Source organism: Pseudacidovorax sp. DMC4, assembly GCF_056314265.1.
This window is the reverse complement of the sequence record NZ_JBQUYR010000010.1, coordinates 55,280-112,091: the sequence shown is the minus strand read 5'-3', so window position 1 is coordinate 112,091 and position 56,812 is coordinate 55,280. Positions and strand designations below refer to the sequence as shown.

50 protein-coding genes and 1 tRNA gene (2 of these 51 cut by a window edge) are annotated in these 56,812 nt (G+C 68.3%); 32 read left to right on the top strand and 19 right to left on the bottom strand.

Annotated elements, in window-relative coordinates; all coding sequences use genetic code 11:
- Positions 1-1,160 carry the 5' portion of a nitrite/sulfite reductase gene (locus tag ACT54X_RS19260; RefSeq protein ID WP_476347929.1) on the bottom strand. Its footprint begins 619 nt before the window's first position, so the window shows 1,160 of its 1,779 coding nt (coding positions 1-1,160); the start codon lies at positions 1,158-1,160; its stop codon lies beyond the left edge, outside the window.
- 271 nt (positions 1,161-1,431) lie between these two features.
- On the opposite strand from ACT54X_RS19260, the gene ACT54X_RS19255 reads away from it, so the two are divergent.
- The 3 genes from ACT54X_RS19255 to ACT54X_RS19245 all read left to right on the top strand — a co-directional run bounded on the left by ACT54X_RS19255 (position 1,432) and on the right by ACT54X_RS19245 (position 4,858).
- Positions 1,432-2,445, top strand: a complete 1,014-nt coding sequence (locus tag ACT54X_RS19255) for a FecR family protein (protein ID WP_476347927.1) — start codon at positions 1,432-1,434, stop codon at positions 2,443-2,445.
- A gap of 38 nt (positions 2,446-2,483) precedes the next feature.
- Positions 2,484-3,356: a c-type heme family protein gene (locus ACT54X_RS19250; protein WP_476347925.1), complete on the top strand. Its 873-nt coding sequence runs from the start codon at positions 2,484-2,486 to the stop codon at positions 3,354-3,356.
- A gap of 74 nt (positions 3,357-3,430) precedes the next feature.
- A complete protein-coding gene (locus ACT54X_RS19245; protein ID WP_476347923.1) occupies positions 3,431-4,858 on the top strand; it encodes a serine/threonine-protein kinase in 1,428 nt (475 codons plus the stop codon).
- Between the two features lie 18 nt (positions 4,859-4,876).
- On the opposite strand, the gene ACT54X_RS19240 is transcribed toward ACT54X_RS19245, so the two are convergent.
- Genes ACT54X_RS19240 through cyoA form a run of 7 tightly spaced genes read right to left on the bottom strand, consistent with a single transcriptional unit; the run spans position 4,877 to position 11,633 of the window.
- A complete protein-coding gene (locus ACT54X_RS19240; RefSeq protein WP_476347921.1) occupies positions 4,877-5,440 on the bottom strand; it encodes a response regulator transcription factor in 564 nt (187 codons plus the stop codon).
- Positions 5,437-6,789 (bottom strand): ATP-binding protein, encoded by a 1,353-nt coding sequence (locus ACT54X_RS19235; RefSeq protein ID WP_476347919.1) that lies wholly within the window; start codon positions 6,787-6,789, stop codon positions 5,437-5,439. The genes ACT54X_RS19240 and ACT54X_RS19235 overlap by 4 nt, the downstream gene beginning before the upstream one ends.
- Complete coding sequence (locus ACT54X_RS19230) at positions 6,786-7,481, bottom strand: SURF1 family protein (RefSeq protein ID WP_476347917.1); 696 nt, start codon at positions 7,479-7,481, stop codon at positions 6,786-6,788. Before ACT54X_RS19230 ends, ACT54X_RS19235 begins: the two co-directional genes overlap by 4 nt.
- 50 nt (positions 7,482-7,531) lie before the next feature.
- Positions 7,532-7,951 carry a cytochrome o ubiquinol oxidase subunit IV gene (gene cyoD / locus ACT54X_RS19225; RefSeq protein ID WP_017757638.1) on the bottom strand — a complete coding sequence of 140 codons (420 nt, stop codon included), beginning with the start codon at positions 7,949-7,951 and terminating at the stop codon, positions 7,532-7,534.
- The gene (gene cyoC, locus ACT54X_RS19220; protein ID WP_354321300.1) at positions 7,951-8,583 is read right to left on the bottom strand and encodes a cytochrome o ubiquinol oxidase subunit III; all 633 of its coding nucleotides are present in this window, start codon (positions 8,581-8,583) and stop codon (positions 7,951-7,953) included. Before cyoC ends, cyoD begins: the two co-directional genes overlap by 1 nt.
- Positions 8,576-10,579 carry a cytochrome o ubiquinol oxidase subunit I gene (gene cyoB, locus ACT54X_RS19215; protein ID WP_476347914.1) on the bottom strand — a complete coding sequence of 668 codons (2,004 nt, stop codon included), beginning with the start codon at positions 10,577-10,579 and terminating at the stop codon, positions 8,576-8,578. The genes cyoC and cyoB overlap by 8 nt, the downstream gene beginning before the upstream one ends.
- Before the next feature lie 55 nt (positions 10,580-10,634).
- On the bottom strand, positions 10,635-11,633 hold the full coding sequence (cyoA, locus tag ACT54X_RS19210; protein ID WP_294365696.1) for a ubiquinol oxidase subunit II: 999 nt from the start codon (positions 11,631-11,633) through the stop codon (positions 10,635-10,637).
- Between the two features lie 179 nt (positions 11,634-11,812).
- Between cyoA and ACT54X_RS19205 the strand changes: the two genes are divergently transcribed.
- Positions 11,813-13,150 carry an MFS transporter gene (locus ACT54X_RS19205; protein WP_294365693.1) on the top strand — a complete coding sequence of 446 codons (1,338 nt, stop codon included), beginning with the start codon at positions 11,813-11,815 and terminating at the stop codon, positions 13,148-13,150.
- Between the two features lie 325 nt (positions 13,151-13,475).
- Here the strand turns inward: ACT54X_RS19205 and ACT54X_RS19200 are convergent, their stop codons facing one another.
- Positions 13,476-17,177 (bottom strand): PAS domain S-box protein, encoded by a 3,702-nt coding sequence (locus ACT54X_RS19200; RefSeq protein ID WP_476347912.1) that lies wholly within the window; start codon positions 17,175-17,177, stop codon positions 13,476-13,478.
- 143 nt (positions 17,178-17,320) lie between these two features.
- Here ACT54X_RS19200 and ACT54X_RS19195 point away from each other — a divergent pair, with 143 nt between their 5' ends.
- The 9 genes from ACT54X_RS19195 (at position 17,321) to ACT54X_RS19155 (ending at position 27,031) form a co-directional block, all read left to right on the top strand.
- Entirely contained in the window at positions 17,321-18,601 is a 1,281-nt protein-coding gene (locus ACT54X_RS19195; protein WP_476347910.1) for a GTP cyclohydrolase II, read from the top strand.
- Complete coding sequence (locus ACT54X_RS19190) at positions 18,598-19,920, top strand: URC4/urg3 family protein (protein ID WP_476347908.1); 1,323 nt, start codon at positions 18,598-18,600, stop codon at positions 19,918-19,920. The genes ACT54X_RS19195 and ACT54X_RS19190 overlap by 4 nt, the downstream gene beginning before the upstream one ends.
- Positions 19,921-19,970: 50 nt before the next feature.
- Complete coding sequence (upp, locus tag ACT54X_RS19185; protein WP_476347906.1) at positions 19,971-20,606, top strand: uracil phosphoribosyltransferase; 636 nt, start codon at positions 19,971-19,973, stop codon at positions 20,604-20,606.
- 282 nt (positions 20,607-20,888) lie between these two features.
- On the top strand, positions 20,889-21,887 hold the full coding sequence (locus ACT54X_RS19180; RefSeq protein ID WP_476347904.1) for a BMP family protein: 999 nt from the start codon (positions 20,889-20,891) through the stop codon (positions 21,885-21,887).
- Positions 21,888-21,900: 13 nt separating this feature from the next.
- Positions 21,901-22,818, top strand: coding sequence for a 5'-methylthioadenosine/S-adenosylhomocysteine nucleosidase (locus ACT54X_RS19175; RefSeq protein ID WP_476347902.1), 918 nt, complete (start codon positions 21,901-21,903; stop codon positions 22,816-22,818).
- Positions 22,806-24,389, top strand: coding sequence for an ABC transporter ATP-binding protein (locus tag ACT54X_RS19170; RefSeq protein WP_476347900.1), 1,584 nt, complete (start codon positions 22,806-22,808; stop codon positions 24,387-24,389). Before ACT54X_RS19175 ends, ACT54X_RS19170 begins: the two co-directional genes overlap by 13 nt.
- A gap of 2 nt (positions 24,390-24,391) precedes the next feature.
- Positions 24,392-25,456 (top strand): ABC transporter permease, encoded by a 1,065-nt coding sequence (locus tag ACT54X_RS19165; RefSeq protein WP_476348041.1) that lies wholly within the window; start codon positions 24,392-24,394, stop codon positions 25,454-25,456.
- Positions 25,453-26,376 (top strand): ABC transporter permease, encoded by a 924-nt coding sequence (locus ACT54X_RS19160; protein WP_354321291.1) that lies wholly within the window; start codon positions 25,453-25,455, stop codon positions 26,374-26,376. The genes ACT54X_RS19165 and ACT54X_RS19160 overlap by 4 nt, the downstream gene beginning before the upstream one ends.
- Positions 26,377-26,425: 49 nt before the next feature.
- The gene (locus tag ACT54X_RS19155) at positions 26,426-27,031 is read left to right on the top strand and encodes a GNAT family N-acetyltransferase (protein ID WP_476347898.1); all 606 of its coding nucleotides are present in this window, start codon (positions 26,426-26,428) and stop codon (positions 27,029-27,031) included.
- On the opposite strand, the gene ACT54X_RS19150 is transcribed toward ACT54X_RS19155, so the two are convergent.
- Entirely contained in the window at positions 26,986-27,429 is a 444-nt protein-coding gene (locus ACT54X_RS19150; RefSeq protein WP_476347896.1) for a VOC family protein, read from the bottom strand. The genes ACT54X_RS19155 and ACT54X_RS19150 overlap by 46 nt on opposite strands.
- Positions 27,430-27,574: 145 nt before the next feature.
- Between ACT54X_RS19150 and ACT54X_RS19145 the strand changes: the two genes are divergently transcribed.
- Positions 27,575-28,855 (top strand): amidohydrolase family protein, encoded by a 1,281-nt coding sequence (locus ACT54X_RS19145; RefSeq protein ID WP_476347894.1) that lies wholly within the window; start codon positions 27,575-27,577, stop codon positions 28,853-28,855.
- A gap of 42 nt (positions 28,856-28,897) precedes the next feature.
- On the opposite strand, the gene ACT54X_RS19140 is transcribed toward ACT54X_RS19145, so the two are convergent.
- Positions 28,898-29,479 (bottom strand): amino acid synthesis family protein, encoded by a 582-nt coding sequence (locus tag ACT54X_RS19140; protein WP_294365674.1) that lies wholly within the window; start codon positions 29,477-29,479, stop codon positions 28,898-28,900.
- A 284-nt stretch (positions 29,480-29,763) separates the two neighbouring features.
- On the opposite strand from ACT54X_RS19140, the gene adh reads away from it, so the two are divergent.
- From adh to ACT54X_RS19125, 3 genes are all read left to right on the top strand, one after another.
- Entirely contained in the window at positions 29,764-31,284 is a 1,521-nt protein-coding gene (gene adh / locus ACT54X_RS19135; protein ID WP_476347892.1) for an aldehyde dehydrogenase, read from the top strand.
- Positions 31,285-31,429: 145 nt separating this feature from the next.
- Positions 31,430-32,461, top strand: a complete 1,032-nt coding sequence (gene adhP, locus ACT54X_RS19130; RefSeq protein WP_294365670.1) for an alcohol dehydrogenase AdhP — start codon at positions 31,430-31,432, stop codon at positions 32,459-32,461.
- A gap of 226 nt (positions 32,462-32,687) precedes the next feature.
- Positions 32,688-33,179, top strand: coding sequence for a pilin (locus ACT54X_RS19125; protein ID WP_476347890.1), 492 nt, complete (start codon positions 32,688-32,690; stop codon positions 33,177-33,179).
- A gap of 62 nt (positions 33,180-33,241) precedes the next feature.
- On the opposite strand, the gene ACT54X_RS19120 is transcribed toward ACT54X_RS19125, so the two are convergent.
- Positions 33,242-34,168 (bottom strand): helix-turn-helix domain-containing protein, encoded by a 927-nt coding sequence (locus ACT54X_RS19120; protein WP_476347888.1) that lies wholly within the window; start codon positions 34,166-34,168, stop codon positions 33,242-33,244.
- Positions 34,169-34,286: 118 nt separating this feature from the next.
- Here ACT54X_RS19120 and pobA point away from each other — a divergent pair, with 118 nt between their 5' ends.
- The 14 genes from pobA (at position 34,287) to ACT54X_RS19050 (ending at position 48,113) form a co-directional block, all read left to right on the top strand.
- Positions 34,287-35,459 (top strand): 4-hydroxybenzoate 3-monooxygenase, encoded by a 1,173-nt coding sequence (pobA, locus tag ACT54X_RS19115; RefSeq protein ID WP_294365666.1) that lies wholly within the window; start codon positions 34,287-34,289, stop codon positions 35,457-35,459.
- A gap of 343 nt (positions 35,460-35,802) precedes the next feature.
- The gene (gene nirB / locus ACT54X_RS19110) at positions 35,803-38,367 is read left to right on the top strand and encodes a nitrite reductase large subunit NirB (RefSeq protein ID WP_476347886.1); all 2,565 of its coding nucleotides are present in this window, start codon (positions 35,803-35,805) and stop codon (positions 38,365-38,367) included.
- Positions 38,368-38,378: 11 nt separating this feature from the next.
- A complete protein-coding gene (nirD, locus tag ACT54X_RS19105) occupies positions 38,379-38,720 on the top strand; it encodes a nitrite reductase small subunit NirD (RefSeq protein ID WP_476347884.1) in 342 nt (113 codons plus the stop codon).
- A 35-nt stretch (positions 38,721-38,755) separates the two neighbouring features.
- The gene (locus ACT54X_RS19100; protein ID WP_294365659.1) at positions 38,756-39,568 is read left to right on the top strand and encodes a formate/nitrite transporter family protein; all 813 of its coding nucleotides are present in this window, start codon (positions 38,756-38,758) and stop codon (positions 39,566-39,568) included.
- A gap of 34 nt (positions 39,569-39,602) precedes the next feature.
- Complete coding sequence (locus ACT54X_RS19095) at positions 39,603-41,357, top strand: bifunctional protein-serine/threonine kinase/phosphatase (RefSeq protein WP_476347882.1); 1,755 nt, start codon at positions 39,603-39,605, stop codon at positions 41,355-41,357.
- A gap of 121 nt (positions 41,358-41,478) precedes the next feature.
- Positions 41,479-42,951: a F0F1 ATP synthase subunit beta gene (gene atpD, locus ACT54X_RS19090; RefSeq protein ID WP_476347880.1), complete on the top strand. Its 1,473-nt coding sequence runs from the start codon at positions 41,479-41,481 to the stop codon at positions 42,949-42,951.
- A complete protein-coding gene (locus ACT54X_RS19085; protein WP_476347878.1) occupies positions 42,948-43,454 on the top strand; it encodes a F0F1 ATP synthase subunit epsilon in 507 nt (168 codons plus the stop codon). The genes atpD and ACT54X_RS19085 overlap by 4 nt, the downstream gene beginning before the upstream one ends.
- A complete protein-coding gene (locus ACT54X_RS19080) occupies positions 43,451-43,885 on the top strand; it encodes an AtpZ/AtpI family protein (protein WP_294365651.1) in 435 nt (144 codons plus the stop codon). The genes ACT54X_RS19085 and ACT54X_RS19080 overlap by 4 nt, the downstream gene beginning before the upstream one ends.
- The gene (locus tag ACT54X_RS19075; RefSeq protein WP_354321278.1) at positions 43,882-44,157 is read left to right on the top strand and encodes an N-ATPase subunit AtpR; all 276 of its coding nucleotides are present in this window, start codon (positions 43,882-43,884) and stop codon (positions 44,155-44,157) included. Before ACT54X_RS19080 ends, ACT54X_RS19075 begins: the two co-directional genes overlap by 4 nt.
- Positions 44,154-44,861 carry a F0F1 ATP synthase subunit A gene (locus ACT54X_RS19070; protein ID WP_476347875.1) on the top strand — a complete coding sequence of 236 codons (708 nt, stop codon included), beginning with the start codon at positions 44,154-44,156 and terminating at the stop codon, positions 44,859-44,861. Before ACT54X_RS19075 ends, ACT54X_RS19070 begins: the two co-directional genes overlap by 4 nt.
- Positions 44,854-45,102, top strand: coding sequence for a F0F1 ATP synthase subunit C (locus ACT54X_RS19065; protein ID WP_114804757.1), 249 nt, complete (start codon positions 44,854-44,856; stop codon positions 45,100-45,102). The genes ACT54X_RS19070 and ACT54X_RS19065 overlap by 8 nt, the downstream gene beginning before the upstream one ends.
- On the top strand, positions 45,099-45,833 hold the full coding sequence (locus ACT54X_RS19060; protein WP_476347873.1) for a F0F1 ATP synthase subunit B: 735 nt from the start codon (positions 45,099-45,101) through the stop codon (positions 45,831-45,833). Before ACT54X_RS19065 ends, ACT54X_RS19060 begins: the two co-directional genes overlap by 4 nt.
- On the top strand, positions 45,814-47,310 hold the full coding sequence (locus ACT54X_RS19055) for a F0F1 ATP synthase subunit alpha (RefSeq protein ID WP_476347871.1): 1,497 nt from the start codon (positions 45,814-45,816) through the stop codon (positions 47,308-47,310). Before ACT54X_RS19060 ends, ACT54X_RS19055 begins: the two co-directional genes overlap by 20 nt.
- On the top strand, positions 47,307-48,113 hold the full coding sequence (locus tag ACT54X_RS19050; protein WP_476347869.1) for a F0F1 ATP synthase subunit gamma: 807 nt from the start codon (positions 47,307-47,309) through the stop codon (positions 48,111-48,113). Before ACT54X_RS19055 ends, ACT54X_RS19050 begins: the two co-directional genes overlap by 4 nt.
- Positions 48,114-48,477: 364 nt before the next feature.
- On the opposite strand, the gene ACT54X_RS19045 is transcribed toward ACT54X_RS19050, so the two are convergent.
- From ACT54X_RS19045 to tolB, 7 genes are all read right to left on the bottom strand, one after another.
- Positions 48,478-48,924, bottom strand: coding sequence for a hypothetical protein (locus tag ACT54X_RS19045; protein WP_294365640.1), 447 nt, complete (start codon positions 48,922-48,924; stop codon positions 48,478-48,480).
- Positions 48,925-50,588: 1,664 nt separating this feature from the next.
- Positions 50,589-51,416: a hypothetical protein gene (locus ACT54X_RS19040; RefSeq protein WP_476347867.1), complete on the bottom strand. Its 828-nt coding sequence runs from the start codon at positions 51,414-51,416 to the stop codon at positions 50,589-50,591.
- 180 nt (positions 51,417-51,596) lie between these two features.
- Positions 51,597-51,672 (bottom strand) — tRNA-Lys (locus ACT54X_RS19035).
- A gap of 38 nt (positions 51,673-51,710) precedes the next feature.
- Positions 51,711-52,469: a tRNA threonylcarbamoyladenosine dehydratase gene (locus ACT54X_RS19030; RefSeq protein ID WP_476348039.1), complete on the bottom strand. Its 759-nt coding sequence runs from the start codon at positions 52,467-52,469 to the stop codon at positions 51,711-51,713.
- Between the two features lie 80 nt (positions 52,470-52,549).
- Positions 52,550-53,314: a tol-pal system protein YbgF gene (gene ybgF / locus ACT54X_RS19025; protein ID WP_017759306.1), complete on the bottom strand. Its 765-nt coding sequence runs from the start codon at positions 53,312-53,314 to the stop codon at positions 52,550-52,552.
- Positions 53,314-53,832, bottom strand: coding sequence for a peptidoglycan-associated lipoprotein Pal (pal, locus tag ACT54X_RS19020; RefSeq protein ID WP_294365969.1), 519 nt, complete (start codon positions 53,830-53,832; stop codon positions 53,314-53,316). Before pal ends, ybgF begins: the two co-directional genes overlap by 1 nt.
- 28 nt (positions 53,833-53,860) lie before the next feature.
- A complete protein-coding gene (gene tolB / locus ACT54X_RS19015; protein ID WP_294365632.1) occupies positions 53,861-55,174 on the bottom strand; it encodes a Tol-Pal system beta propeller repeat protein TolB in 1,314 nt (437 codons plus the stop codon).
- A 174-nt stretch (positions 55,175-55,348) separates the two neighbouring features.
- On the opposite strand from tolB, the gene msbA reads away from it, so the two are divergent.
- Positions 55,349-56,812, top strand: the 5' portion of a protein-coding gene (msbA, locus tag ACT54X_RS19010) for a lipid A export permease/ATP-binding protein MsbA (RefSeq protein ID WP_294365630.1). It continues 303 nt past the right edge of the window; only the first 1,464 of its 1,767 coding nucleotides appear in the window; it begins with the start codon at positions 55,349-55,351; its stop codon lies beyond the right edge, outside the window.

Here is a 56,812-nt window from a genome sequence, read left to right as displayed (position 1 = left end):
TCGAGCTGGTCGGCCGAGGCATCACCGGGCGCCTGGCCGCGGCGCTTGAAGGAGAGGGTGACGGCGCGCAGCTGCGGGTTCTGGTGCGCGGCCACGTTGCGTTGCAGCCAGCGGGCAAACATCGGCTCGCGGTCGGCGGCCTGGCGCAGGGCGGCGTCGGCCTGCTCGGCCGGCAGACCCGTGCGGGTGGCCAGCGCGGGCGGCACGAAGGAGGCTGCGACGCGGTCGAACTCCGCCTGGCTGATGGTGTGAGGGGCGCCGTCGCGCTCGATCACGTCGCGGTACTCGGCCTCCACGTCGTCGATGTAGGCCTGGCCCTCGGACTTGACCAGGATCTTGATGCGGGCCTTGTACAGGTTGTCGCGGCGGCCGTAGCGGTTGTAGACCCGGATCACCGCCTCGAGGTAATTCATGATCTGGTTCCAGGGCAGGAACTCGCGCAGCACCGTGCCCACGATGGGTGTGCGGCCCATGCCGCCGCCCACCCGCACCTGGAAGCCGATTTCGCCGGCCTCGTTCTTCACCAGCTTGAGGCCCACGTCATGCCATCCGGTGGCGGCGCGGTCTTCGGCAGCGCCGGTGATGGCGATCTTGAACTTGCGCGGCAGGAAGGCGAATTCGGGATGCAGCGTGCTCCACTGCCGCATGATCTCGGCATAGGGCCGCGGGTCGGCCACCTCGTCCACCGCCACCCCGGCGCGTTCGTCGGTCGTGATGTTGCGGATGCAGTTGCCGCTGGTCTGGATGCCGTGCATGTCCACGGTGGCCAGCAGTTCCATCACCTCGGCGCTCTTCGCCAGCGGGATCCAGTTGTACTGGACGTTCTGGCGCGTGGTGAAGTGCGCGTAGTGGGTGGGCAAGGTGGTCGTGCCCAGGAGGGCCTGCGTTTCGATGGCCTTCCGGTAGACCTCGGCCTCGGGCTCGTCGTATTCGCGGGCGATGCGGGCCAGCACGCGCACCTGCCGGCTGTGGAGTTCGCCGTAGGGCACGGCCACGCGCAGCATGGGCGCGTAGCGTTGCACGTACCAGCCGTTCTGCAGGCGCAGCGGACGGAACTCGTCCTCGCTGAGGCTGCCCGCCTGCCAGCGCTCGAGCTGGTCGCGGTACTGTGCGGCGCGCTGGCGCACGAACTGGCGGTCGAAGTCTGTGTATTGGTACATCGTGTGTGGAAGGCAGTCGGCCACGCGGCACGGGCACCGCGCGCGAAGGCGGCACTTTAGGGGCCGTCCTTATGAATGCAAACGATTTTCTGGTTCGCGCCTTATGCGCATAAGCTTATGCAGCCCGTCTGGCGCGCCCTGCGGCGGTGAAAACCGTCGTGGTCGGATAAGGCGCTTTCGGCGAAACAGCCCACGATTCTAGGAGGGCCTGCGTGGCCACGCAGGTTCGGGGCCGGCCCGGCTTAGGCCATCCTGCATATGGCCGGCCGGCATGACGACCGGCATCATCCCGCCCTTCATGGGGCTGCGCCGAACGTCGATCACCGTGCCGAAGCTGATCCGGGCGTTTGCCGCGGCCGTTCTTCTGGTGCTTTCAGCCACGCCTGCACCGGCGGCGGGGCCAGTGGCCATGGCGACGCTGGTCGAAGGCGAAGCCCATCTGTTGCGGGAAACCGGCCGGTTCGTGCTCGCGCCCGGCGTGGCACTGCAACCCGGGGACCTGGTGGAAACCGCGGCCAACGCGCGCCTGCTGCGGATCGAATACACGGACGGCCCGGTGGTCGACCTGGGCCCGGCCAGCCAGGCCATGATCGAAGCGCGGCTCGGACCCGGCGGCCGCGAGCCGGCAGCCCGGTTCTATCTCCGGCAAGGCTGGGCCAAGCTGGGCCGGGCGCCGTCCTCCCGCGGCGTGGCCAGCCTGCTCACGCCGGATGTGGCCTTGAAAGGCGAGGGCGGCAGTCAGGTCGTGCAGGCTGCAGCGTCCCGCACGCAGGTCTTTGCCGAATCGGGCAAGGCCCGGCTCGAGGCGCGGGACAAGCGCAATCAGGACGCGGTGGACCTGGCGGCAGGCCGGCTGTTCGACAGCGCGGACTGGACCGAGCGGCCACGGCCGAATGCCGCCTTCGTCGGCGCGGTACCGCCCAGCTTCCTCGACCCGTTGCCTCTGCGTGCCGCCCGGTTCAAGGACCGCACGGTCGATGCCGAACGCGTGGGCGACTTGCGCTACGAGGATGTGGCCGGCTGGCTGCAGGCCGAGCCGGCGCTGCGCGCGCGCTTGGCCGAGCGCTGGCGCGGCCTGGCGAAGAAGCCGGAGTTCCGCGCCGCGCTGGCCGCCAACATCAAACGGCATCCCGAGTGGGACCGGATCGTGTTTCCCGAGAAGTACACCAAGCCGCGCCCGCAGCCTGAATCGAGCGGCGCCCGGGCTGCACCGACAGCGCGTCCTGCGCCGCGCGACTCGGCGCCGACGGTGACCACGCCCCAGCCAGCGCGCTCCGCCTATTGATCGGGTTCGTCGCGATCCGCCCTTCCGAAGCCATCCCCATGAAACTGCTGCTCAAGTTCAACCTGGTCTTCCTGCTTGTGTTCGCGGTAGGGCTGGGCGTGTCGGCCTACCTGGCGCGCGACCTGCTCCAGCGCGGCGCCCATGACGAAGTGGTGGAACAGGCCCGCCTGATCATGGAGAGCGCGGCCGCCGTCAGCACCTACACGGCCACGCAGGTCCAGCCGCTGCTGCAGAACCAGATGAAGTACACCTTCCTGCCGCAGTCGGTGCCCGCCTACTCGGCCACCGAGATGGTCAACGCGTTGCGGGAGATGCATCCCGAGTACGGCTACAAGCCTGCCATGCTCAATCCCACCAATCCGCGCGACCGGGCGCAGGACTGGGAAGAGGACGTCATCGCCCGTTTCGCCAAGGACAAGCAGCTGACCGAGTTCATCGGCCAACGCGAGACGGCCTCCGGCCGGGCGCTTTTCGTGGCGCGGCCCATCCGCATCAGCAATCCGGCCTGCCTGAGCTGCCACAGCACGCCGGCAGCGGCGCCCGCCACCATGATCGAGAAGTACGGACCGGCCAACGGCTTCGGCTGGACGCTGGACGAAACGCTGGGTGCGCAGGTGGTGTCGGTGCCGATGTCGGTGCCCTTCGAGCGCGCATCGCAGGCCTTTGCCGTCGTCATGGGCTCGCTGGCCGCGGTGTTCCTGCTCATCGGCGGCGCCCTCAACCTGATGCTGTGGAAGCTGGTGATCCAGCCCGTGACCCGCCTGTCGGCGCTGGCCGACCGCGTGAGCATGGGCGAATTGGAAGCGCCCGAGTTCGCGGTGCGTAGCCGGGACGAGATCGGCACGCTGGCCGAATCCTTCGCCCGCATGCGGGCGAGCCTGGTGCAGGCCATGAAGATGCTGGACGTCTAGTGGCGGTGGGTTGGCTTTCGCCGTTGTACGCGTCCGTCTGCGGCGGATGGCGGCGCCTGCGTCGGGGCTGAGTCATGCAGCATCCGCGCCGCCTCGGCAAATATGACATCGTGGGCGTCCTGGGGGAGGGCGCCATGGGCGTGGTCTACAAGGCCCACGACCCGTTCATCGACCGGCAGGTCGCCATCAAGACGGTACGCAAGGCACTGCTGGACTCCAGCATCGCCGAGGACATGGCCGCCCGCTTCCGCAACGAGGCGCGCGCCGCAGGCCGGCTTTCGCACCCGGGCATCGTGCCCATCTATGAATACGGCGAGGACGACACCACCGCCTTCATCGCCATGGAGTTCGTCGAGGGCCGCGACCTGGCGCAGATTCTCGGCGCCACGCCCACGCTGCCCGAGGGCATGGCGATCCGGTTCATGCAGCAATTGCTGGACGCGCTCGGCAGCGCGCACCGTGCCGGCGTGTGGCACCGCGACATCAAGCCCGCCAACCTGATCGTGACCACCGACGGGCTGCTGAAGGTGATGGACTTCGGCGTGGCCCGCATCGCGAGCGCCGCGCTCACCCAGGCGGCGTCCACCATCGGCACGCCCGGCTACATGGCGCCCGAGCAGTACGTCGGCGAGACCATCGACCACCGCGTCGACCTGTTTGCCGCCGGCGTGCTGCTGTACCGCATGCTCAGCGGCCGCTCGCCCTTTGCCGCCGACACGCCCGAGGCAGTGATGTACAAGGTGCTGCATCAGGAACCGGTGCCGCTGTCGACGCTGGAGGGTCTGACCATCGCGCCCTCGCTGGATGCGGTGATCGCCCGGGCCCTGGCCAAGACACCGCAGGCACGCTTCGGCAGCGCGGCCGAGTTCCGCGATGCGCTGGCCGAGCGCAGTGCCGTCGCGGGCGGCACCACGGCAGAGGACGCGACCGTCATTGCCGCCATGCCCTTGCGCAGCAGGCCGGCCACCCCCGGCACCTCGCGGGGGCCGACCGGCTCGGCCATGCCGTCCAACTGGGACGCGGGCAGCCTGGCCGCCGTGGAGGCCGCGCTGACCCGGTTCATGGGACCCGTCGCCCGCGTGCTGGTGCGCGAGGCAGCCCGCACCAGCACCGACCTGCGGCAACTGCAGGCGAGCGTCAGCCAGCACATTCGCGATCCGGGGGAGCGTCAGCGCTTCGAGGCGTTGCTGAGCGCTGGCATGGGCGGGGGCACCTCGGCGGGGACGCGCGCCGGGTCGTCCGCGTCCGCCACAGCTGCGGCGCCATCGGCAGTCACGACCACCGCAGGCGCGACCAGTGCCATATCGGCCGGGCTGAGCGACTACGCCAGCCGCGCGCTGGCCCGCCAGGTGGGTCCCATCGCAAAAGTGGTCGTGCGCAAGGCGGTGGCCACGACGGACTCGCGCCAGGCCTTCTTCGATGCGCTGTGCCGGTCGGTCGATGACCCGGCGCGCCGGGCGCAGCTGCAGGCCGAGCTGGGCCGGGCACCGGACGGACTCTGAGGCGCTTCGACGACGCGCCTACTTGACCTGCTGCTTGCCCAGCTTGCGCGCCAGGGTGCGGCGGTGCATGCCCAGGCGGCGCGCGGTCTCGGAGATGTTGAAGCCGGTCTCGGCCAGCGTTTCGTGGATGCGCTCCCATTCCAGCGTCTTGATCGAGCTGGCGCGCTGGGTGAGTTCGACATCGGTGCTGCCTTCGGCGCGGCCGAAGGCCTCCTCGATGTCGTCCGTGTTGGAGGGCTTGGCCAGGTAGTGGCAGGCACCCAGCTTGATCGCTTCCACCGCGGTGGCGATGCTGGCAAAGCCGGTGAGTACCACGATCAGCATGTCCGGATCATGCGCATGCAGCGCCTGGACGCAGGCCAGGCCCGACGCCTCGCCCTGCAGCTTGAGGTCGACCACGGCATGCGTGGGCGACTCGGCCTCCAGCAATGCATTCACCTCCTCGAGGCTGCCGGCGCGCAGCACCTCGTAGCCGCGCCGCTCGAAGGACCGTGCGAGCGTGCGTGCGAACGCATCATCGTCTTCGACGATCAGCAGTTGCCGGGCGTCGGCGTCGGCATCGGACAGCAGCAGGTCGGTCATTCGGTCGTATCTTTGGTGGCCAGCGTGACGGCTGCCAGCGGCAGCGTGATGCGCACCAGTGCGCCGCCCTCGGCACGGTTGGCAGCTTCCACCTGGCCACCGAGGGTCCGGGCCACGTTCACCACCAAAAACAGGCCCAGGCCGCTGCCGGGACGCCCCTTGGTCGACTGGTACGGGGTGCCCAGCCGGGTGAGCATGTCGGCGCGAAAGCCGGGCCCTTCATCGAAGACCTCCAGCACCAGCGTGTCGTCTTCGCGGCCCACATGGAGGTGGATGCGCTGGGGTGACGCCTCGCGGGCATTGTCCAGCACGTTGCAGATCATCTGCGCGATGGAGGAGTCCGAGACCATGGGCACATCGTGCCCAAAACGGTTGCTGTAGAGCAGCACCGTCCCCGAGCGCGTGGAACGCCAGTCGGCGACGAGGTCGTCGACAAAGCGGCAGACGGTGGTCATGGCCGACGACTCGCCACGCGTCTCGCCCGCCGACAGAAGGATGCCGCTCACGATGGACTTGCAGCGCAGCACCTGCGTCTGCATCTCCGTCACGTCCTGCAGCAGTTCGGGGTCGGAATTGAAGTGCGGCAGGTGCTGCCAGTCGCCCAGGATCACGGCCAGCGTGGCCAGGGGGGTACCCAATTCATGCGCCGCGCCCGAGGCCAGCAGGCCCATGCGAACGATGTGTTCCTCCTCGGCCGCGCGCTGGCGCAGGGCGGCTAGGCGGGCGTCGCGCTCGCGCAGGTTCTGGCCGATGCGGGTGATGAACACCACCAGCAGTACGGCGTTGAGGGCGAAGCAGATCAGCAAGCCCGCCAGGTAGGGGCTGGCCAGGCCACGGTGCGCCTCCAGCGCCACCGGCAGCGGCCGGCTGAAGATCGCCAGGCCGGCGACGCAGCCGATGGCCACGGCCACCATGGTCCACACGGCCCAGGCCCGCAGCAGCACGGCGCCCAGGGTGACCTGCAGGAGGTAGAGGTAGACGAAAGGGTTGCTGATGCCGCCGCTCAGGTGCAGCTGCGCCGTGAGCGTGCCCACGTCCACCATCAGGCCCAGGAACAGCTCGCCGTTGGTGACGCGGCGCCCGGTGCGCCAGCGCAGCAGGCTCAGCACGTTGAAGGCCAGCAGGCCCGCCAGCACGGCCAGCATGGGCTCCAGCGGAATGGGCAGCCGCAGGCCGTAGTGCGCGACCTCGATGGTCACGATCTGGCCAAAGGCGGCGATCCAGCGCAACTGGATCAGCTGGTGCAGGTTCTTGCGGCCGGTGGCCGAGTCGAGGCCGCGCGCGGCCTGGGCCCGCACCTGGGCGCGCGCGGCAAGCAGGGCAGGGGAGTCGGGAGGGCTGGCGCTCATCGCGCGGGATTGTCGTCGTCCGGCTCCAGGGCGCCTCGGCGCCAGGCATAGGCCATGCCCACCACCAGCAGCAGGGCCATGCCGTACCAGGTGATGGCGTACATCAGGTGGTTGTTGGGAAAGCGGATGACGGTCAGGCCGCCCACGGGCCAGGTGCCCTCGGCCTGGGCCGGGTCACGTGCGGCGTCCACGAAATAGGGGGCGGTGTCGCCGGCCGGCAAACCGCGCGCCGCCGTGAGGGCGGCGATGTCGCGCGAATACCAGCGATCGGCACCGGGATCGTTGTGCCGCAGGAAGGCGCCCTTGGGCTCGGTGATGCGCAGCAGGCCCACCACATTGACGGTGCCGGTCGGCTCGGCCCGGCCGCGGGCCGAGGGCTCACGCGCCTGTGGGGGCAGGAAGCCGCGGTTGACCCACACGAAGCTGCCGTCCGGCCGCGCGAGGGGCGTCAGCAGCCAGAAGCCTGCGCCCAGATCGGTGGTGGCCTGCACCAGTGCCGCCTTGTCCGTCAGGAAGCGGCCCTGCAGCGTCACGTGCTGGTATTCCGCGCTGTCGGCCGTGACGGACGGCCAAGCGGCGCGCGCCGGTGCGTCGATCGGCGTTGCCGTCACTCGGGCATCGACCCGTGCGATCAGCTCGCGCTTCCACGCCAGGCGCTGGACCTGCCAGGTGCCCAGGGCCAACAGGAGCACAAAAAAAAGTGCCGCGGCAGGCACGAGGACCCGACCGCGGCGCCGCTGCGTCATTGCGCGCGCTGGATGTGCTGCTGCATCTCGTGCGCCGGCATCATGTTCGTGTTCATGTGGAACATGACCCACAGCGTGCCCGCGATGGCAATGGCCACGAACACGACGGTGAAGATGGTGGACAGCAGGGTCCAGCCGCCTTCGACCTTGCCGTTCATGTGCAGGAAGAAGACCATGTGCACGAGGATCTGGACGACCGCGAAGGCGCCCAGCACGATGACGGCCGTGTTGCGGCTGCTGATCACGTCGTTCATCACCAGCCAGAAGGGAATGGCGGTGAGCACGATGGACAGCACGAAACCGATCATGTAGCCCGAGAAGGTGCTGTGCGGCCCCACGTCGCCGTGGTGGTCGTCATGATGGTGATCGTCGTGGGCATGGCCGGCGTGCGCGGCGTGGGTGGCATGGGTACTCATCACAGCACTCCCATCAGGTAGACGAAGGTGAAGACGCCGATCCACACGACGTCCAGAAAGTGCCAGAACATCGACAGGCACATCAGGCGGCGCTTGTTCTCGTGGATCAGGCCGTGCTTGGAGATCTGGATCATCAGCACCACCATCCAGATCGAGCCGAAGGTCACGTGCAGGCCGTGGGTGCCGACCAGCGCAAAGAAGGCCGACAGGAAGGCGCTGCTCTGCGGCGTGGCGCCTTCATGGATCAGGTGGTGGAACTCGTAGAGCTCCACGCCCAGGAAGCACAGGCCGAAGACGCCGGTGATGGCCAGCCAGCCCAGCGTGCCGCCCACCTTGTTCTGCTGCTTCTGCAGCATGGCAAAGCCGAAGGTGATCGACGACAGCAGCAGGAAGGCCGTGTTGATGGCCACCAGCTTCAGGTCGAACAGTTCGGCGCCGCTGGGGCCGCCCGCATAGCTGCGGCCGAGCACGCCATAGGTCGCGAAGAGCGCCGCGAAGATCAGGCAGTCGCTCATCAGGTAGAGCCAGAAGCCCAGCGAGGTGCCGTTCTCCGGATGCGGCTCGTCCGCCAGGTGGTAGGCGCGGTCGGTGGTGTCGCCGGCGGTGCCGGTGGCGTAGGCGAGATCAGACATGACGGGCCAGCAGTTGGGTGCGCGCGTTCTCGGCGGCCGAGACTTCCTCGGCCGGGATGTGGTAGTCGCGCTTGTAGTTGAAGGTGTGGATGATCGACGCCAGGATCGTCGCCGCGAACGACGCGGCAGCCAGCGGCCACATGTGCCAGATGAGTGCGAAGCCGCAGATCACCGAGAACACCGAGATCACCACGCCGGCGCCGGTGTTGGCGGGCATGTGGATCGGCTTGAAGCCGCCGAGCGGGCGCTTGTAGCCGTTCTGCTTCATGTCCCACCAGGCATCGACCTCGTGCACCACGGGCGTGAAGGCGAAGTTGTACTGGGGCGGGGGCGAGGCGGTGGCCCACTCGAGCGTGCGGCCGTTCCACGGGTCGCCCGTGTGGTCGCGCAGCTGCTCGCGGCGCAGGTAGCTCACTCCCAGCTGGATCAGGAAGCAGGCGATGCCGCAGGCGATCAGCACGGCGCCCAGCGCGGCGATCTGGAACCAGATCTGCAGCGACGGGTCCTCGAAATGGTTGACGCGACGCGTCACGCCCATCAGGCCGAGTACGTACAGCGGCATGAAGGCCACGTAGAAGCCCACCAGCCAGAACCAGAACGAGCACTTGCCCCAGAAGGCGTCGAGCTTGTAGCCGAAGGCCTTCGGGAACCAGTAGTTGATGCCGGCGAACATGGCGAACACCACGCCGCCGATGATCACGTTGTGGAAGTGGGCGATCAGGAACAGGCTGTTGTGCAGCACGAAGTCGGCCGGGGGCACCGCCAGCAGGACGCCGGTCATGCCGCCGATGGCGAAGGTGCACATGAAGCCGACGGTCCACAGCATGGGCGGCTCGAAGCGGATGCGGCCGCGGTACATGGTGAAGAGCCAGTTGAAGATCTTCGCGCCGGTCGGAATCGAGATGATCATCGTCGTGATGCCGAAGAAGGCGTTCACGCTCGCGCCCGAGCCCATCGTGAAGAAGTGGTGCAGCCACACGATGTACGACAGGATGGTGATACAGACCGTGGCATAGACCATGGACGTGTAGCCGAACAGACGCTTGCCCGAGAAGGTGGCCACCACCTCGGAGAACACGCCGAAGGCCGGCAGCACCAGGATGTAGACCTCGGGGTGGCCCCAGATCCAGATCAGGTTGACGTACAGCATCGGGTTGCCGCCCGACACGTTGGTGAAGAAGTTCGTGCCGACATAACGGTCGAGCGACATCAGCACCAGGGCGGCCGTCAGCACCGGGAAGGAGGCCACGATCAGCGCGTTGGTGCACAGCGAGGTCCAGGTGAAGACGGGCATCTTCATCAGGCCCATGCCGGGGGCGCGCATCTTGACGATGGTCACCAGCAGGTTGATGCCCGAGAGCGTGGTGCCCACCCCCGCGATCTGCAGCGCCCAGATGTAGTAGTCCAGGCCCACCCCCGGGTTCTGGTTGCCCAGCGTCGACAGGGCCAGCCAGCCGGCGGTGGAGAACTCGCCCAGGAACAGCGACAGCATCACCAGCACGGCGCCGCCGGTGGTCATCCAGAAGCTGAAGTTGTTCAGGAAGGGGAAGGCCACGTCGCGCGCGCCGATCTGCAGCGGCACGAGGTAGTTCATCAGGCCCGTGACCAGCGGCATCGCCACGAAGAAGATCATGATGACGCCGTGCGCCGTGAAGATCTGGTCGTAATGGTGTGGCGGCAGATAGCCCATGTTGTCGCCGAAGGCCACGGCCTGCTGCAGACGCATCATCAGCGCGTCGGCAAAGCCGCGCAGCAGCATCACGATGCCCAGGATCATGTACATGATCCCTATCTTCTTGTGGTCGATGCTGCAGAACCAGTCGCGCCACAGCGGACCCCACAGCCGGAACTTGGTGAGCAGCGCGAGCACGCCGAGGCCGCCGAGCGCGACGGCGATGAAGGTCCACAGCACGATCGGCTCGTGCGCCATGGGAACGGATTCCCAGGTCAGCCGCCCCAGCAGCCAGTGGGGCGCGGCGGTAGAAGGTTCAGTCATAGGGCTTCGTTTCTTCGAATGGGTGCCGGGAGGCGGGCCGGGGAGGGCGGCGTCCTCAGTTGAGCAGGTCGACCGGTTGGTTGGGCGTGCAGATCTGCTGCGGCATGAGCGCAGCGACCGCGGCCTCGCCAGCCTTGGTCCGGCCACGCAGCGCGTCCTGGGCCATCACCTGGTGCATGCAGCGCTGACCATCCACGGTGCACAGGTTGAGCACGCGCGAGTACAGGTCGGGGTCGACGGAAGCGAAGCGCTGCACGGGATTGCGCTCGCTGGGCTTGGCCAGGTCGTTGTAGACGGCGCGCGTCAGGCTCTGGCTGCCGGACTTGGCATCGGCCACCCACTTGGCGAAGTCCTCGTTGGAGACGCCGTGGAACTTGAAGGTCATGCCCGAGAAGCCGGCGCCGCTGTAATGCGAGGACAGGCCGTGGTAGACACCCGGCTTATTTATGACGGCATTGAGCTCGGTCTGCATGCCGGGCATGGTGTAGATCATGCCGGCCAGGTCGGGCACGTAGAAGGCGTTCATCGTCGTGCTGGAGGTCAGCTTGAAGAGGATGGGCCGGTCCACCGGCGCCGCCACCTCATTGACCGTGGCGATGCCCTGCTCGGGATAGATGAAGAGCCATTTCCAGTCCAGCGAAACGACCTGGATCTCCAGCGGCTTGACGTCCGCCGGCATCGGCTTGCCCGCCGCGATGCGGTCGAGCGGGCGGTACGGATCCAGCGTATGGGTGCTGATCCACGTCAACGCGCCCAGGGCGATGATGATCAACAGTGGAGCTGACCAGATGACCAGCTCCAGGCGGGTGGAGTGGTGCCAGTCGGGCTGGTAGTCGGCCTCCTTGTTCGCCGCACGGTAACGCCAGGCGAACAGCAGGGTGAGCACGATCACCGGGATGATGATCAGCAGCATCAGCCCGGTCGCGATCATCACGAGGCGGCCCTGCTGCGAGGCGATGTCCCCCGAGGGACTGAGCACCACCGTGTTGCAACCGGCCAGGAGCGCCGTGGCGGCCAGGAGGGCTGGCGCGCGGAAGGTCTTGAGTGAAGGCATACGCTGGAATCTGAAAGGAACGAGCAGGCCGGCACCTCGCGCACCGGCGGCAGGAGTCCGCACTTTAGAGGTGCACGCCCGCGTAGGCGATTGGACAATTTGTCCTATCGACACTGTCCGACGGCTCTGCGAATCTCGCGTGGTAATCTGGGCGCTCCTCGAATACAAGGGAGACTTCGATGAGCAGCCTGAGCCCGGCACACCCCGGAATCCACTCTGGAGATCTCGAGCGCGACGCTCGTCAGGTCAATGCGGACGATCACGATGTGGCCCCGGGCGACATCGCCGTCGGCGTGGTGATCGGGCGATCCTCCGAGTACTTCGACTTCTTCGTCTTCGGCATCGCCTGCGCGCTGGTGTTTCCCCAGCTGTTCTTTCCCTTCGTCGAGCGTCTCGAAGGCACGCTCTACGCGTTCGCCATTTTCTCGCTGGCCTTCATCGCGCGGCCCATTGGCACCGTCGTCTCGATGGGCATCCAGAAGCGCTACGGCCGCGCCACCAAGCTGACCATCGCGCTCTTCCTGCTCGGTACGTCCACGGCGGGCATTGCCTTCCTGCCGGGCTATGACGTCGTCGGCGGCTGGGCGATCCTGCTGCTGGCCTTGTTCCGGATCGGGCAGGGGCTGGGCACCGGCGGCTCCTGGGACGGCCTGCCGTCGCTGCTGTCGATGAACGCGCCGCCGCACCGCCGCGGCTGGTACGCCATGCTGGGACAGCTGGGCGCGCCGCTCGGCTTCGTGGTTGCCAGCGCGCTGTTCATGTACCTGTACGGCAGCCTGTCCCAGGAAGATTTCATGAACTGGGGCTGGCGCTATCCCTTCTATGTGGCCTTCGCCATCAACGTGGTGGCGCTGTTCGCCCGGCTGCGCCTGGTGGTCACGCATGAGTATGAGAGGGCGCTCGAACAGCGGGAACTCGAACCCACGCCCGCCGGCGAACTGCTTCGCACCCAGGGTTACAACATCTTCATCGGCGCCTTCGCCGCGTTGGCCAGCTATGCGCTGTTCCACCTGGTGACGGTGTTTCCGCTGTCGTGGATTCAGCTCTATTCGGACCAGTCCATTGCCGACTTCCTGGGCGTGCAGGTGATCGGCGGCCTGCTGTGTGCTGCGGCCGTGCTGGCTTCTGGCTGGATTGCCGACCGCTTTGGTCGTCGCAACACCCTGGGCACCCTGGCTGCCTTGATCGGCTTGTTCAGCCTCGTGGCACCGGTGCTGCTCAAGTCGAGCGAAGGACAGAACGTCTTCATCCTGATCGGCTTCGTGCTCCTGGGCCTGTCGTATGGCCAGGCCTCCGGGACGGTGACCTCGAACTTCAGCGCGCGCTACCGCTACACCGGCGCCGCGCTGACCTCCGATTTCGCCTGGCTGGTGGGGGCCGCATTTGCGCCGCTGGTCGCGCTCGGACTGTCGGCCCATTTTGGGCTGGCGTTCCTGGGCGTCTATTTGGCCTCTGGCGCGATCTGCACGTTGGTGGCGCTGTACATCAACAAGACGCTGGAGTCGTCCCGCGACTGAGGGATCATGGCTGGCGCTTCGGCGCCCGGCTTGGATCGTCAGAGACCCAAAGCGCCTCACAGAGGCGCTTTTTTCTTGCGCCGCTCGGCTGGGCCGAGGGCAGCCGAAGATGAGGGTGAAGGTTGGCTAGGAGGGGAGCGAGGGCCAGCGCGCTGGGGCACGCAATCGCTGCCCATCAGGCATCAACGTTATTTGACATAACGCACATTGCATATTCGAAGAAGGGATAGACCGCCGAGTTCCCAGCCCTTGACCTGGGCCGGGCCGTCGCTGCGACCGCCTCGGCAACGGCTGGCTCTCGCACACAGCTGCTGGGCCGCGCGCCTCATCCTTCCACCGGCGCGGCCCGCTGAAGCCGGTCCGCCAGCACTTCCAGGGCCCTGCGACCGCGCTCGAAATCGAAATTGGCAATGGCGCCGTTGGCATCCTCCAGCATTTCGGCAGGCAGCAAGGCAGAGAGCGCTCCAAATGGAACCTCCGGCCATTCCCCTGCACGCAGCAGCGTGATGGTGCGCGCGATCAGGTCCAGCACGCACGCCAGGTTCAGTTGCACATCGGTGCCGTTCGCGGCGTTGAGCCACACCGCGTCCGGCGATTGCAGGCGCTGGGCGCGCAGCGCCTGTTCCGCGTGCAGCAGTTCGCCCGGCAGCGCCACGATGCACTGGCTGCACCCCGTGGGATCCTGGGCCAGGGCCGCAGTCTCCAGTCGACCCGCCAATCCTTGCAGGGTATTGAGACCGAAATGCCCCGCCGCCCCGACCAGCCGGTGCGCCAGCGCGGCCAGGCCCTTCCAGTCCTGGTCGTCCGCCAGCTGCATCAGCCTCCCCGGCGTCGCGCGCTGCTCGGCCAGGAAGCGTTCGAGCGCGTCGTGCAGCAGTCCCGGCCGGTGCCACAGCGACAGTGCGCGATGCCAGTCGATGGCCAGCGACTCGGGATGGCCGGCCTCGGGCAGATCCGGGGCCAGGACGAGTCCCAGCACGCGGGCCATCTCGCGCATGAGCTGCGCCGGCGCCAGGGGCTTGCCTGCAAAGCCCTCCATGCCTGCGGACTCGGCCGCGAGGCGGTCGGCCTCGAGCACGCTCGCAGACATGGCGATGATCGGCGTGTGCCGGTCGGCCGCCGCCTGCTCGGCACGGCGGATGGCACGCGCCGCCTCCAGGCCGTCCATGCCGGGCATCTGCAGGTCCATGAGGATGAGGTCGAAACGCTCGCGCGCGGCGATCTGCACCGCCTGTTCGCCGCCCCCGGCCAGTGCCACCTGGTGGCCCTCGCGGCCCAGCAGGATCTCCAGCAGCTCCAGGTTGCTCGGCGCGTCGTCCACGGCCAGCACGCGCAGCGCGGGCAGTTGCAGCGGCGTGTCTGCGCCTCCAGCCGCATCCGGCGATCCGGCGGGACTGCCCAGCGGCAATGGCAGCCGCACGGTGAACACACTGCCGCGCCCCGGCGTGCTGGCTACCCGGATGGTGCCGCCCATCAGGTGCGCCAGCTGTCGCGAGATGGTGGTGCCCAACCCCGTGCCACCGAAGCGCCGCGACGTCGAGGCGTCGGCCTGGGCAAAGGGTTCGAAGATGCGCTCCAGCATGTCCTGCTCGATGCCGATGCCGGTGTCCTCCACCTCGAGGCTGAGCTGGCCACCGTGATGGCGCACGCGCAGCACCACCCTGCCCTGTTCGGTGAACTTCACGGCATTGCCCAGCAGGTTGAGCAGCACCTGCTGCACCCGCAGCGCATCGCCGCGGAAGTGCAGCGGAACGCTCGGGTGGTAGTCGAGGACCAGGTCAAGGCCCTTGCGGATCGCGCTGATGCGCATCGATGCGACCACCTGGTCGCACAGCGCGCGCAGGGAGAAGTCCTCCTCCATCAGCGTCATCGCGCCCTTCTCCAGCTTGGCCGTGTCGAGCACCTCGTTGAGCAGCCGCAGCATCGAATGCGAGGCCTGGTGGATGGTGCTCAGGTGGCGGCGCTGGCTGGCGTCGAGCGGCGAATCGAGCAGCACCTCCGAGAAGCCGATGATGGCGTTCATCGGCGTGCGGATCTCGTGGCTCATGTTGGCCAGGAAGCTGCTGCGCGCCGCCGCGGCGGATTCGGCGCGTTCCTTGGCGTCGCGCAGGGCCTGCTCCATCAGGCGCCGCTCGCTCAGGTCCGCCGCCAGCTTGAGGATCTTGAAGGGCCGCCCCTCGGCATCGAGGATCGGGTTGTAGAAGCTGTGCAGCCACACCTCCCGTCCGTCCCGGGTGATGCGGGCATATTCGCCGCTTTGCTGCTCGCCGGCGCGCAGCCGCCGCCAGCGCTCGGCATAGTCGGCGCTCTGGACCTCTTCGGGCCGGCACAGCACCGCATGGGGCTGGCCGCGCAGCTCTTCCATGGTGTAGCCGACCAGGCGCAGGAACAGGTCGTTGGCACGCAGGATGCGTCCATCCAGGTCCAGCTCGACCATGCCCTGGGCGCGCCCGATGGCGTTGACGATGCCCTCGTACTCGGCGTTGCGCGCGCGCAGCGCCGTGTTGTCGACCATCACCCCGTCGATCCACTGGATCTCACCATCATTGCCGCGCACGCCCCGGCCGGTTTCCGACACCCAGCGCAACCGGCCGCTGCGGTGCCGCAGGCGATATTCGACGTGGTAGGAGCGGTCCTGGGCGAGCGCCTGGCCGACCTGCTGCCAGATGCGCTCGACATCGTCCGGGTGCATCAGGTCCGCATAGCTGATGCGCCCGGCCAGGAAGTCCTCCGCCGGGAAGCCGCACAGGCCCTCCACGGCGTCGCTGATGAACAGCATGCGCCAGTCGCGGGCGAAGCGGCAGCGGAAGGTCACGCCGGGAATGTTGGCGATGAGCGAGCGGAACTGTTCTTCGCTGCGGCGAAGCGACAGCTCCATGTCCTGCCGCTCGCGGATGTCGGTGAGAAAGCCGACGAACAGCGCCTCGTCCTGGAGCTCTGCCCGGCCCACGGCCAGGCGGACCGGCAGCAGCCGCCCTTGCTTGTCGCGCGCTTCCACCTCGCGGCCCACGCCGATGATGCTGGCCAGGCCCGTCTTCATGTAGCGGTCCAGGTAGCCGTCATGGCCCCCGCGATGCGGTTCGGGCATCAGCATCGCGATGTTGCGGCCGACCACCTCGTCGGCCCGCCAGCCCAGCAGGCGCTCGGCGGCGCCATTGAACGACTGGATGGTGCCGCGTGCATCGATCATCACGATGCCGTCCACCGCCGTGTCCACCAGGGCGCGCAGGCGCGACTCGCTGCGGCGCACCTGCTCCAGCAGATGACGCTGGCGCAACCCCACGTGCAGCGCCACCGCCAGCAGGCCGATCAGGGCCACGAATCCGGCAATGGCCACCACCAGCAGCGTGTGCCGCCCCTCAGGGACGCCATCGATGGCGACGCCGTCGAAGTGCAGCGCTGCCATCGCCGTGTAATGCATGGCGAGGATGGCCAGGCCGAGCACCGACCCCGCGACGGCCGCCACCCGCCAGGGCCGGTCCTGCGCCTGCGTGCGCAGGCGGGCATAGACCCACAGCGCCAGCGTGGCCAGCAGCACAGCCAGCACCAGGGAGAAGGCGGTCAAGCCGGGATCGTGGCGCATGCCGACCATGGCCGCCGAGGCGGCCATGCCGGCATGGTGCATGGCGCCGATGCCCGCGCCCACCGCCACCCCGCCCCAGGCAATGGCCGCCCGGCCCAGATGCGCGCGCGTGAGCAGCAGCATGGCCACCCAGCAGGCGCCCAGCGCAGGCAGCAGCGACAGCGCCGTCATGCCCAGCCCGATCGGGGCCGCGGCGCACAAGGCAAAGGCCAGCATGCCGATGAAATGCATCGCCCAGATGCCGCAGGCCATGGCCAGCGCGCCACCGGCCGCGCTCAGATGGCGGATGCCGGCATGTCGCGCGCGCCAGCCCAGCGATGCCATGTGCACCGCCAGGATGGAAGACAGGATGGCCAGGACCACCGACAGGCCGACCAGCCGCGCATCGTGGAGGCGCCAGAGCAGAGGCTCGGCAGCAAAGCCGGCAGAGGAGAACCACGACATGGCTTTTTCACTATATTGCAGAAAGTAACCCAAGCCTGTCCGCCCTCCTGCGTCTCGGCTATTTGGGGGAGGACGCGGCGCATGCCCTCTTTTCTTGCCAGCGGTCCGACCCCTCGCTACATTGACATTTTTGAGGGCCTGCAATGTCTGTAGACAGCACCACGTCTCCCCCTGCCACCTCACCCTCCTCCCGCCAGCACGTCCGCCTGACCTCGCATGCCGGCGGCCTGGGCTCGCTGCCCATCCACTGGGACGCGGCCACCCCGGCCGAACGCGGACCGGTCGTGGGCACTACGACCAAGCGCGCCCACCGCAACGTGATCGGCACCCACAGCGGCAGCTACAGCGTCTACCGCGCACTGGCCGTGGCCGCGGGGGCGCTCAAGCGCGAGCACCGTGCCGACCTCACCAACACGTCGCCGACCGACGCGATCGGGCCCTATCCGCAATGGAGCGAGCCGGGCAAGATCGTGTCGATGGACCCCTGGGGCGCCGTCGTCTCCGACGTGTTCGCGCAGGAGCTGGCTGCGGGCTACGACATCCGGCCCACCATCGCCGTGACCAAGGCACATGTGATCCTGCCCGAGGTGATCGACGCGCTGCAGAAAGGCCGCCTGAAGGCCGACGGCAAGTTCCTGACTGCCGGTGGCGCGGCCCTCGTCACCAAGGCGGCCATCGAGCCGGTCTGGTGGCTGCCGGGCGTGGCCCGACGATTCGGCTGCTCCGAGACCGACCTGCGGCGCGTGCTCTTCGAGGAGACGGGCGGCATGTATCCCGAGCTCGTCACGCGCTCCGACCTCGAAGTCTTCCTGCCACCCATCGGCGGGCAGACGATCTACATCTTCGGCAAGCCGCGCGACCTGGCCAACCCCGAGGTCGAGCTCACCGCCCGCGTGCACGACGAATGCAATGGCTCGGACGTGTTCGGCTCCGACATCTGCACCTGCCGCCCCTACCTCACGCACGCCATCGAGGAGTGCATCCAGGGCGCCCAGCGCGGCGGGGTGGGCCTGATCTCCTACGCGCGCAAGGAAGGCCGCGCGCTGGGCGAGGTCACCAAGTTCCTGGTCTACAACGCCCGCAAGCGGCAGGTGGGCGGCGACACCGCCGACCAGTACTTCGCCCGCACCGAATGCGTGGCCGGCGTGCAGGACATGCGCTTCCAGGAGCTGATGCCCGACGTGCTGCACTGGCTGGGCATCCGCAAGATCCACCGGCTGGTCTCCATGAGCAACATGAAATACGACGCCATCACCGGCTCGGGCATCGAAGTGGGCGAGCGCGTCAACATCCCCGACGACCTCATCCCGGCGGATGCCCGGGTCGAGATCGACGCCAAGATGGCGGCCGGCTATTTCACACCCGGCAAGGTGCCCGGTACCGATGAACTCAAGGCCACCCGCGGCCGGGGGCTGGGCGAATGACGGACAGCCAACACGTGCTTCCCGCCACCGACCTCAACCAACCCGAGGCCGCCGTCGCCTGGCTGCGCACGACGGTCGCCGTGCGCGAGCGCGCGGCCGAACTGCTGGCCCGCGCGCGCCGCGGCGAATCGGCCTTCTTCACCATCGGCGACGAGACGAGCCTGGACGATGCGGCGCGTGAAGTGGCCCAGGTCACCCAGGCGCGCTACGCGTGGCGGCCGATCCCGTACCACAGCCGCTGGCGGCATTTCGAGGCGGGCGGCGTCGACCGGGCGGCCGAACTCGATCATCTGCTGGGCGAACATGCGACGCCCCGCGAGAAGGCCAAGGCGCGCATCGATCTCGCCGTGGTGAGCGTGCTGCTGGATGCGGGCGCCGGTGCCGACTGGGCCTACCACGAGTCGGCGTCCGACCAGCGCTTCACCCGTTCCGAGGGCCTGGGCGTGGCCAGCTTCCATGCCTTCAAGGCCGGACTGTTTTCTTCTGACCCGGATCGCCCTTTGCAGGCCGATGCCGCCGGCCTGCGTGCCCTGGTGACCGACCGCCTGGCGCAAGCCTTCCAGGTGCGCAGCGACAACCCGCTGGTCGGCCTGGACGGCCGGGTCACGCTGCTGCGCCGCCTGGGTGAGGTGCTGGCCGAGCAGCCGGCCGTCTTCGGCACCGAGGTGCAGCGGCCCGGCGGGTTGTTCGACATGCTCATCGCGCCCGAAGGCGTGGCGGTCCCGCCCACCGCGACGGTGCAGGTGCACGCCATCCTCACGCTGCTGCTGGATTCGCTCTCGGCCATCTGGCCCTCGGCCAATTACCTGCATCGCCACCCCACCGCCCTGCCCGGCCCAGGCGAGCCGGCGCTGGCCCTGGGCGACTGCTGGGCGCACAGCGCGGTCGGCGGTGAGGGCCGCACCCACGGCTGGGTACCCTTCCACAAGCTGTCGCAGTGGCTCACCTATTCGCTGATCGAGCCCTTCGAGTGGGCGGGCGTGAAGGTCGAAGGACTGGACGCCCTCACCGCCCTGCCCGAGTACCGCAATGGCGGCCTGCTGCTGGACACCGGCGTGATCGTGCCGCGCGATGCGGCCCTGCTCGAACGCACTTGGCAGGTCGGCGACGAATTCATCGTCGAATGGCGCGCCCTGACCGTGGCACTGCTCGATGAGCTGGCACCCATCGTGCGTCGCCACGTCGGCCGCAGCGCCGAGGAGATGCCGCTGGCCTGCATCCTCGAAGGCGGCACCTGGGCGGCCGGCCGGGCCGTGGCCCAGCGCCTGCGCCATGGCCTGCCCCCGCTGCGCATCGAGAGCGACGGCACGGTGTTCTGAGCCCGCCTCCTCTACCATCGCACGCCTTCTGTTTTTGACAAGAACGATTCATGACGACGCCCAACGCTCACCTGATCACCCATCCGCTCGTCCAGCACAAGCTCACGCTCATGCGTCGCAAGGACGCCTCGACCAACAGCTTCCGCCGCCTGCTCAACGAACTGGCCTCGCTGATGGCCTATGAGGTGACGCGGGACATCCCGACGTCGGAGATCGAGATCGAGACGCCGCTCGAAGTGACACGCGGCCAGGTGATCGACGGCAAGAAGCTGGTGTTCGTGTCGATCCTGCGGGCCGGCACGGGCATCCTGGACGGCATGCTCAGCGTGGTGCCCGGGGCGCGCGTCGGCCACATCGGCCTGTACCGCGACCCCAAGACGCTCACGGCCGTCGAGTACTACTTCAAGATGCCCAGCGGCATGGACGAGCGCGACATCGTGGTGGTCGACCCGATGCTGGCCACCGGCAATTCGGCCGTGGCGGCGGTGGAGCGCCTGAAGGAGCTGTCGCCCAAGTCCATCAAGTTCGTCTGCCTGCTGACCTGCCCCGAAGGCCTGAAGACCATGTACGAGGCGCATCCGGATGTGCCGGTGTACACCGCGGCCATCGACCGGCAACTCAATGAGCATGGCTACATCCTGCCGGGTCTGGGCGACGCGGGCGACCGGATCTTCGGTACGAAGTAGAGCTCGCCCCCAGGCTGCGCGGGCTGGGGCCCGCTCCGCCAACCCCCTCCGGGGGCACACGCAGCGGCCCGGCAAAGCCGGTTCCGCGCGTGTTGCTGGCGTGGCCTGCTCCGCGGCCTTCTGTCTAAGTGCGGGGCGGCGTGTCGGGCGAAGCTGGTGTTCCTTGCCGCATGGGCGCCGGGTGGCCCGGTTGTCCTGGTCGTGCGAATCGCCCGCCGTGCCTGGCTGCAGCCCCGGCACCAATCCTGCTTGTCCAACACCCATCAACGAGGAGTGAGAAAGATGATCCAGCGCCGTCCCCTGATCCTGAGTGCCGCCGCCCTGGCGGGGCTTGTCGCGGTCGGGTTGCCGCAGTTCGCGTTCGCCCAGTCCAAGCTCAAGGTGGCCGCGGTCTACACCGTGCCCTTCGAGCAGCAATGGGTGGGCCGCATCCACAAGGCACTCAAGGCGGCCGAGGCACGCGGCGAGATCGAGTACAAGGCCACCGAGAACGTGGCCAATGCCGACTATGAGCGCGTGATGCGCGAGTACGCCACGGCCGGCAACCAGCTGATCGTGGGCGAGGCCTTCGCCGTCGAGGCTGCGGCCCGCAAGGTGGCCAAGGACATCCCCAAGACCATGTTCCTGATGGGCTCCTCCGGCAAGCCGCAGGCGCCCAACTTCAGCGTCTTCGACAACTACATCCAGGAGCCCGCCTACCTCACCGGCATGATCGCCGGCGGCATGACCAAGTCCAACAAGATCGGCATGGTCGGCGGCTTTCCCATTCCCGAGGTCAACCGGCTGATGAACGCCTTCATGGCCGGCGCGAAGGAAGTGAATCCCAAGGTGGAGTTCAGCGTGAGCTTCATCAACAGCTGGTTCGATCCGCCCAAGGCCAAGGAGGCCGCCTTCGCCATGATCGACAAGGGCGCGGACATCATGTACGCCGAGCGCTTCGGCGTGAGCGACGCGGCCAAGGAGCGCAAGGTGCTGGCCATCGGCAACGTGATCAACACGCAGCCGCAGTACCCCGACACGGTGGTGGTGTCGGCGCTGTGGAACATGGAGCCCTCCGTCGACCGCGCCATCAAGCTGGTCAAGGACGCCCAGTTCAAGGCCGAGGACTACGGCCCCTACTCGCAGATGCAATACAAGGGCTCCGAGCTCTCCCCGCTGGGCACCTTCGAAAAGAAGGTGCCGGCCGATCTGGTCGCCAAGGTCAAGGCGCGCGAGGCGGAGATCCTGTCGGGCAAGTACAGCGTCAAGATCGACGACCGCCAGCCCAAGTCGTCCAAGTGAGGCCCCTGGCCGCATGAACAGCTTCCGCCGATTCCTGCTGGCCCTCGCCGCCAGCGCCGCGCTGGCCGGCTGCGCCGGCATGGGGCCGCCCCCTGTTGCCGACACCCCGCGCATCGCGGTCATGTCGGCCTTCGAGCCTGAGCTGGTGCTGCTGCGCCAGAAGCTGCAGGACGCGCGCACCAAGCGCATCAACGGTGTGGAGTTCCACACCGGCACGCTGCAAGGGCGGCCGGTGGTGCTGTTCCTGTCGGGCATCAGCATGACCAACGCCACCATGAACACGCAGCTGGCGCTGGACCGCTTCAAGGTCAGCCATGTGGTGTTCAGCGGCATCGCCGGGGGCGTCAATCCCAACCTGTCCATCGGCGACGTCACGGTGCCGGCCCAGTGGGGCCAGTACCTGGAAGTGCTGATGGCCAAGGAAGCCGCGCCCGGCCGCTACGAGAAGCCGCCCTTCATCCAGGACGCCACGCTGCCCAACTTCGGCATGATGTTTCCGCGGCCGGTGGAATTCCGCTCCGCGGCGCAGCCGCAGGTCACGCGGCGCTTCTGGTTCGAGGTGGACCCGGGCATGCTGGCCGCGGCGCGCACCATGAAGGTGGACCTGGCGGCCTGTGCGGCCGGCACCTGCCTGAAACACGCGCCGCGCCTGGTGGTCGGCGGCAACGGCGTGTCGGGCCAGGCCTTCATGGACAACAAGGCCTTCCGCGAATACACCTACGCCACCTTCCAGGCCAACGTTCTGGACATGGAGACGGCGGCGGTGGGCATGGTGGCCCATGCCAACGGCGTGCCCTACCTCGCCTTCCGCTCGCTCAGCGATCTGGCCGGCGGTGGCGAGGGCGCCAACGAGATGGGGACCTTCATGCGCCTGGCGGCCGACAACTCGGCGCAGGTGCTGCTGGCCTTCCTGGCGCAATGGAAGCCCTGAGCCCGGCCGGCGGCGCGGCCGGCGGCGTGCCGGTGCTGCGGCTCTCGGGCATCACGAAGCGCTTCGGCCCGCTGGTGGCCAACGACGCGATCTCGCTCACCCTGCAGGCCGGCGAAGTGCTGGCGCTGCTGGGCGAGAACGGCGCCGGCAAGTCCACGCTGATGTCCATCCTGTTCGGCCATTACGTGGCCGACGAGGGGCGGATCGAGGCCTTCGGCCAGCCCCTGCCGCCCGGCCATCCGCAGGCGGCGCTGGCGGCGGGCATCGGCATGGTGCACCAGCACTTCACGCTGGCCGACAACCTCAGCGTGCTCGACAACATCGTGATGGGCAGCGAGCCGCTGTGGCAGCCTTTCACCCGCCGCGTGGCGGCGCGCGAGCGGCTGGAGGCGGTGGCCCGTCGATTCGGCCTGCCGGTGTCGCCCGATGCGCGCGTGGCCACGCTGTCGGTCGGCGAACGCCAGCGGGTGGAGATCCTCAAGGCGCTGTACCGCGGCGCCCGCATCCTGATCCTGGACGAGCCCACCGCCGTGCTCACGCCGCAGGAGAGCGAGGCGCTGTTCGACACGCTGGGCCAGATGGTGGCGCAGGGGCTGTCGATCATCTTCATCAGCCACAAGCTGGGCGAGGTGCTGCGCGTCTCGCACCGCGTCGCCGTGCTGCGCCAGGGCCGCCTGGTGGCCGAGGCCCGCGCAGCCGACACCACGCAGGCGCAGCTCGCGCAATGGATGGTGGGCCATGCGGTGGAGGCGCCGGTGCGGCAGCCCGCCTCCGGCGCTGGCGCCGAGGTGTGCGTGCTCGACGGCGTGAGCACCGAAGGTGGCGCCGGCGCGCTGCACGAGGTGTCTCTGACACTGCGCGCGGGGCAGATCACGGCGATTGCCGGCGTCTCCGGCAACGGACAGGTCGCGCTGGCCGAGCTGCTGTGCGGCACGCGCAAGGCGCGATCCGGATGGCTGAAGCTCCTCGGTGCGCCGCTCTCTGCACAGCCTGCGCGGCTGGTGGCGCAGGGGGTGGCGCGCATCCCTGAAGACCGCCATGCCGTGGGCGTGGTGGGCGACCTGCCGGTGTGGGAGAACGCGGTGGCCGAGCGCCTGCGCACGGCCGCCTTCTCGCGCCGGCTGCTGCCCGGCCTTCGCTGGGTGCGCCGCGCGGCGGCACGCGCCCATGCAGCGCGCATCCAGCAGGCCTTCGACGTGCGCGGCGGCGGACTCGATGTGCCGGCCCGCTCGCTGTCGGGCGGCAACATGCAGAAGCTCATCCTCGGGCGCGCACTGACCGCGCCCGATGCGGGCTCCATGGCGGTGCCGCGGCTGATCGTTGCGCACCAGCCGACCTGGGGCCTGGACATCGGCGCCGTGGCCTATGTGCAGCGGCAGCTGATCGCGGCGCGCGACGCAGGCGCGGCGGTGCTGCTGATCTCGGACGATCTCGACGAGGTGCTGGCCCTGGGTGATCAGGTCGCCGTGATGCAGGGCGGCCACCTCACGCCCACGCGACCGGCCGAGGCCTGGACGCGCGAGGCCATCGGCCTGGCGATGGCCGGCGAAACGGAAAGGACGCCCGCATGACGATGCGGCTCGAACGACGCACCCAGCCCTCACGCACGGCGCTGGTGCTGGCGCCCGTGGGCGCAGTGGCCTTCACGTTGCTGGTCAGCGCCCTGCTGGTGCTGTGGGCCGGGGCGCCAGTGGGCCGCACCTACGGGCTGCTGCTCTCGGGCGGCTTCGGCTCGGTCTTCGCGCTGAGCGAGACGCTGACGCGGGCCATCCCGCTGATCCTCACCGGCCTGTCGGCGGCGGTGGCCTTCCGGGCGCGGCTGTTCAACATCGGCGCCGAAGGCCAACTCTATGCCGGCGCCTTGGCCGCCGTCGCCATCGGTGGGATGCATGACGGCACGGGCCTGGAATGGCCGGTGGCCGTGCTGCTGCCGCTGATGTTCCTGACGGCCGCGCTGGCGGGCGCGCTGCTGCTGCTCGGTCCGGCGCTGATGAAGAGCCGACTGGGCGTGGACGAGGTGGTGACCACGCTGCTGCTCAACTTCATCGTGCTGCTGGCCGTCGGCGCCCTGCTCGACGGGCCGATGAAAGACCCGACGGCCATGGGCTGGCCGCAGAGCGTGGCGTTGCAGTCGGACCTGGAGCTGTCCAAGCTCATCCCGCAGACGCGGGTGCACAGCGGCCTGCTCGGCGCGCTGGTGCTGGCGGTGGGCGGATGGCTGCTGTTCAAGCACACGGTGCTGGGCTTCGATATCCGCGCCCTGGGCGCCAATCCGCGTGCCGCCGCCTTCGCCGGCGTGCCGGTCACGCGCACCGTGGTGCTCACCGCCCTGCTCTCGGGTGCACTGGCCGGTTTGGCCGGTGCGGTCGAAGTGGCGGGCCGCACCAGCTATGTCACGCTCGACATGTCGCCCGGCTATGGCTACACCGGCATCGTGATCGCCATGCTCGCGGGCCTGCATCCGCTGGGCGTGGTGGCGGCTGCCGTGTTCGTGGCCGGCGTGCTGGTCGGCGCCGATTCGATGAGCCGCGCCGTGGGCGTGCCGACCTACATCGCCGATGTGATCGTGGCCGCCTCGCTGCTGTCGGTGCTGGTGGCGGCGCTGTTCACGCAGTTCCGGCTGAGGTGGTCGCGATGAGCGAGGTGTTCGACATCGTGGCGCAGGCTTCCTTCTGGGTGGCCCTGCTGCGCATCGCGACGCCACTCATCCTGGGCACGCTGGGCGTGCTGCTGTGCGAGCGGGCCGGCGTGCTCAACCTGGGCATCGAAGGGATCATGGTGGCCGGCGCCTTTGGGGGCTGGCTGGCGGTGTACGCCGGCGCGCCGCTGTGGATGGGCGTCGTGGTCGCCGCTCTGGTGGGCGCTGCCTTCGGCCTGCTGCATGCCTGGCTCACCGTGGGCCTGGCGCTGTCGCAGCATGTGTGCGGGCTGGGCATCACGCTGCTGGCGACCTCGCTGTCCTACTACGGCTACCGGGTGAGTTTTCCCAAGGTGAGCACGCCGCCGACCGTCACGCCCTTCGCGCCCATGGACTGGCTGCCGATCCCGGTGTTGAATGCCCAGACCCCGATGACGCTGCTGGCCCTGCTGCTCGTGCCGCTGGTCGGCTGGCTGCTCTACCGCACGCCGGCAGGCCTCGCGCTGCGCATGGTGGGCGAGAACCCGCAGGCTGCAGAAAGCCAGGGCGTGTCGGTGGCGGCCACGCGCACCGCCGCCATCGTGGCCGGTTCTGCCCTGATGGGTGTGGCGGGCAGCTTCCTCACGCTGTCGGCCTTCAACGCCTTCTTCTTCAACATGGTCAACGGCCGCGGCTGGATCTGCGTGGCGCTGGTGGTCTTCGCCTCGTGGCGGCCGGGCAAGGCGCTGCTGGGTGCGTTGCTCTTCGCCTTCTTCGATGCCCTGCAACTGCGGCTGCAGCAGGCCGGCGATGCCGCCCTGCCCTATCAGGTCTATCTGATGCTGCCCTATGTGCTGTCGATCCTGGCGCTGGTGCTCGTGGCGCGAAAGGCCAGCTACCCGCAGGCCCTGATGAAGCCCTATCGCAAGGGCGAGCGTTGATGAGTCCTTCGCCGCATGGGCGAGCGGCGGCGCGCCGTATGCTCGCTCCATGACCACGGCTGACGCACGGCGCACCGCCATCGACCCTGCCAGGCTCCAGGGCCCCCGCGTGCGCCTGCGGCCCTGGCGGCCCGACGACCTGGCGCCCTTCGCCACGATGAGCGCCGACGCGCAGACGATGGCCTGGTTCCTCTCGGCCATGGACCGCGCCGCGAGCGATGCCATGGCGCAGCGCTGCCAGGCCCTGATCGATGCACAGGGCTGGGGCTTCTGGGCCGTGGAATTGGCGGCCGCCGGTGCCGACGGCCCCTTCATCGGCCTGTGCGGCCTGAACCAGCCGGCGTGGCCCCTGCCCTTCGCGCCTTGCGTCGAGATCGGCTGGCGGCTCGCACGGCCGTGGTGGGGCCGTGGCTTGGCCGCAGAGGCCGCAGCCCTGGCACTGCAGGTCGGCTTCGACGAACTCGGCCTGGACGAGATCGTCGCCTTCACGGCGGTCGCCAACCAGCGCAGCCGTACGCTGATGGCACGCCTGGGCATGACGCACGACGAGGAGGACGACTTCGACCATCCGGCCGTTCCGGCTGGCCATCCGCTGCAGCGGCACGTGCTCTACCGGCGGCTCGCGCGGGGCGACAGGCCAGGGCAGTGGACGTGATACTGATCCGGCGACGGCGGCGCCACGGGCGTGCACAACTCCACCAACACACCGTCGGCGTCGTGCACATAGGCGATGGTCTGGCCCCAGGGCATGGTCTGCGGCGCACGCACCAGCGACGCGCCGGCGGCCAAGGCGCGTTCGACGGCCGCCGGAACGTCCGTCGTCGTGAAGGCGATTTCGCCACTCGGCGCGGAAGGCTCGGCTGGCCGCGGCGACTTGCCCAGGCTGCGCATCAGCCCGAGCGAGGCGAAGGCCAGGGCCGTGCCGCCGGTGTCGAGCTCGCCGTAGTCGCCCTGGGGGCTGAGGAAGCGGCGGCGCTGAGAGAAAGCCCGCTCGTAGAAGTCGAGCGTGGCAGCCACGTCCTGGACGTAGAAGATGGCGTAGGCAAACTGCATGGTCGAATGCTCCGGGTGAATGAGGGCAGGAAAGCCCGGCCAGAATAGGCAGCCCGCGCCGCGCTGTCTTGCATGAATCCGACAGCCGGGCCCACGCTGGCAAGCCGCTTGCGTCGCTTGTCCCGCCCCGTCTTCCGATCGTCCCATGCTCGACCTGCTCATCACCCACGCCACCCTGCCCGACGGCCGCACCGGCCAGTCCATCGCCGTCCAGGACGGCCGCATCGTCGAGGTGGCAACCGGCCTCGCTTCGCCGGCCCACGAGACGCTGGACGCCGGCGGCCTGCTGGTGGCGCCGCCCTTCTGCGATCCGCATTTCCACATGGACGCCACGCTCAGCTACGGCCTGCCGCGTGTCAACCAGAGCGGCACGCTGCTCGAAGGCATCGCGCTGTGGGGCGAGCTCAAGCCGCTGCTGACGGCCGAGGCGCTGATCGAACGCGCCCTCGCCTACTGCGACTGGGCGGCGGCCAAGGGCCTGCTGGCCATCCGCAGCCATGTGGACACCAGCGACCCCAGCCTGCTCGCCGTCGATGCGCTGCTGGAGGTCAGGCGCCGCGTGGCGCCCTACATCGACCTGCAGCTGGTGGCCTTTCCGCAGGACGGCGTGCTGCGCACCGCCGGCGGCGTCGACAGCCTGCGCCGCGCGCTGCGCAAGGGCGTGGACATCGTGGGCGGCATTCCGCATTTCGAGCGCACCATGGCCGACGGTGCGGAGAGCGTGCGCCTGCTGTGCGAGATCGCCGCCGAAGAAGGCAAGCTGGTCGACATGCACTGCGACGAGTCCGACGACCCGCTGTCGCGCCACATCGAGACGCTGGCCTTCCACGCGCACCGCCTGGGGCTGCAGGGCCGCGTGACGGGCTCGCACTGCACCTCCCTGCACAGCATGGACAACTACTACGTGAGCAAGCTGCTGCCACTGATCGCCGAGGCGGGCGTCAGCGTCATCGCCAACCCGCTGATCAACATCACGCTGCAGGGCCGGCACGACAGCTACCCCAAGCGCCGCGGCATGACCCGCGTGCCCGAGCTGATGGCGGCTGGCGTGAACGTCGCCTTCGGCCACGACTGCGTGATGGACCCGTGGTACGGCATGGGCTCGGGCGACATGCTGGAGGTGGCCCACATGGGCCTGCATGTGGCGCAGATGACCAGTCAAGCCGGCATCCAGCAGTGCTTCGAGGCCGTGACCGCGAATGCGGCGCGCCTCATGCACCTGCCGGGCTACGGCATCGCGGCAGGCTGCGATGCCAGCTTCGTGCTGCTGCAGGCGCGCGATCCGGTGGAGGCGATCCGGCTGCGCGCCACGCGGCTGGCGGTCTACCGCAAGGGCCGGCTGCTGGCGAAGTCGGCAGCGGCGACGTCCCAGCTGTTCGTCGAAGGACGCCCGGACACCACGGCCTTCATGCCCGCGCGAAGCTGAGCCGCGGCGCCGGGCCGGTACCGCGCGCGCGACGCCAGCGCCTCAGCGCTGGCCGTCGTTCACAGCCACGTTCTCCTTGAGCAACCCGCCCAGGCGCGAATGCACGCGCCCGCCGGTGCCCATCACCAGTGCGAACAGGATCTCTCGCGGGCGCGGGGCGTCCTGCATGCCGACCTCGATGCTGTTGAAGTGGCTGCGGACGTAGGAGGCGTGGATGTAGTGCACCGGCACCATCAGGCGGTAGCCCGCCACGGCCACCGCCTTGTTGGCCGGCACCATGGCCTTGGGCTGGCCCAGCACTTCGCGCATCGCCCAGCCGCCGGCCTCGTGCCAGACGGCGCCATGCTCCATCTCGCCGTCGATGCCGACGATGGCGGCCTTGCTGTAGACCTCGACCTTGTCCTTGCCGCCCAGGGCATCCACAAGCTCCGTGGCCAGCTCGGTGCCCAGGGCGCGCAGCTCGGCCATGAAGGGCATCAGGTCGGCTTCGTAGCGGCCGGCATAGGGGTTCTGGATCACCGCGCAGGCGGCCGCCAGCTTCAGCGGCTGCGCGGGCGCCGGGCCGCCCTCGTGGTAGGTGGTCTCGATGGTGAGGCCGCGCTTGCGGATCTGGATGAGGGACATGGGAGTGCGCCCGAAGGCGAGGGAAAGACGTGATGCGGGCGCGGAGACGCCCCGCAGGAAGCCCGCCATGCTGCCACGGGGTGTGCCGCTACGCCACAGCTGTGCCATTGCGGCACACCGGGCGAACAGGGGCACGGCTGCGCGCCGGCGGGCGACTTGCAGCCAAGTGGCTGTCTTTGAAGGGTTTTTTTCCAGAAACACCCGCGCCGTCCGCGCTGGCACATGGCTTGCCCCACAAGCACACCGCCCACCCCGGCGCGGCAACCCAACCGGAGACAAGCACCATGGACATGGCAGACATCGCCCACCTCGGCGTGGCCAACCCCTTCAAGAAGCAGTACGGCAACTACATCGGCGGCCGCTGGGCGGCGCCGGTGGACGGGCAGTACTTCGAGAACGTCTCGCCCATCGACGGCCAGGTGTTCTGCGCCATCCCGCGCTCCAACGACAAGGACATCGAGGCCGCCCTGGACGCCGCCCATGCCGCCAAGAAGGCCTGGGGCCGCACCTCGGCCACCGATCGCGCCAACGTGCTGCTCAGGATCGCCGACCGCATGGAGGCCAACCTGCTGACCCTGGCCGTGGCCGAGACCATCGACAACGGCAAGCCGCTGCGCGAGACGTTGGCGGCCGACCTGCCGCTGGCCGTGGACCATTTCCGCTACTTCGCCAGCTGCGTGCGCGCCCAGGAAGGCAGCATCGCCGAGGTGGACCACGACACGATGGCCTACCACTTCCACGAGCCGCTGGGCGTCGTCGGCCAGATCATTCCGTGGAACTTCCCGCTGCTGATGGCCGCCTGGAAGCTGGCCCCGGCGCTGGCCGCCGGCAACTGCATCGTGCTCAAGCCCGCCGAGCAGACGCCCGCCTCGATCCTGGTGCTGATGGAACTCGTTGGCGACCTGCTGCCGCCGGGCGTGCTGAACGTGGTCAACGGCTTCGGCACCGAGGCCGGCAAGGCCCTGGCCACCAGCAAGCGCATCGCCAAGATCGCCTTCACCGGTTCGACGCCGGTGGGCAAGCTGATCATGCAGTACGCCAGCCAGAACCTGATCCCGGTCACGCTGGAGCTGGGCGGCAAGAGCCCCAACATCTTCTTCGAGGACGTGATGTCGGCCGACGACGGCTACTTCGACAAGGCGCTCGAAGGCTTTGCGATGTTCGCCCTCAACCAGGGCGAGGTCTGCACCTGCCCCAGCCGCGCGCTCATCCAGGAGTCGATCTACGACGCCTTCATGGAGCGGGCGCTGAAGCGCGTCAAGGCGATCAAGCAGGGCAACCCGCTGGACAAGGCCACCATGATCGGCGCCCAGGCCTCGCAGGAGCAACTGGACAAGATCCTGTCGTACATCGAGATCGGCCTGCAGGAAGGCGCGCAATGCCTCACCGGCGGCGTCCGCAAGGCCTTCGATGGCGGCCTTGCCGGCGGGTACTACGTTGAGCCCACGGTCTTCAAGGGCCACAACAAGATGCGCATCTTCCAGGAGGAGATCTTCGGCCCGGTGCTGTCGGTCACCACCTTCAAGACCGAGGAAGAGGCGCTGGAGATCGCCAACGACACGCTCTTCGGCCTGGGCGCCGGTGTGTGGACGCGCGATGGCGCACGCGCCTTCCGCATGGGCCGCGGCATCGAGGCCGGCCGCGTGTGGACCAACTGCTACCACGCCTATCCCGCGCACGCGGCCTTCGGCGGCTACAAGCAGTCGGGCATCGGCCGCGAGACGCACAAGATGATGCTCGACCACTACCAGCAGACCAAGAACCTGCTGGTCAGCTACAGCCAGCAGCCCTTGGGCTTCTTTTGACATGGGTCATCCTGCCCCGCCCGGGGCAGGCCTAAGGTGACACCTGTCCACGCGGACGCCCCGTCCGCGTTCCCGGCCGCCCGTCGCCCGTCTACCGGGCCGATGCGGGCGGCTTCTTCTCTTCTTGTTGTGGAAGGAATCGAGCATGTCCCAGAAGACCATGAAAGCCGCGGTGGTCCGCGCCTTCGGCCAGCCGCTGACCATCGAGGAAGTCCCAATCCCCACGCCCGCCGACGATCAGATCCTGGTCAAGATCGAGGCTTCCGGCGTGTGCCACACCGACCTGCATGCCGCTGAGGGCGACTGGCCGGTCAAACCCAATCCGCCCTTCATCCCGGGGCATGAAGGCGTGGGCTTCGTGGCCGCCATCGGCCGCAACGTCAAGCATGTGAAGGAAGGCGACCGCGTGGGCGTGCCCTGGCTGCATTCGGCCTGCGGCTGCTGCACCCACTGCCTGGGTGGCTGGGAGACGCTGTGCGAATCGCAGAGCAACACCGGCTATTCGGTCAACGGCGGCTTTGCCGACTACGCGCTGGCCGATCCCAACTACGTCGGCCACCTGCCGAAGGAGGTCGGCTTCGTGGAGATCGCGCCCGTGCTCTGCGCGGGCGTGACCGTCTACAAGGGCCTGAAGGTGACCGACACGCGCCCGGGCGACTGGGTGGTCATCTCCGGCATCGGCGGCCTGGGCCACATGGCGGTGCAGTACGCCCGCGCGATGGGCCTGAACGTGGCGGCCGTGGACGTGGACGACGACAAGCTGGCCCTGGCCCGCACGCTGGGCGCCACGGTCACCGTCAATGCCTTGACCACCGACCCGGCAGCCTACCTGCAGAAGGAGATCGGCGGCGCACACGGGGCACTGGTGACGGCCGTCTCGCCCAAGGCCTTCGAGCAGGCCCTGGGCATGGTGCGGCGCGGCGGCACCGTCTCGCTCAACGGCCTGCCGCCGGGCGACTTTCCGCTGCCCATCTTCGACATGGTGCTGCGCGGCGTGACGGTGCGCGGCTCCATCGTCGGCACCCGGCTGGACCTGCAGGAAGCGCTGGACTTTGCCGCGCGCGGCCAGGTGCATGCCACCGTGGCCACCGACAAGCTGGAGAACATCAATGACGTGTTCGCGCGCATGCACAAGGGCCAGATCCAGGGTCGCATCGTGCTCGACATGAACGCGTGATCCCCGCAGGCGCGCGGCGCCCCGACGCCGTGCGACTGCGGCCGATTCTTGATCAATCAATATTCGTAAATAAACACAAATTAATTGCTCGCGGAATTTGACCAAATTTCTGGCAGAAAATAAGCTCTTATCCATTCGCACCGATGGATGACGAATATCCCGCTGATATCCTGTTGAGCGCCGCTCCAAGAATCAGAAGCGGAATTTCAAAGGGAGTTGATCTGTCATGGATATTCGTCATTCGCGCCCACGCTCGCAGGGCTTCACCCTCATCGAGCTGATGATCGTCATTGCCGTCCTGGGCATCCTCGCGTCGATCGCCATTCCCCAATACACCGACTATTCCTCGCGCGCCCGCGCCGCGGCGGCATTGTCGGAATTGACGCCATTGAAAGGTTCGGTGGTCGCTTGTGCCACCGACCTGGGGACATTCACCGGCTGCAATGCCGGAACCAACGGAATTCCGTCGACTTTCACCGCCACCAAGAATGTCACCAGCAACTTCGGCATTACCAATGGCGTCATCACCGCCACGACCGGCGCCACCACCAAGGGGGGCGTGGCGCTCACGGTCACGCTGACGCCGAGCCAGGCCGACGGCGCTGCGAACCTGGTCTGGACCACCTCGGGCACCATCTGCAATGACACGCGCGGGCTGCGCGCGGGCCAAGGCGGCTGTGCCGACGCGGCCGCGACGCCTCCGGCATCGGGCGGCTGACGCCGGCGGTACCTCGGACCTTCGGTGGGCGCCTCTGGCGCCCTTTTCTTTTTGACCCGTGCCTACGCCACTGGCGTCGTGGGGGCAGCCGCCTCACCGACCGTGGCCGGCTGGCTCACGCGAGCCCGGAACTCCCGCGGCGAGCAGCCGCAGGTGCGCGCGAAGACCCGGCTGAAATGCGCCGGATCGTCGAAGCCCAAGGCCTCTCCCACGGCGGTCACGCTGGCCGTGGTGTAGGCCAGGTGGCGCCGGGCTTCGCGCATGCGCCGGGCGTCGACCAGACGGGAGATGGGCAGGCCCGTGGCAGCGCGGGCCACGCGGCTCAGATGGGTCGGCGTGACGGCCAGCGCGGCCGCGTAGTCGCTTACCCGCCAGCCAGAGGCGAAATGCCGTTCGAGCAAGGATTCGAAGCGCCGCAGCAGGCGCGATCCAGCCAAGTCCACCGCCTCGGCCTGCGCCACGCCCAGCGCCTGGGCCGCCAGACCGAGTACGGCGGTACCCAGGCCCCGCAGCACCAGGGCGCGCGCGGGATGCATGGGCGCCACGAAGGCCTCGGTGAGCGCGGCCAGCAGCGTGCCGAGCGTGGCTGTGCTGGCCTTGTCCACGGTCTGGGCCGAGGCGCGCGAGAGCAACGAACGCGCCTCGGGAATCGCAGCCAGTTGGGCGTCCACCAGTTCGTCCGGCAGGCTCACAACCCAACCCTGCGTGCCTGGAGAGAAGGCAAATGCGTGGACCTCGCCGGTCGGCACGTTCACCAGCGTGTGGCGGCCCAGCGGCGCCGGGCCGGCTTCCAGCCAGGCCGTGCCCTGCCCTTCCTGCAACCACAGCAGCTGGTGCAGCCGATGGTGGCGATGGCGGGCCAGTTCCCAGTCGTGCAGGACGGAGCGGGCGGCGATGGTCTCGCAGTGCAGCAGGTCGGGCAGGTCGCCCGCCTCGCCGAAGAGCGCATAGGAACGGATGGCGGGAGCCTTGGCGCCTGGAGCATGCATGATGTTCGAATCGTACAAGTCCGGACGCGTTCGATCCATTCCGGCGGGGGCGATGCAGCGCCAAGATTCGGACCAGCCGGCGAGGGCTGGCGACCGTTCCAACCAGGAGACTGCATCCATGAAAACCCAGGTCTGCATCATTGGCGGTGGCCCTTCCGGCCTGCTGCTGTCCCAACTGCTCGATCTCAAGGGCATCCGCAACGTGGTGCTCGAAAAGCACAGCCGCGACTACGTGCTGGCGCGCATCCGCGCTGGCGTGCTGGAGCATGGCTTTGCCGAGTTGATGCGCGAAGCCCAGTGCGGCGAACGCATGGACCGCGAGGGCGAGATCCACCACGGCTTCTTCATCTCCCACGACGGCCAGCTGGATCGCATCGACCTGCACAAGTATTCGGGCGGTCAGTCGGTGGTGGTCTATGGCCAGACCGAACTGACACGCGACCTGTACGAAGCGCGCGACCGCGCGAAGGGCCAGGTGGTGCATGACGCGCAGGACGTCCAGCCGCACGATCTGGACACCGACGCGCCCTGGGTCAGCTACCGCAAGGGCGACGACGTGATCCGCATCGACTGCGACTTCGTCATCGGTGCGGACGGTTTCCACGGCGTCAGCCGCAAGTCGATCCCGGCGGATGTGCTGCGCGAGTACGAGAAGGTCTACCCCTTCGGCTGGCTGGGCGTGCTCTCGCGCACCAAGCCCGTTTCGCCGGAGCTGATCTATGCGCGGCACGAGCGCGGCTTCGCGCTGTGCTCCATGCGCTCGCAGGTGCTGAGCCGCTATTACATTCAGGTTCCCCTCACCGACACGGTGGAGGCCTGGAGCGACGAGCTGTTCTGGGCCGAGTTGCAGCGTCGCCTGCCGGCCGAGGTGGCGGGCCGCCTGCAGACGGGGCCGTCCATCGAGAAGTCCATCGCCCCGCTGCGTTCCTTCGTGGCCGAGCCGATGCGCTGGGGCCGGCTCTTCCTGGCCGGCGACGCCGCCCACATCGTGCCGCCCACGGGCGCACGCGGCCTGAACACCGCCGCGTCCGACATCCACTACCTCTATCACGCGATGGTGGACCACTACCTCAAGGGCGACTCCAGCGGCCTCGACCAGTATTCGGCCAAGGCCCTGGCGCGCGTGTGGAAGGCGCAGCGCTTCTCGTGGTGGATGACGACGATGCTTCACACCTTCCCGCAGAACAGCGGCTACGACATCGCGCTGCAGCGCACGGAGCTGGACTACCTGCTCTCCTCGGAGCGCGCCAAGGGCGTACTGGCGGAGAACTACGTCGGCCTGCCTTTCTAGCGCGCAGCTTCGACGTCCGGCTTCACCCAGCTTGGTGCGCCGCGCGACCCACGGCGGGGCATCCAAGCCCGCCGCAAGCGCCAAGCCCCCGTCATCGGGGGCTTTTTCTTTGGCACGGAGCTTGCGTGAACTGAGCCGGAGCCCCGGCAATGCCGCCGTTGCGGCTCCAGCGCCCCCGCCAATGTCGGCGGAACCCCGCGCAAGCGGTGCCACTGTCGGCGCCTGCTGCACGGTTGTTCCCACACGATCTGCACCTCGCTCTGGCGGCGGCGCCTCGTCCGGCACTTCGGTGGCTGGCCAAGGCGATCCTCCCGCCCCCGCAGGGTGCGCGCAGGACCCCCTCATGAAAATCATCGTTGTTGGCCACGGCATGGTCGGCCACAAGTTCCTCGAAGAGCTCGCCAGCTCACCCCTCGCCGAGGCCGAAGTCACCGTGCTGTGCGAAGAGCCGCGGCCGGCCTACGACCGCGTGCACCTGTCCGAGTTCTTCAGCGGCAAGACGGCTGAGCAGCTGTCACTGGTCGAAGCCGGCTTCTTCGAGCGCAGCGGCTTCTCGTTGCGCCTGGGCACCCGCGCGGTGGCCATCGAGCGGCGCAACAACACGGTCACCACCGCCGATGGCGAAGTGCTGCCCTACGACAAGCTGGTGCTGGCCACCGGCTCGGTGCCCTTCGTGCCGCCGGTGCCGGGCCGCGAACGGCCACACTGCCATGTCTACCGCACCATCGAGGACCTGGAGGGCATGAAGGCCTCCGGCGCCAAGTCGAAGACCGGCGTGGTGGTGGGCGGCGGCCTGCTGGGCCTGGAATGCGCCAAGGCGCTGCGCGACCTCGGCCTGGAAACCCATGTCGTCGAGTTCGCCCCGCGACTGATGGCGGTGCAGGTGGACGAAGGCGGGGGCCGCGTGCTGCGCAGCAAGATCGAAGCGTTGGGCGTGCAGGTGCACACCGGCCGCAACACGGTGGAGATCACCGACGGCGCTACCGCCCGGCACCGCATGGTCTTTTCGGATGGCACCTGGCTGGAGACCGACATGATCGTGTTCTCTGCCGGCATCCGGCCACAGGACGCCCTCGCCCGCCAAAGCGCGCTGGCCGTCGGGCCGCGCGGCGGCGTCGCCGTGGACGCCCACTGCCGCAGCGCCGACCGAAACATCTACGCCATCGGCGAATGCGCCTCCTGGAACGAGCAGCTCTATGGCCTGGTCGCGCCCGGCTACGAGATGGCCCGCGTCGCCGCGCGCCATCTGGCCGGCGATGCCGAGGCCGCCTTCGCTGGTGCCGACATGAGCACCAAGCTCAAGCTGATGGGCGTGGACGTGGCCAGCATCGGCGATGCCCACGGTCGCACGCCGGGCGCGCGCAGCTTCCAGTACGTGGACGAGATCAAGCAGGTCTACAAGAAGATCGTGGTGAGCGCCGACGGCACCAAGCTGCTGGGCGCCGTGCTCGTGGGCAATGCCGACGAGTACGGCACGCTGCTGCAGATGGCGCTCAATGGCATCGCCCTGCCCGAATCGCCCGAGTTCCTGATCCTGCCCTCCAGCGAAGGCCAGGCCAAGCCGGGGCTGGGCGTAGACGCACTGCCGGACACGGCGCAGATCTGCTCCTGCAACAACGTGAGCAAGGGCCAGATCTGCGCCGCGGTGGGCGAAGGCGCCTGCACCATCGGCCAGCTCAAGGCCTGCACCAAGGCCGGCGCCACCTGCGGCGGCTGCGTGCCGCTGGTCACGCAGGTGATGAAGGCCGAGATGAGCCGCCGCGGCCTGGCCGTCAACAACCACCTGTGCGAACACTTCCCGCATTCGCGGCAGGAGCTGTACCACCTGGTGCGCGTGGGCGGCATCAAGACCTTCGACGAACTGCTGGCCAAGCACGGCAACGGCCTGGGCTGCGACATCTGCAAGCCGACGGCGGCCAGCATCCTGGCCTCGTGCTGGAACGACTTCGTGCTCAAGCCCGAGCTGGCCAAGCTGCAGGACAGCAACGACTACTTCCTGGGCAACATCCAGAAGGACGGCACCTATTCCGTCGTGCCGCGCATGCCCGGCGGCGAGGTCACGCCCGACGGCCTGATCGCCGTCGGCCAGGTGGCCAAGAAGTACGGCCTCTACACCAAGGTCACGGGCGGCGCGCGGGTCGACATGTTCGGCGCCCGGCTGGAGCAACTGCCCCTGATCTGGGAAGAACTGATCGCCGCCGGCTTCGAGAGCGGCCATGCCTACGGCAAGTCCCTGCGCACAGTGAAGAGCTGCGTGGGCAGCACCTGGTGCCGCTACGGCGTGCAGGATTCGGTGGGCCTGGCCGTCGAGCTGGAGAACCGCTACAAGGGCCTGCGCGCGCCGCACAAGATCAAGTTCGGCGTTTCCGGCTGCACCCGCGAATGCGCCGAGGCGCAGGGCAAGGACGTGGGTGTGATCGCCACCGACAAGGGCTGGAACCTCTACGTCTGCGGCAACGGCGGCATGAAGCCGCGCCATGCCGAACTGATCGCCAGCGACCTCTCCAAGCCGCAGCTCATCGCGCTCATCGACCGCTTCCTGATGTTCTACGTGCGCACGGCCGACCGGCTGCAGCGCACCAGCACCTGGCGCGACAACCTCGAAGGCGGGCTCGACTACCTGAAGAAGGTGCTGATCGAGGACAGCCTGGGCCTGGCCGCCGAGCTGGAGACGCAGATGCAGGCCGTGGTCGACACCTACCAGTGCGAGTGGAAGACCGCAGTGACCGACCCCGCCGTGCGCAGCCGCTTCCGCAGCTTCGTCAACAGCGAGCTGCCGGACGAGCGCATCGTCTTCGTGAAGGAGCGCGGGCAGATCCGCCCGGCCCGCGCCGAGGAGCGCACGGCCGATGCCGCGCCCGCCGCCCGGGAAGCGGACGCCACCGCCACCGAGGCCACGCCCGCCTGAGGAGCCCCGCCATGACCACGACCCTCACGCCCGCATGGACGGCCGTCTGCGCCGTCTCCGACATCCTGCCCGACACGGGCGTCTGCGCCCGCATCGACGACCGGCATGTCGCCATCTTCCGCATCGGCGACGACCGCTTCCATGCCATCGACAACATCGACCCGCAGTCGGGCGCCAGCGTGCTGTCGCGCGGCCTCACCGGCAGCCTGGGCGGCCGCACCGTCGTCGCATCGCCGCTCTACAAGAACCACTTCGACCTGGCGACCGGCGAGTGCCTGGAAGCCCCCCAGCACTCGGTGCGCGCCCATGCGGTGCGCGTGGAGGGCGGCCGCGTGCTCGTCGCCCTCGCCTGACTCCCTTTCCCCTTCAAGATCCCCAAAGGAATCCCATGGCCTACCTTGCCCCTGCCGAGTTCGTCACCAAGATGGTCGACGCTGGTGAATCCAAGCTGTTGATGTCCACGCGCGACACGCTGATCCGCTCCTACATGGCCGGCGCCATCCTGGCGCTGGCGGCCGCCTTCGCCGTCACCATCACCGTCAACACCGGCAACGCCCTCGTCGGCGCCATGCTCTTCCCGGTCGGCTTCATCATGCTGTACCTGATGGGCTTCGACCTGCTGACCGGCGTGTTCACGCTGGCACCGCTGGCCGTCTTCGACAAGCGCCCCGGCGCCACCTGGGGCGGCGTGATGCGCAACTGGTCGCTGGTCTTCGTGGGCAACTTCGCCGGGGCGCTCACGGTGGCCGTGTTCATGGCCATCATCTTCACCTTCGGCTGGTCCGAAGCGCCCAACGCCATCGGGCAGCGCATCGGCCACATCGGCGAGGGCCGCACGGTGGGCTACGCGGCCCATGGCGCCGCCGGCATGCTGACGCTGTTCATCCGCGGCGTGATGTGCAACTGGATGGTCTCGACCGGCGTGGTGGCGGCCATGATGTCCACCTCGGTGTCGGGCAAGGCCATCGGCATGTGGATGCCGATCACGGTGTTCTTCTACATGGGCTTCGAACACAGCGTGGTCAACATGTTCCTGTTCCCGTCGGGCCTGCTGCTGGGCGGCCACTTCACGCTGATGGACTACCTCATCTGGAACGAGATCCCCACCGTGCTGGGCAACCTGGTCGGCGGTCTGACCTTCGTCGGTGCCACGCTCTACTCCACGCACTACAAGACGGCGCCCAAGCGCGCCCAGGCTTGAGCGCGATGGCAGCCCGGAAGGACGCTCGGCCGTCGTGACGGGACCTTCGGAAGCGCTGCCGCGCATCACCCTCGGCCAGCATTCGCTGGCCGCGCCCGGCGGGCACAACCAGGACTTCCATGGCGCAATGCTGCCCACCGGCCACCTGCTGGCCGGAAAGGGCATCGCCCTGGCCATTGCCGACGGCATCAGCAGCAGCCCGGTGAGCCGGGAGGCGGCGCAGACCGCCGTTGGTGCCTTCCTGTCCGATTACTACGCCACCAGCGAAGCCTGGTCGGTGCGGCGCGCGGGCCAGCGCGTCATCGCCGCCACCAATGCGTGGCTGCATGCCCAGACGATGCGCAGCGACGCCCGCTTCGACAAGGACCGCGGCCATGTCTGCACCTTCACGGCGCTGGTGCTCAAGGGCCGCGAACTGCATCTGCTGCATGTGGGCGACGCACGGCTGTACCGGCTGCATGCGACGACGCTGGAGCCGCTCTCCGAGGACCATCGCGTGCAGGTGTCCTCCGCCGAGTCCTACCTGGCGCGGGCCCTCGGGGCCGACGCCCAGGTCGAGATCGACTACCGCCGCTGGGAAGCCGAGCCCGGCGAGGTCTACCTGCTGGCCACCGATGGCGCGCATGCCCATCTCACGGCGGCGGACGTGCACGAGGCGCTGCGCCTGCATGCCGACGACTTCGACGCCGCTGCCGCCACGCTGACCCGGCGTGCCCGCGAGCGCGGCAGCGAGGACGACGCGACCGTGCTGCTGCTGCGCATCGACACCCTGCCCGCGCCCGGCCAGCCCCTGCCCCAGCTCAGCCGCGAAGGACTGGCCCTGCCGCCGCCGCTTGCGCCGGGCATGGCCTTCGAAGGATTCACGCTCGTGCGCGAACTCAAGGTCGGCCCGCGCAGCCATGTCTGGCTGGCGACCGACGACGAGAGCGGCGCGCAGGTGGCGCTGAAGGTGCCCGCGCTGGACCTGCGCGAGAACGCCGAGGCGCTCGACCGCTTCGTGCTGGAGGAATGGGTGGCCCGGCGCATCGACCATCCGCACGTGCTCAAGGCCTGGCCGGGCCGGCGCGCGCGGCGCCATCTCTTCGTGGCGATGGCGTACGTGGAAGGCCAGACCCTGGCCCAGTGGATGATCGACCATCCGCGCCCCTCGCTCGACGAGGTGCGGGCCCTGCTCGACCAGATCGGCCGCGGCCTGCAGGCCCTGCACGGCCGCGAGATGCTGCACCAGGACCTGCGGCCCGAGAACGTGATGATCGACCGCGCCGGCACCGCGCGGCTGATCGACCTCGCCTCGGCCCATGTGGCCGGCCTGGCGGAGGGCCGGGGCCCGCTCGCGGCGGATGTGCAGGGCACGCTGCAGTACATCGCACCGGAATACCTGCTCGGCCAGGGCGGCAGCGCCCGCTCCGATCTCTTCTCGCTGGCGGCGCTGGGCTATCAGATGCTCACCGGCCAGTTGCCCTACGGGCTGGACGCGGCACGCGTGCGGCAGCCCCAGGACCTGCGGCGGCTGCGCTACGTGCCGCTGCGCCATCACCGCCCCGAGCTGCCGGCCTGGCTGGACGCCGTGCTCCAGAAGGCGCTGAGCGCCCAGCCGGTCCGGCGGCAGGAGGCGGTGTCGGAGCTGCTGCACGAACTGCGCGCGCCGACCCCCGCGCAGCGGCGCGCCCGCCCGCTGCCGCTGGCCGAGCGCGATCCAGTGCGCTTCTGGCAGGCGCTGTCGCTGGTGCTGGCCGTGCTGATGCTGGTGCTGGCCGGCCTGCTGGTCCATCGCGGCCCTTTTTCTTGATCCATATCTAAGGATCGCGCTGCGGCGCAGCATGGTGCGGCCGATTCGCCGCATGATGCCTCCATCGGCGCCATGTTCCCCGGCTCCTTCGAGGGCATGGCCGAACTGAATCGCGCCGCCCATGAACGATCGCCTGCTTCACGACACCGAGCCTTCCGGGCGCTGGGCGCAGGTCCTGGCCGTGCGTGGCCCAGTGGTCGATCTGCACTGCGACGATGGCCCGCCCGGCATCCATGAGGCGCTGGTCGTCGATCCGGAGGGTGCCGGCGTGGTGTGCGAGGTGCAGTCGCACCTGGACGCCCGGCGCTTTCGCGCCATCGCCCTGCAACCGACCCAGGGCCTTTCGCGACTGATGCGGGCACGGCTCACGGGCGCGCCGCTGACGGTGCCGGTCGGGCCGGCCATCCTGGGGCGACTGCTCGACGTGCTCGGCCAGCCGGGGGACGGCGGCCTGGCGTTGCCCGCCGATACCCCCCGACGCGCCATCCACCAACCGGCGCCGCCGCTGGCGGGCCAGCGGCCGGACGTTCAGCTCTTTGCCACCGGCATCAAGGTGCTGGACCTGCTGGCGCCGCTGGCCCAGGGCGGCAAGGCGGCCATGTTCGGCGGGGCAGGCGTGGGCAAGACGGTGCTGGTCACTGAGCTCATCCATGCCATGGTGGCCGGCTACGACGGCGTCTCGGTCTTCGCCGGCGTGGGCGAGCGCTCGCGGGAGGGCCACGAGATGCTGCACGACATGCGCAACTACGGCGTGCTCGACCGCACGGTGCTGGTCTACGGCCAGATGAACGAGCCGCCGGGCGCACGCTGGCGGGTGCCGCTGGCGGCTCTGACCATGGCCGAGCATGTGCGCGATGAAGAGGGCCGCAACGTGCTGCTGCTCATGGACAACGTGTTCCGCTTCGTCCAGGCCGGGGCCGAGGTGTCGGGCCTGCTGGGCCGCATGCCCTCGCGCGTGGGCTACCAGCCCACACTGGCCACGGAGATCGCGGCCCTGCAGGAGCGCATCGCCTCCGGTCCGCGGGCCGCCGTCACCGCCATCGAGGCCGTGTACGTGCCCGCCGACGACTTCACCGACCCGGCCGTGGCGGCCCTGAGCGCGCACATGGATTCGACCGTCGTGCTCTCGCGCGAACTGGCCGCCCAGGGCATCTACCCGGCCATCGACCCGCTGCGCACCACCTCCGTGCTGCTGGACCCGGCCATCGTGGGCGCCGCCCATGCACAGACCGCGGCCGCGGTGCGCGAACTCATCGAGCACTACGACGAGATGCGCGACGTGATCGCCCTGCTCGGCGTGGAGGAGTTGGGCCAGGAAGAGCAGCGCCTCGTCGGCCGCGCCCGGCGCCTGCAGCGCTTTCTGACGCAGCCCTTCTTCGTGGCCGCCGCCTTCACCGGCATGGCCGGCCGCAGCGTCACCGTGGCCGAGACCATTGCAGGCTGCCAGGCCATCCTGGCCGGCGACTGCGACGACTGGGACGAGCGCTCTCTCTACATGATCGGCACGCTGGACGAGGCCCGCGCCCGCGAGGACGAGCGCAGGCGCGGCACGGCGCCCACCGCCGCCCCGGCTGGCGCGAAGGAAGCGGCATGAACACACGCATGGTCCCGTCGCCGGATGCACCCGACGCAGGTGCCACCGGCACGCCCTCGACGACTGCGGCCCTGCACCTGACCATCACCACGCCGCTGGCCATCGTGCTGGACGAGCCCGAGGTCGCCTCGCTGCGTGCCGAGGACGCCACCGGCGACTTCGGCGTCCGGCCCGGCCATGCCGACTTCCTGACGGTGATCGAGGCCGGCGTGCTGCGCTGGCGCGCTGCCGACGGCCCCTGGCACTACTGCGCGCTGCGCGGCGGCGTGTTCAGCGTGGAAGGCGGACGCAGCGTGCGCGTGGCCTGCCGGGAGGCGACGGTGGGCGATGACCTGGGCGCCTTGCAGGCCCGCATCGCGCACGAACGCGCCGAGGCGCGCGAGGCGCTGCTGCGTGCGCGCAGCCAGGACACGCGCCTGCACGCCCGCGCCATCCGGCAACTCATGCGCGAGCTGCGTGCTGGCGGCGACACGCTGGGCCTGTCGACGGAGGCCGAAGGATGAGCGAAGGTCCTGTCCACGCGAATGACCGCGCCTCTCCCCTCACGGGAGAGGCCTCGGGAAGCGGAGCTGCGCGCGACACCTCACCATCGCGTGCTGCCTGGGGCGTTGCCCCCTCTCCCCGGCCCTCTCCCGCGAGGGGAGAGGGTGTTCATGCACAGCCGACGCCCGAGGACCCCCAGCAGGCCGCGGCCCGACGTGCCCAGGCCCGCGAGCAGGCGGGGCAGCGCGACCCGGAGCCCTCGCTGGCCCGGCGCTTCGGCCAGATCGGCGTGCTGGGCTGGCTGATCGTGCTGCCCACCCTGGCCGGCCTGTGGCTGGGTCACCGGCTGGACCGCTGGCTGGGCTCCGGCATCACGCTGGCGGCCGCGCTGCTGATGGCGGGGGCCGGCCTCGGCCTGTGGCTGGCACTGCGTTGGATGCACGAGCAATGACCCTCTTCCCCTTCGATCCGTCCGCCGGCATGGGCTGGCTGCTTGCCGCAACGGCTGGCATGGCCCTGGGCTGGCTTCACTTCCGCAGTCTTGCGCAGGTGACGCGGCTGGTGCTCGCTGGCCGGGCCGTCGGCATCGCGCTGCACGTGGGGCGATGGCTGATCCTGGTCACCCTGCTGGTGCTGTGCGCGCGGGCTGGCGCGGCGGCGTTGCTCGCTGCCGCGGCCGGAGTGATGGGCGGACGCGCCATTGCGCTGAGGTGCACCGCATGAACATCGACAACCCCCTGACCGCCGCCGTGGCCTTTCGCATCGGGTCGGTGGACATCACCTGGCCCGTGGCCACCACCTGGGGCGTTATGGCCGTGCTGGGCGTGGGTGCCTTCCTCGCCACCCGGCGCCTGTCCCTGCGGCCGGGCCGCGTGCAGGCGGCATTGGAGATGGTGGTGGAGGTGCTCGATGGCGAGATCGCCGACGCCATCCCGGGCGACCCGGGTCGCTTCCGCGGGCTCATCGGTACGCTGCTGCTGTTCATCGCCTGCGCGAACGCGTCCTCGCTGCTGCCGGGGGTGGAGCCGCCCACCGCCCACCTGGAAACCGACGCTGCCCTGGCGGCCGTGGTGCTGGTGGCCGGCCTGGTGTGGGGCATCCGCATCCTGGGCCTGCGCGGGTGGCTCGCCACCTTCACCCATCCCACATGGGTGATGCTGCCGCTGAACCTCGTCGAGCAGGTCACGCGGCACTTCTCGCTCATGGTCCGCCTGTTCGGCAATGTGATGAGCGGCGTCTTCGTGGTCGGCATCGTCAGCGCGCTGGCCGGGCTGCTGGTGCCCATTCCGCTGATCGCGCTCGACCTGCTGACCGGCGCCGTGCAGGCCTACATCTTCGCCACGCTAGCGCTGGTCTTCATCGGCTCGGCCGTCAATGAAGCCGGCGCCCCGACCCCCAAGGACACTCCGGAGCCTCCCCATGGATAACCTCGTCCAGATCGTCAGCATCGTCGCCGCTGCCTTCGCGGTCGGCCTGGGCGCCATCGGCCCTGCCCTCGCCGAGGGCCGGGCCGTGGCCGCCGCGCTCGACGCCATCGCCCGCCAGCCCGAGTCGGCCGGCGCCATCTCGCGCACGCTGTTCGTGGGTCTGGCCATGATCGAGACGATGGCGATCTACTGCCTGGTGGTGGCGCTGCTGCTGCTCTTCGCCAACCCCTTCGTGCGATGAACTTCCACTGGACCACCTTCGCGTTCCAGCTGGTGAACGTGGTGGTGCTGCTGGCGATCCTTCAGCGCTTCCTGTTCCGGCCGCTGGCCGATGTGATCGCGCGGCGGCAGGCCCAGACCGCCGCCGCCGTGCAGGCCGCCGGCGAGGCAAAGGCGCAGGCCGAAACCGCGGCACTGCAGGCCCGGGCCGAGACGCAGGCCACGCTCGACGCGCGGCAGCAGCTGCTGGCCACGGCGCAGGCCGAGGCCCAGGCGCGGCGCACGGAACTGCTGACGCAGGCCCGTGCCGAGGCGGCCCGCATCGTGGCCGAAGGCCGCGCAGCCGCCGAACGGGACGCCGCTGCCCGCGAGCGGCGCAATTGGGAACATGCCCGCACGCTGGCCGCAGGCATCGCCACGCGTGCGCTGGGCGCGCAACCGGTGGCGGCCGAGGGCTACGCGCGGCGGCTGGCCGATGCGCTCCGGTCCATGCCCGACGCCGAGCGGCAGGCCCTGCTGGCCGGCGGGCACCTGCAGCTGGTGGCGCCGCGGCCACTGACCGACATCGAATGGCAGGCCGCCCGCCAGGCGCTCGCGCCCTGGCTCGGCGAGGCGCTGCCCGCCCCGACGATGGACCCGACGCTCATCGCAGGCCTGGAGCTGTGCTCGGACACCGGCGCCGTGCGCAACTCGCTGGCCCATGACCTGGAACGGATCGCCGAGGCGATGCGCGATGACACCGTCACCGATTGACCCGCAACTGGCCGCACTGCAGTCGCGCATCGACGCCGCCGTGCTCGGCCCCGGCGTGGAGGAGCACGGCACCGTCGGCGCCATCGCCGATGGCTTGGCCACGGTGACCGGCCTGCCCGGCGCGCAGCTCAACGAGGTGGTGCTGTTCGACAACGGCGCCCGCGGCTTCGTGCTCACGCTCGAAGAAGACCGGCTGCACATCGCCTTCATGGATCCGATGGACGGCATCGCCGCAGGGGCGCGCGTGACCCGCAGCGGCGAACTCGCGTCGGTGCCGGTCGGCCCCGCGCTGCTGGGCCGGGTGCTCGACCCGCTGGGCCGGCCGCTCGATGGCCTGCCGGCCCCGCAGTGCGACGAGCACCTGCCCGCCGAGCGGCCGGCGCCGGCCATCATCGACCGCGACTTCGTCAGCGAGCCCGTCGCCACCGGCCTGCTGGTGGTCGATGCGCTCTTCGCCATCGGCCGGGGCCAGCGCGAGCTGATCATCGGCGAGCGGCAGACGGGCAAGACCTCCATCGCCGTCGACGCCCTGATCGCGCAGGCGGGCGGCGACGTCATCTCGGTTTACGTGGCCATCGGCCAGCGTATGTCCTCGGTGCGGCGCGTGATCGAGGCGGTGCGGGCGCGCGGCGCGCTGGCGCGCACGCTTTTCGTCGTCGCCGAAGCCACGGCCCAGCCCGGGCTGCAGTGGCTGGCGCCCTTCGCTGCGACGTCCATGGCCGAGTGGTTTCGTGACCGCGGGCAGCATGTGCTCATCGTCTACGACGACCTCACGCGCCATGCCGCCACCCACCGCGAGCTCGCCCTGCTCTCGCACCAGCCGCCGGGCCGCGAGGCCTACCCGGGCGATATCTTCTACCTGCATGCCCGCCTGCTGGAGCGTTCGGCCAAGCTGTCGGCCGCGCGCGGCGGGGGCTCGCTCACCGCGCTGCCGATTGCGGAGATCGAGTCGGGCAACCTCTCCGCCTATATCCCGACCAACCTGATCTCCATCGCCGACGGGCAGATCGTGACCTCGGAAGTGCTCTTCGCCGCCAACCAGCGGCCGGCCGTGGACATCGGGCTGTCGGTCAGCCGCGTCGGCGGCAAGGCGCAATGGGGCGCGCTCAAGGCCGTGGCGGGACGGCTGCGCCTGGACTATGCCCAGTACCTGGAGATGAAGATGTTCGCCCGCTTCGGTGGCTTCGGCGACGACGCGATGAAGGCCCGCATGGTGCGCGGCGAGCGCATCGCAGCGCTGCTTGCGCAGGACCGCTTCGCGCCTCTGCCGGTGGTCGCGCAGATCGCCCTGCTGGCGGCCCTGGACGCTGGCGTGCTGGACGCCGTGGAGCCGGGACGGTTGCAGACCCTCAAGGCCGCACTCCCGGCCTGCGTGGACGCGGAACCCCGGCTGCAGGCGCTGCGCGCCCAACCCGACGCGTTGGATACCACCACGCGTACGCTGCTCGTCGAACTGGTGCACCAGGCCTTGCGATGACCGCTCGCCCCGAGGAACTGCGGCGGCGACTGGCCGGCCTGGACCAGATCGACGACGTGGTGGGCGCCCTGCGCGCCATCGCCTCGGGACAGTCGGCCGCCGCTCGCAGTGCGCTGCCCGCCATCGAGGCCCATGCGCTCACGACACGCCGCGCCATGGCGCGCCTGGCGGCGCCACAAGTGGCGGCCACGACGCCGGCTGGGCCAGGCCTGCTGCTGGTGATCGGCGCGTCGCAGGGCTTTGCGGGCGCGTATCCGCAGCGTGTGGCCGCGGCGACGCTGCAGGCGCTGGCACCGGACACGGGTCTGCTGGTGGTGGGCCGCCGGACCGTGCAGGCACTCCTTGACCACGGACGACGGCCGCTGTGGTCCACGGACCTGCCCGCACATCCAGCGGCAATTCCCGCCCTGGCCAGCGAGGTGACCGCCGCCCTGATCTCGCAGGCCGTCGAGCACCCAGGGCCCATCCATGCCATCGCCGGCCTGCCCGCAGCCGGCCACGCGCCAGCGGCTGTGCGGCTCTTCCCGCCCGAACCCGTGCCCCCGGCGCAAGGCATGGAACCACCTCTGATGACCCTGGCCCCGGCCGTGCTGATGGCCTCGCTGCTGCAGGAGGCGCTCTTCGCCGCCGTGGCGCGTGCCCTGATGCGCGGCCTGGAGGCCGAGGCCGCCGCGCGCATGCAGGCCATGGCCCAGGCCCGCAGCAACCTGCAGCGCCGCAGGAACGAGGTCGAGGCCGCCTATCGGCAAGCGCGGCAGGAGCAGATGACGACGGAGATGATCGAGTTGGCGGCGGAGCGGTAGGGGCTGGGATTGCCGCGCGTTTGCAAGACTTACGTAGCAAAAAGCCTCACGGATTAGGCATTGGATTGCTGAGGCGCAAGAGAAAATTAATCTGTACACGTGCAGGATAGAACCTGCAACCACGGGGTAAAAGACGGCCCAATTTTTAGCCGGACCAACACTGGCCCAATGCGTGTTCCGTAACGTAACGTAACGTAACGTGCCGGCCGCTAGGGGTGCGATTTCTCCCCGCACTCTGGAAGATCGCGCAACGGGTCAGAGTGTTCTTGCCCCCAGGCAGGCCATTACCGTTACGGATGCTCTTCTGAAATGCTAATGACAGAGCACTAAAGTAGCTGCAGTACAAGAAACTTAGCTTCAATAGCTAAGCATTAAAGCCACGAAACGCATAAAGTCTGCTCAAGAAGACGGTAGAAGACACCAGAAGAAAGGCCGCGACAAACAACCCCAATCTCGCCCAGGAGTTATGGTTCGGGGCATCGACCGGGAAAAGTGCATTTTCCAGAAATCTATCTAATTTACTTAGAACATAACCTGATAAAAATGCAGATACTAATCCAGCAATAAATCGAAACTGCTTAAGCTCCGCGCCCGAAAATGGAGATAGGGCGAAACCTATTATTAATCCGCACAGCCCCCCGATAATAGCAATTAATCTATTAATATTAGTGGCAGCTTGGTTTCCCGCCGCTCCGGCGACCTTCGCGGTAAGATGCCAAAGCAGAGAAACGACGACGATGAAATTAAGTGTAGTAAGAATGACCGTGCCAGGAGCTGAAGTCTTTAAGAGATTCGAAAGAAATTCGTGCATTTTAATACCTTTAGGAAATTCGCTTGGACCTATTGCACAACGACAAGCCGACTATTGTCTTATACACAAAAATTATTTGTTTTTAGCAGCGGCAATTTTTTATGCATTCCAAGCGCCCGTCATCATCCATTTAAATGATGGCAGCTATTCAGTAGCGCAATAACCTGGGAGCTTTTAATTGAAGCAGCTTGCCTTCGCCGACCGATGATTTTTCGGAATGTCGCAAGCAACTCGCCGGCCGGACCGTGCAGACTGCGGTCCGCCTCGACCAAAGCGCGCACCGTCGGCGCAGGAGGGCGCGCAGCCCCAGGGCGACGCAAAGGTGGTCGCCCAAGCGCAGACAGCCGTGACGCATGCGCAGGCTCGGGAGGCGAGGAGTACCCGGCGCGAGGCCCAGCCATCCGGGAAGCCTCTGACGCAGCCGAGCGCGCGGCGCAGGAGGATGGCACGCTCACTGCAGAAAAGAAGGCATCCATTGAGGCGTCGCGAAAGGGCGCCGACCTCAAGGATCTGCAAGCCCAGAAGGCCGAGATCCTTGCCGGCAAGTTTTGCGCGCTCGCAAACTCCGATCATGACCGCCTCGATGGGCTGGAGCGTTAAATCTCCCTGCAGGAGCAGCGCAACCAATTGGAGGCGCGTCGCCAGGCGCTGGAAGATGAGCGGCTCGGCCGGGATAAGTCAGGGTTGTCCACCGCCAAAACCGGCGCAACGATCAGCGCCGGCGGCAAGCTCACCACGCTCACAGGCATCTACAACTTCTTGAAAGCGCCGGTGTCAACGACGACACGGCCGCGAAGAAACTCGCGCTCGAGTTCGCGGACCCCACCGGCAAGGTGACCTTCTACGGCAGCCCCGGCCAACGGAAGTACAGCGGCACCATCAGCTAGGCGCTGCAGCGGGCGGCCGAGGGCTACTGTTCAACCCGGCCACCAGTACCACGCCCGCCGCACCATCAGCCAGCGGCGGCAGCACCACGCACATGGTCAATATCTCGCTGCCCGGTGGCACCACGGGCGCCATCAACGCGGCCACGGCGAACGATGCGGATAACCTCTCCAAGTTGCTTTCTCGGCTCAGCTCGGCTCGGCGCGTCGGCTAGGGATGCTCTTTACGAATCGAGCGGCAAGTGGGCGCTGCGGATCGGGATGAGCTGCGAGGCGCAAAGCGCAGCAATAGCCCGGCTATTGCGAGCATTTGCAACGACGCAGATCGCCCGACTCCGCAGATGCCCACGGCGCGCGCATTCGTAAAGAGCATCCCTAGCGTCTATTTGACGCCGCTGTCAAGTAGAGCATCTTTTAGGCCGCGGTTTGAGCAAATGCGAAAACTGGAATTCGGTCGATTCCGCCGCACTGCCATTCGGTGCGCATGGCTGATTTATCAATTGCGCAAGACAAGCACCGGCCTAATTCAGCATTTGCGCCAGGCCATTTCACACGAACCACACTCAGGATTGGCTTTCCAAGCGCCTGCCCGCCGCGCATAGTGGGGCCCATGAACTTTCAAACCTACTGCCTCAAACACCGCCCCGAAGCTCGCGAGATTGTGGAGGCGATCAACTTCCTGGCTTTGGATTTCTGCCGCAGCCAATATCCAGCTGCTGAATATCGACGAATTGGCCCACGACGAGGAGGGCCGGCCGCTCCTCCGCTTGCGGAGCAAGCCTAGCGACGCCGAAAATTCAGCAGCTTCGGCCTAGATGCCACCGCGGCGACTTCGTATGCATCCCGAGAATACATGATGGCATCGGAGCCGTGGGTGGGAGTCTCGGGCCACAACGGGTGGGGGATGGGCGTAAGCCGAACCGGGACTGTGCAGATATCTTCTGCCCCAAGATTGCGCCAAGGATCAAGAGAAAGTACGGGAGCGCGCCACCGTGGAACTGATCCGGAGCGAGTGATAAAAAAGGCAATTGGAAAAAACTTGAGCAGCCAAAAAATTACCGGCTCGGTACCGGCGATCATGCCGGCATCACGGATCAAGACATGATTTTTTTCAGTATAGAGCCAGTAAAAGAACTTAAACCCCTCTGGTAGGGGCTTGCTAATATCTAGCATGTACTCTTTAAAAGGCTCGGTATCGTCGCCTTTCAAATACCTGTCCACCCCCACAGCCGCAAGGTGACCAAGCACTGCGCGCATGAAATACTGAGGCCGTATTTCAATCCCGACTTCCTCCGGTAACGTTATTTCGGTTCTAAGAAATGCCGAAATGGCGTTTACGAATTTCACTAGCTCAGGATCGTAATTTAAGCCGAGCAGTTCGTTATTGCAGCGCCGGCATAGGGTCTTGAACTTTATTCCGTTCTGCGATTTTCTCGGGCCAGGGCTACCCGCGAATTTTTCCACCGAAACCCGCGCGTGAATTGTCCTTAGCTCCATTTGAGAAGGCCGATAGCAGGACTTAGGAGGCACGTGATCCTCCGTCATCTCTTCGTAAGCGCCGCATATGTTGCATGTGCCCAGCCGACCCGCCGCGCGGGTGGCGATCAAGTGGGGTCCGCCCATAGTCTCGCTCCTAGTCTTGGGCACATTGTTGCCGAGGATCGCGCCCGGCAAGGCACCGCCTCTAGTGCCTCATGCGCCTACATCAGAGAAGTAGGCAACAAAAAGGCCCGCACATGGCGGGCCTTTTGTTTGCTCTAGGTCGTTGACTCAAAAGCGAAAAATGACTGGTAGGACGTGCAGGATTCGAACCTGCGACCAACGGATTAAAAGTCCGCTGCTCTACCAACTGAGCTAACGTCCCGCTTCACGTTCGCAGTGCTGTGCGATGTGCAGCAAAGCCTATGAGTATAGCGTGGATTTCTGTGAAATCTTGTCGATCAGCCATCCTGATGCACACAGACCGAAGGTGGCGGTGACGCTGACCATCGAACCATAGCCGTGGCAGTTGAGCGAGCCGTCGCCCTCTATAGCGCAGGACGCATCGGGCGGCGCCACCGGCTCGCGGCTGAAGACACAGGTTAGGCCGATCGGCTTGCCGTCGCGCCGCGCACCGTGATGCTTGCGCAGCCGCTGCCGCAACTGCGCCATCAGCGGATCGTGCGTGGCCAGGGCCAAGTCCTCGACCTCGACGCGCTGCGCGTGCCGCTTGCCGCCGGCCGCGCCCACGGTGATGAACGACACCTGCCGCCCCTGAGCCAGCGCCCAGGCCGCCATGGCCGTCTTGGCCGACATCTGGTCGCAGGCGTCCAGTACGGCAGTGACGGGGCCGAGCGCCTGCCCGGCCTGCTCGATCAGCGGCAACCAGTTGTCCACCGTCACGAACTCATCCACGGGCGCGACGCGGCAATGCGGATGGATGTGACGGATGCGCTCCTGCATGGCCAGCACCTTGGCCTGGCCGACGGTGTCGTCGAGCGCATGGATCTGGCGGTTGATGTTGGACTCGGCCACATGGTCCATGTCGATGAGCGTCAGCGCACCGACGCCACTTCGGGCGAGCGCCTCGGCCGCCCAGGAGCCGACGCCACCGATGCCGACCACCACCACATGGGCCTGGCGCACCGCCGCGGCGCCCTGGACGCCGTACAGCCGCTCCATGCCGCCAAAGCGCCGGGCGACGTCCGCCTCGGACGGCAGGGCGTCGTCCTGCAGGTACGGCGGCGGGGTCACGACCGCGTTCAACGCAGGCGCGACAGGCGTTCGCGTGCCGCCGTGGCCGCCTCGGACTGCGGATAGGCCTTGACCAGGTCTTCCAGCGTGCGGCGGGCAGCGCGCGTGTCCTTCAGTTCGATCTGGCAGTTGGCGATGGACAGCACGGCCTCGGGGGCCTTGGCATGGTCCGGCGCCAGCGAGAGCATGGAGCGGAAGTTGGCGACGGCCTCGGTGTAGTTGCGCGTGGCGTACTGTGCGTTGCCCAGCCAGAACAGCGCGGACGGGTTGTAGCCGCTGCGCGGGTAGCGCTTGACGAAGTCCGCGAAGGCCGACTGGGCCTGCGGGAACTGGCCGGAGCGGAAGACGCCCAGCGCGGCTTCGAAGTCGGCCTTCTCGCGCGGATCGGCCATGAACTCCTTGCCGTCGACCGACACCTGCTGCGGCTCGTTCTGCTTCAGGCGGTCGTCGATGGTGGTCTGGCGCTGTTGCAACTCGGTCAGCGTGCGAGTGAGCTGCTCGTTCTGGCCCGTCATGCGCGCCAGGTCGCCGCGCAGGTTGTCGATCTGCTGCTGCAGGTCGACGAGGCTGCGACGCAGCTGGCCGTTCTCGTCGGCCAGGCGCTGCGTGGTGTTCTCGGACTGCTGGCGCACGGTTTCGACACGCTGGCGCAGGTCGAGGATGGCGCGGCGCGCCTCGTCATCCTCGAACAGCGCCGCGTGGGACGCCGCAGACACGCACAGAAAAGCGGCCGCAAGGGCCGCCGGACGCACGAGGTGCTGCAGTCGCTGCATCAGCGGTACACGATTTCAGCGCGACGGTTCTGGGCGCGGGCGTCTTCGCTCGTGCCTTGGACCGCAGGCTTTTCCTTGCCGAAGCTGACGGCCTCGATCTGGCTGTCGTTCACGCCCAGCAGCGTGAGCGCACGGCGCACAGCCTCGGAACGCTTCTGACCCAGGGCCAGGTTGTACTCGCTTCCACCCAGGTCATCGGTGTGACCTTCGATGGAGATGCGGCGCGAGGGATTGGCCTTCAGGAAGCGCGCATGACCATCGATGAGTTGCTGGAACTCAGGCTTGATCGTGTAGCTGTCGAAGTCGAAGTAGATGACCCGGGCCACGCCCACCGGACCCTGGCGCGTCTGCGCGTTCGGGTCGATGGTGACAGGCGCCACGCCGCTGGCCGCGCCGGAACCTGCGCCACCGCCGGTTCCGCCAGCGGTGCTGACCGGCGTTTCATTCAGCTTGGTACCCGACGAGCAACCCGCCACCAGGGCGACGAAGGCAAGGGCAAAAATCGATTTCTTCAACATACGAACACTCCTCAGTGCGGACAAAAAATCATTGCTTCTGGAAGGGACCCCAATCCGGTTCCCGGATGTCCCCCGCCTTCCCCGCCAGTCGCGCCTTGATCTTTCCGTCAAGGGTCGTGGTCATCAGCGCTTCTCTTCCCTGAATCTGGGTGGAATAGACGATCAGCTTGCCGTTGGGAGCGAAGCTGGGGCTTTCGTCTGCCGCGGTGTCGGTGATGGCCGTGGCACTGCCAGTGGCGAGTTCCATCACGTGGAGCTTGAAGGCTCCGCCGACGCGCGAGATGTAGGCCAACCACCGCCCGTCGGGGCTGATGGCCGGAGAAATGTTGTAGGACCCCGAGAAGGTCACCCGCACCGGTGCGCCGCCGCTGGCGGGCATCTTGTAGATCTGCGGTGCGCCGCCGCGGTCGCTCACGAAGTAGATGGAACTGCCGTCGGCGGTGTAGGTCGGCTCGGTGTCGATGCTGCTGCTCTGCGTGAGCCGGCGGGGTTCGCCCCCGGCGGCCGGAATGGTGTAGAGCTGCGAGCCGCCATCGCGGCTGAGCGTCACGGCCAGGCTGCGGCCGTCGGGCGACCAGGCCGGCGCGCTGTTGGAGCCGCGGAAGTTGGCGACCAGGCGGCGCTGGCCGGTGGCGACGGTGTGCACGTAGACCACGGGCTTGCGCGACTCGAAGGACACGTAGGCCAGCTCGCCGCCGCTGGGCGACCACACGGGGGAGATGATCGGCTCGGGGCTGGCGAGTGCTGCCTGCGCGTTCTCACCGTCTGCGTCGGCCACCCACAGCGTGTAGCGGCCCGAGGCCCGCGTGACATAGGCGATGCGGGTCGAGAACACGCCCTTGTCGCCCGTCAGCTTCTCGTAGACGTAGTCGGCGATCCGGTGGGAGGCAAGGCGGAGGTCGGCCTCGGGCACGGTGTAGCTCTGGCCACCCAGGTCCTGGCCGCGCACCACGTCCCACAGACGGAAGCGCACATCCCAGCGGCCATCGGCCAGCCGGGTGACGCTGCCCGCCACGAGCGAGTCGGCCGTGCGCTGGCGCCACAGGGCCAGGTCGGGACGGCTGTTCTCGTCGAGGGATTGGCCGGATGCATCGACGCCGCGGAATTGCCCGCTACGCTCGAGATCGGCCTGGACGATGGCGGAAATCTTCTGGGGAGAGGCCTCTTCGCCGCGGAAGGGCACCAGTGCGATGGGCAACTGGGTGAGTCCCACACCGGAGACTTCGACGCGGAACTGGGCCAGGGCGGGAAGGACCGGGGCCGCGGCAAACGCGGTGATCAGCGTACGGCGGGCCAGGGTCGGGAACACGGAGGAAGACTGCGACGGCGACGAAGTATTCATGCAGCTCGGAGAAATTTACGCCTGGAAAGTTTCAGATCCGGGTCGCTCTTCCAGGCGCGGAGCCGGCGATGTTACACCTTGCCTCTACGCGCAAACCCGGGCTTGCGTTCCGATTTCGCCGCTGTCCTACAGCCGCCAGAGGCGCGCCAGGCGGCACCCGTAGAATCCGCCGCCATGTCGACCTCCCCTGCCGACGCGCCTGCGCGAGCGCCCTTGACTCGCCGGCTCGCCCGGCTCATGACGTGGTTCGGCGGTTCGCGTCGCTGGTGGGTGCTGGCCCTGGTGATGTCCGTCGTGGCCGCCGTCACCGAACCCCTGATGCCCGCCCTGCTCAAGCCCCTGCTGGACCGGGGCTTCGCGCGTGGCCAGCTCGCGCTGTGGATGGTGCCCACGGCCATCATCCTGCTCTTCGCGGTGCGCGGCGTGGCGCAGTTCGTGTCGCAATACGCGCTGGCGCGTATCGCCAACGAAGGCATGCAGCGCATGCGCAGCGTGCTGTTCGAGCGCATGCTGGCGGCGGACCTGGGGCTGTTCTCGCGCCAGTCGGCGAGCACGCTGTCCAACACCATCGTCTACGAGGTGCAGACCGGTGCCATGCTGCTCGTGCAGGCGTTGCTCAGCATCTCGCGCGACGGCTTCACCGTGGTGGCGCTGCTGTTCTACCTGCTCTACCTGAACTGGAAGCTCACCCTGGTCGTCGCCGTGCTGGTGCCCGGGGTCTCCTGGATCATGAAGGCGCTGTCGCGCCGCCTGTACAGCCTGACGCTGATGGGCCAGCAGGCCACCGACGAACTGGCCTATGTGGTGGAAGAGAACGTGCTCGCCCACCGCATGGTTCGGCTGCACGGTGCGCAGGCCGGCCAGTCGGCGCGCTTCGACCGGCTCAGCCACAGCCTGAACCGGCTGGCGGTCAAGTCCACCATCGCCTCGGCTGCGATGACGCCGCTGACGCAACTCTTCGCGGCGGTGGCCCTGTCGGTCGTGGTGATGATCGCCCTCTGGCAAAGCGGCGACCGCGGCCTGACGGTCGGCAGCTTCGTGGCGTACATCACGGCCATGCTGATGCTGATCGCGCCCATACGGCGCCTGGCCGACATGGCCAATCCCATCACCCGCGGGCTCGCGGCGCTCGAACGGGGATTGGGCCTGATGGACGGCACGCAGATCGAGGCCGAAGGCCGCTTCGAAATGGCCCGCGCCGAGGGCCGCGTGGAACTGCGCGGCGTGCAGGTGCGCTACCGCGAGGACGCGGGCATGGCGCTGGAGGACATCGATCTGCGCATCGCCCCCGGCGAGATCGTGGCGCTGGTGGGCCCTTCCGGCTCCGGCAAGACGACGCTGGTCAACCTGCTGCCCCGCTTCGTGCGGCCCACTGCCGGGCAGGTGATGCTGGACGGCCACGACGTGGCCGACTGGACGCTGGAGAGCCTTCGCCGGCAGTTCGCCCTGGTGAGCCAGGACGTGGTCATGCTCAACGACACGCTCGCGGCCAACGTCGCACTGGGCGCCGCGCAGATCGACCGGGCGCGCGTGCTGCGGTGCGTGGAGGCCGCCAACCTCGCGCCCCATGTGGAGCGCCTGCCCCAGGGCATCGACACCGTGCTGGGCCACAACGCGACCGAGCTCTCCGGTGGCCAG

Bases quoted from the DNA above. Each gene is read 5' to 3' on its own strand.
- ACT54X_RS19255 (WP_476347927.1), top strand. From the start codon at position 1,432: ATGACGACCGGCATCATCCCGCCCTTCATGGGGCTGCGCCGAACGTCG.
- ACT54X_RS19250 (WP_476347925.1), top strand. From the start codon at position 2,484: ATGAAACTGCTGCTCAAGTTCAACCTGGTCTTCCTGCTTGTGTTCGCG.
- ACT54X_RS19245 (WP_476347923.1), top strand. From the start codon at position 3,431: ATGCAGCATCCGCGCCGCCTCGGCAAATATGACATCGTGGGCGTCCTG.
- ACT54X_RS19240 (WP_476347921.1), bottom strand. From the start codon at position 5,440: ATGACCGACCTGCTGCTGTCCGATGCCGACGCCGACGCCCGGCAACTG.
- ACT54X_RS19235 (WP_476347919.1), bottom strand. From the start codon at position 6,789: ATGAGCGCCAGCCCTCCCGACTCCCCTGCCCTGCTTGCCGCGCGCGCC.
- cyoD (WP_017757638.1), bottom strand. From the start codon at position 7,951: ATGAGTACCCATGCCACCCACGCCGCGCACGCCGGCCATGCCCACGAC.
- cyoC (WP_354321300.1), bottom strand. From the start codon at position 8,583: ATGTCTGATCTCGCCTACGCCACCGGCACCGCCGGCGACACCACCGAC.
- cyoB (WP_476347914.1), bottom strand. From the start codon at position 10,579: ATGACTGAACCTTCTACCGCCGCGCCCCACTGGCTGCTGGGGCGGCTG.
- cyoA (WP_294365696.1), bottom strand. From the start codon at position 11,633: ATGCCTTCACTCAAGACCTTCCGCGCGCCAGCCCTCCTGGCCGCCACG.
- ACT54X_RS19205 (WP_294365693.1), top strand. From the start codon at position 11,813: ATGAGCAGCCTGAGCCCGGCACACCCCGGAATCCACTCTGGAGATCTC.
- ACT54X_RS19200 (WP_476347912.1), bottom strand. From the start codon at position 17,177: ATGTCGTGGTTCTCCTCTGCCGGCTTTGCTGCCGAGCCTCTGCTCTGG.
- ACT54X_RS19195 (WP_476347910.1), top strand. From the start codon at position 17,321: ATGTCTGTAGACAGCACCACGTCTCCCCCTGCCACCTCACCCTCCTCC.
- ACT54X_RS19190 (WP_476347908.1), top strand. From the start codon at position 18,598: ATGACGGACAGCCAACACGTGCTTCCCGCCACCGACCTCAACCAACCC.
- upp (WP_476347906.1), top strand. From the start codon at position 19,971: ATGACGACGCCCAACGCTCACCTGATCACCCATCCGCTCGTCCAGCAC.
- ACT54X_RS19180 (WP_476347904.1), top strand. From the start codon at position 20,889: ATGATCCAGCGCCGTCCCCTGATCCTGAGTGCCGCCGCCCTGGCGGGG.
- ACT54X_RS19175 (WP_476347902.1), top strand. From the start codon at position 21,901: ATGAACAGCTTCCGCCGATTCCTGCTGGCCCTCGCCGCCAGCGCCGCG.
- ACT54X_RS19170 (WP_476347900.1), top strand. From the start codon at position 22,806: ATGGAAGCCCTGAGCCCGGCCGGCGGCGCGGCCGGCGGCGTGCCGGTG.
- ACT54X_RS19165 (WP_476348041.1), top strand. From the start codon at position 24,392: ATGCGGCTCGAACGACGCACCCAGCCCTCACGCACGGCGCTGGTGCTG.
- ACT54X_RS19160 (WP_354321291.1), top strand. From the start codon at position 25,453: ATGAGCGAGGTGTTCGACATCGTGGCGCAGGCTTCCTTCTGGGTGGCC.
- ACT54X_RS19155 (WP_476347898.1), top strand. From the start codon at position 26,426: ATGACCACGGCTGACGCACGGCGCACCGCCATCGACCCTGCCAGGCTC.
- ACT54X_RS19150 (WP_476347896.1), bottom strand. From the start codon at position 27,429: ATGCAGTTTGCCTACGCCATCTTCTACGTCCAGGACGTGGCTGCCACG.
- ACT54X_RS19145 (WP_476347894.1), top strand. From the start codon at position 27,575: ATGCTCGACCTGCTCATCACCCACGCCACCCTGCCCGACGGCCGCACC.
- ACT54X_RS19140 (WP_294365674.1), bottom strand. From the start codon at position 29,479: ATGTCCCTCATCCAGATCCGCAAGCGCGGCCTCACCATCGAGACCACC.
- adh (WP_476347892.1), top strand. From the start codon at position 29,764: ATGGACATGGCAGACATCGCCCACCTCGGCGTGGCCAACCCCTTCAAG.
- adhP (WP_294365670.1), top strand. From the start codon at position 31,430: ATGTCCCAGAAGACCATGAAAGCCGCGGTGGTCCGCGCCTTCGGCCAG.
- ACT54X_RS19125 (WP_476347890.1), top strand. From the start codon at position 32,688: ATGGATATTCGTCATTCGCGCCCACGCTCGCAGGGCTTCACCCTCATC.
- ACT54X_RS19120 (WP_476347888.1), bottom strand. From the start codon at position 34,168: ATGCATGCTCCAGGCGCCAAGGCTCCCGCCATCCGTTCCTATGCGCTC.
- pobA (WP_294365666.1), top strand. From the start codon at position 34,287: ATGAAAACCCAGGTCTGCATCATTGGCGGTGGCCCTTCCGGCCTGCTG.
- nirB (WP_476347886.1), top strand. From the start codon at position 35,803: ATGAAAATCATCGTTGTTGGCCACGGCATGGTCGGCCACAAGTTCCTC.
- nirD (WP_476347884.1), top strand. From the start codon at position 38,379: ATGACCACGACCCTCACGCCCGCATGGACGGCCGTCTGCGCCGTCTCC.
- ACT54X_RS19100 (WP_294365659.1), top strand. From the start codon at position 38,756: ATGGCCTACCTTGCCCCTGCCGAGTTCGTCACCAAGATGGTCGACGCT.
- atpD (WP_476347880.1), top strand. From the start codon at position 41,479: ATGAACGATCGCCTGCTTCACGACACCGAGCCTTCCGGGCGCTGGGCG.
- ACT54X_RS19085 (WP_476347878.1), top strand. From the start codon at position 42,948: ATGAACACACGCATGGTCCCGTCGCCGGATGCACCCGACGCAGGTGCC.
- ACT54X_RS19080 (WP_294365651.1), top strand. From the start codon at position 43,451: ATGAGCGAAGGTCCTGTCCACGCGAATGACCGCGCCTCTCCCCTCACG.
- ACT54X_RS19075 (WP_354321278.1), top strand. From the start codon at position 43,882: ATGACCCTCTTCCCCTTCGATCCGTCCGCCGGCATGGGCTGGCTGCTT.
- ACT54X_RS19070 (WP_476347875.1), top strand. From the start codon at position 44,154: ATGAACATCGACAACCCCCTGACCGCCGCCGTGGCCTTTCGCATCGGG.
- ACT54X_RS19065 (WP_114804757.1), top strand. From the start codon at position 44,854: ATGGATAACCTCGTCCAGATCGTCAGCATCGTCGCCGCTGCCTTCGCG.
- ACT54X_RS19060 (WP_476347873.1), top strand. From the start codon at position 45,099: ATGAACTTCCACTGGACCACCTTCGCGTTCCAGCTGGTGAACGTGGTG.
- ACT54X_RS19055 (WP_476347871.1), top strand. From the start codon at position 45,814: ATGACACCGTCACCGATTGACCCGCAACTGGCCGCACTGCAGTCGCGC.
- ACT54X_RS19050 (WP_476347869.1), top strand. From the start codon at position 47,307: ATGACCGCTCGCCCCGAGGAACTGCGGCGGCGACTGGCCGGCCTGGAC.
- ACT54X_RS19045 (WP_294365640.1), bottom strand. From the start codon at position 48,924: ATGCACGAATTTCTTTCGAATCTCTTAAAGACTTCAGCTCCTGGCACG.
- ACT54X_RS19030 (WP_476348039.1), bottom strand. From the start codon at position 52,469: ATGGAGCGGCTGTACGGCGTCCAGGGCGCCGCGGCGGTGCGCCAGGCC.
- ybgF (WP_017759306.1), bottom strand. From the start codon at position 53,314: ATGCAGCGACTGCAGCACCTCGTGCGTCCGGCGGCCCTTGCGGCCGCT.
- pal (WP_294365969.1), bottom strand. From the start codon at position 53,832: ATGTTGAAGAAATCGATTTTTGCCCTTGCCTTCGTCGCCCTGGTGGCG.
- tolB (WP_294365632.1), bottom strand. From the start codon at position 55,174: ATGAATACTTCGTCGCCGTCGCAGTCTTCCTCCGTGTTCCCGACCCTG.